This window comes from Sinorhizobium sp. NFACC03, assembly GCF_900103435.1.
In the GTDB taxonomy this organism is placed as follows: Bacteria; Pseudomonadota; Alphaproteobacteria; order Rhizobiales; family Rhizobiaceae; genus Ensifer.
Genome location: NZ_FMXF01000015.1, coordinates 57,672 through 113,891, shown reverse-complemented (window position 1 = coordinate 113,891; position 56,220 = coordinate 57,672). Strand labels below are relative to the sequence as shown.

At 63.0% G+C, this 56,220-nt stretch carries 54 protein-coding genes and 1 pseudogene (2 of these 55 running past the window's edge); 30 read left to right on the top strand and 25 right to left on the bottom strand.

The annotated features are described in order from the left end of the window. Window positions 1-1,270, top strand: the 3' portion of a protein-coding gene (locus BLU35_RS19410) for an NADP-dependent malic enzyme (protein ID WP_093234086.1). The gene continues 1,016 nt to the left of window position 1, outside the view; 1,270 of the gene's 2,286 nt are visible here — the last part of the coding sequence; its start codon lies beyond the left edge, outside the window; its stop codon occupies window positions 1,268-1,270. Between the two features lie 340 nt (window positions 1,271-1,610). Here BLU35_RS19410 and olsB read toward each other — a convergent pair whose 3' ends face one another. The 5 genes from olsB to BLU35_RS19385 all read right to left on the bottom strand — a co-directional run bounded on the left by olsB (window position 1,611) and on the right by BLU35_RS19385 (window position 7,453). Beyond that, complete coding sequence (gene olsB / locus BLU35_RS19405) at window positions 1,611-2,501, bottom strand: l-ornithine N(alpha)-acyltransferase (RefSeq protein WP_058323660.1); 891 nt, start codon at window positions 2,499-2,501, stop codon at window positions 1,611-1,613. 120 nt (window positions 2,502-2,621) lie between these two features. Next, window positions 2,622-4,898: a hybrid sensor histidine kinase/response regulator gene (locus BLU35_RS19400; protein ID WP_093234085.1), complete on the bottom strand. Its 2,277-nt coding sequence runs from the start codon at window positions 4,896-4,898 to the stop codon at window positions 2,622-2,624. A gap of 55 nt (window positions 4,899-4,953) precedes the next feature. Further along, window positions 4,954-5,445 carry a signal peptidase II gene (gene lspA / locus BLU35_RS19395; protein WP_093234084.1) on the bottom strand — a complete coding sequence of 164 codons (492 nt, stop codon included), beginning with the start codon at window positions 5,443-5,445 and terminating at the stop codon, window positions 4,954-4,956. After that, window positions 5,442-6,302 carry a TrmH family RNA methyltransferase gene (locus tag BLU35_RS19390; RefSeq protein WP_093234083.1) on the bottom strand — a complete coding sequence of 287 codons (861 nt, stop codon included), beginning with the start codon at window positions 6,300-6,302 and terminating at the stop codon, window positions 5,442-5,444. Before BLU35_RS19390 ends, lspA begins: the two co-directional genes overlap by 4 nt. Next, entirely contained in the window at window positions 6,299-7,453 is a 1,155-nt protein-coding gene (locus tag BLU35_RS19385) for a class I SAM-dependent rRNA methyltransferase (protein WP_058323663.1), read from the bottom strand. Before BLU35_RS19385 ends, BLU35_RS19390 begins: the two co-directional genes overlap by 4 nt. 308 nt (window positions 7,454-7,761) lie before the next feature. On the opposite strand from BLU35_RS19385, the gene BLU35_RS19380 reads away from it, so the two are divergent. Continuing rightward, a complete protein-coding gene (locus BLU35_RS19380) occupies window positions 7,762-8,220 on the top strand; it encodes an SRPBCC family protein (protein ID WP_058329099.1) in 459 nt (152 codons plus the stop codon). 33 nt (window positions 8,221-8,253) lie between these two features. On the opposite strand, the gene BLU35_RS19375 is transcribed toward BLU35_RS19380, so the two are convergent. The 3 genes from BLU35_RS19375 to sppA form a co-directional block, all read right to left on the bottom strand. Further along, complete coding sequence (locus tag BLU35_RS19375) at window positions 8,254-8,598, bottom strand: hypothetical protein (RefSeq protein ID WP_058323665.1); 345 nt, start codon at window positions 8,596-8,598, stop codon at window positions 8,254-8,256. Between the two features lie 97 nt (window positions 8,599-8,695). Further along, window positions 8,696-8,998 carry an integration host factor subunit beta gene (locus BLU35_RS19370; protein WP_057247998.1) on the bottom strand — a complete coding sequence of 101 codons (303 nt, stop codon included), beginning with the start codon at window positions 8,996-8,998 and terminating at the stop codon, window positions 8,696-8,698. Window positions 8,999-9,127: 129 nt separating this feature from the next. Beyond that, a complete protein-coding gene (sppA, locus tag BLU35_RS19365) occupies window positions 9,128-10,087 on the bottom strand; it encodes a signal peptide peptidase SppA (RefSeq protein ID WP_058323666.1) in 960 nt (319 codons plus the stop codon). Between the two features lie 263 nt (window positions 10,088-10,350). Here sppA and lptC point away from each other — a divergent pair, with 263 nt between their 5' ends. From lptC to ptsN, 6 genes are all read left to right on the top strand, one after another. Next, window positions 10,351-11,019 (top strand): LPS export ABC transporter periplasmic protein LptC, encoded by a 669-nt coding sequence (lptC, locus tag BLU35_RS19360; protein ID WP_093234082.1) that lies wholly within the window; start codon window positions 10,351-10,353, stop codon window positions 11,017-11,019. A 15-nt stretch (window positions 11,020-11,034) separates the two neighbouring features. Continuing rightward, on the top strand, window positions 11,035-11,595 hold the full coding sequence (locus BLU35_RS19355) for an LptA/OstA family protein (protein ID WP_058323667.1): 561 nt from the start codon (window positions 11,035-11,037) through the stop codon (window positions 11,593-11,595). A 12-nt stretch (window positions 11,596-11,607) separates the two neighbouring features. Continuing rightward, on the top strand, window positions 11,608-12,426 hold the full coding sequence (lptB, locus tag BLU35_RS19350) for an LPS export ABC transporter ATP-binding protein (protein WP_057247994.1): 819 nt from the start codon (window positions 11,608-11,610) through the stop codon (window positions 12,424-12,426). Window positions 12,427-12,569: 143 nt separating this feature from the next. Next, complete coding sequence (gene rpoN, locus BLU35_RS19345) at window positions 12,570-14,108, top strand: RNA polymerase factor sigma-54 (protein ID WP_093234081.1); 1,539 nt, start codon at window positions 12,570-12,572, stop codon at window positions 14,106-14,108. 225 nt (window positions 14,109-14,333) lie between these two features. After that, window positions 14,334-14,906, top strand: coding sequence for a ribosome hibernation-promoting factor, HPF/YfiA family (gene hpf / locus BLU35_RS19340; protein WP_057247992.1), 573 nt, complete (start codon window positions 14,334-14,336; stop codon window positions 14,904-14,906). Window positions 14,907-15,078: 172 nt separating this feature from the next. Continuing rightward, window positions 15,079-15,543 (top strand): PTS IIA-like nitrogen regulatory protein PtsN, encoded by a 465-nt coding sequence (ptsN, locus tag BLU35_RS19335; protein ID WP_057247991.1) that lies wholly within the window; start codon window positions 15,079-15,081, stop codon window positions 15,541-15,543. 42 nt (window positions 15,544-15,585) lie between these two features. Here the strand turns inward: ptsN and BLU35_RS19330 are convergent, their stop codons facing one another. Beyond that, the gene (locus tag BLU35_RS19330; protein WP_093234080.1) at window positions 15,586-16,398 is read right to left on the bottom strand and encodes a helix-turn-helix transcriptional regulator; all 813 of its coding nucleotides are present in this window, start codon (window positions 16,396-16,398) and stop codon (window positions 15,586-15,588) included. Between the two features lie 151 nt (window positions 16,399-16,549). Here BLU35_RS19330 and BLU35_RS19325 point away from each other — a divergent pair, with 151 nt between their 5' ends. Both BLU35_RS19325 and BLU35_RS19320 read left to right on the top strand, forming a co-directional pair. Continuing rightward, a complete protein-coding gene (locus BLU35_RS19325; RefSeq protein WP_065372446.1) occupies window positions 16,550-17,317 on the top strand; it encodes an SDR family NAD(P)-dependent oxidoreductase in 768 nt (255 codons plus the stop codon). 11 nt (window positions 17,318-17,328) lie between these two features. Continuing rightward, window positions 17,329-18,564: a D-arabinono-1,4-lactone oxidase gene (locus BLU35_RS19320; RefSeq protein ID WP_093234079.1), complete on the top strand. Its 1,236-nt coding sequence runs from the start codon at window positions 17,329-17,331 to the stop codon at window positions 18,562-18,564. Between the two features lie 79 nt (window positions 18,565-18,643). Here BLU35_RS19320 and grpE read toward each other — a convergent pair whose 3' ends face one another. Continuing rightward, entirely contained in the window at window positions 18,644-19,261 is a 618-nt protein-coding gene (grpE, locus tag BLU35_RS19315) for a nucleotide exchange factor GrpE (RefSeq protein WP_057247987.1), read from the bottom strand. A 265-nt stretch (window positions 19,262-19,526) separates the two neighbouring features. Beyond that, on the bottom strand, window positions 19,527-20,606 hold the full coding sequence (gene hrcA, locus BLU35_RS19310; protein ID WP_057247986.1) for a heat-inducible transcriptional repressor HrcA: 1,080 nt from the start codon (window positions 20,604-20,606) through the stop codon (window positions 19,527-19,529). A 160-nt stretch (window positions 20,607-20,766) separates the two neighbouring features. On the opposite strand from hrcA, the gene rph reads away from it, so the two are divergent. From rph to hemW, 4 genes are all read left to right on the top strand, one after another. Next, window positions 20,767-21,486, top strand: coding sequence for a ribonuclease PH (rph, locus tag BLU35_RS19305; protein ID WP_057247985.1), 720 nt, complete (start codon window positions 20,767-20,769; stop codon window positions 21,484-21,486). Window positions 21,487-21,500: 14 nt separating this feature from the next. Continuing rightward, window positions 21,501-21,920: a VOC family protein gene (locus BLU35_RS19300; protein ID WP_093234078.1), complete on the top strand. Its 420-nt coding sequence runs from the start codon at window positions 21,501-21,503 to the stop codon at window positions 21,918-21,920. A gap of 17 nt (window positions 21,921-21,937) precedes the next feature. Further along, entirely contained in the window at window positions 21,938-22,582 is a 645-nt protein-coding gene (rdgB, locus tag BLU35_RS19295; protein ID WP_057247983.1) for an RdgB/HAM1 family non-canonical purine NTP pyrophosphatase, read from the top strand. An 82-nt stretch (window positions 22,583-22,664) separates the two neighbouring features. After that, a complete protein-coding gene (gene hemW, locus BLU35_RS19290; protein WP_058329103.1) occupies window positions 22,665-23,849 on the top strand; it encodes a radical SAM family heme chaperone HemW in 1,185 nt (394 codons plus the stop codon). A gap of 30 nt (window positions 23,850-23,879) precedes the next feature. Here the strand turns inward: hemW and BLU35_RS19285 are convergent, their stop codons facing one another. The 6 genes from BLU35_RS19285 to BLU35_RS19260 all read right to left on the bottom strand — a co-directional run bounded on the left by BLU35_RS19285 (window position 23,880) and on the right by BLU35_RS19260 (window position 28,202). Further along, window positions 23,880-24,494 (bottom strand): glutathione S-transferase family protein, encoded by a 615-nt coding sequence (locus BLU35_RS19285; protein WP_093234117.1) that lies wholly within the window; start codon window positions 24,492-24,494, stop codon window positions 23,880-23,882. Between the two features lie 113 nt (window positions 24,495-24,607). After that, entirely contained in the window at window positions 24,608-24,973 is a 366-nt protein-coding gene (locus BLU35_RS19280) for a DUF1801 domain-containing protein (protein ID WP_058329105.1), read from the bottom strand. A gap of 35 nt (window positions 24,974-25,008) precedes the next feature. Next, window positions 25,009-25,422, bottom strand: a complete 414-nt coding sequence (locus tag BLU35_RS19275; protein ID WP_245296245.1) for a DoxX family protein — start codon at window positions 25,420-25,422, stop codon at window positions 25,009-25,011. Window positions 25,423-25,501: 79 nt separating this feature from the next. Next, window positions 25,502-26,776, bottom strand: coding sequence for an RNA polymerase sigma factor (locus BLU35_RS19270; RefSeq protein ID WP_058329106.1), 1,275 nt, complete (start codon window positions 26,774-26,776; stop codon window positions 25,502-25,504). Beyond that, window positions 26,773-27,147: a YciI family protein gene (locus BLU35_RS19265; RefSeq protein WP_057247978.1), complete on the bottom strand. Its 375-nt coding sequence runs from the start codon at window positions 27,145-27,147 to the stop codon at window positions 26,773-26,775. Before BLU35_RS19265 ends, BLU35_RS19270 begins: the two co-directional genes overlap by 4 nt. Window positions 27,148-27,269: 122 nt before the next feature. After that, window positions 27,270-28,202, bottom strand: coding sequence for a DMT family transporter (locus tag BLU35_RS19260; RefSeq protein WP_057248247.1), 933 nt, complete (start codon window positions 28,200-28,202; stop codon window positions 27,270-27,272). Window positions 28,203-28,363: 161 nt separating this feature from the next. Here BLU35_RS19260 and gcvA point away from each other — a divergent pair, with 161 nt between their 5' ends. Next, the gene (gene gcvA / locus BLU35_RS19255) at window positions 28,364-29,308 is read left to right on the top strand and encodes a transcriptional regulator GcvA (RefSeq protein ID WP_093234077.1); all 945 of its coding nucleotides are present in this window, start codon (window positions 28,364-28,366) and stop codon (window positions 29,306-29,308) included. Window positions 29,309-29,366: 58 nt separating this feature from the next. Here the strand turns inward: gcvA and dnaA are convergent, their stop codons facing one another. The 4 genes from dnaA to mutM all read right to left on the bottom strand — a co-directional run bounded on the left by dnaA (window position 29,367) and on the right by mutM (window position 34,138). Beyond that, complete coding sequence (dnaA, locus tag BLU35_RS19250) at window positions 29,367-30,812, bottom strand: chromosomal replication initiator protein DnaA (RefSeq protein ID WP_058323712.1); 1,446 nt, start codon at window positions 30,810-30,812, stop codon at window positions 29,367-29,369. A 1,041-nt stretch (window positions 30,813-31,853) separates the two neighbouring features. Beyond that, entirely contained in the window at window positions 31,854-32,120 is a 267-nt protein-coding gene (rpsT, locus tag BLU35_RS19245; protein WP_034797494.1) for a 30S ribosomal protein S20, read from the bottom strand. A 301-nt stretch (window positions 32,121-32,421) separates the two neighbouring features. Continuing rightward, window positions 32,422-33,195, bottom strand: a complete 774-nt coding sequence (locus BLU35_RS19240) for an enoyl-CoA hydratase (RefSeq protein WP_058329108.1) — start codon at window positions 33,193-33,195, stop codon at window positions 32,422-32,424. Between the two features lie 52 nt (window positions 33,196-33,247). Beyond that, window positions 33,248-34,138, bottom strand: coding sequence for a bifunctional DNA-formamidopyrimidine glycosylase/DNA-(apurinic or apyrimidinic site) lyase (mutM, locus tag BLU35_RS19235; RefSeq protein WP_058329109.1), 891 nt, complete (start codon window positions 34,136-34,138; stop codon window positions 33,248-33,250). Window positions 34,139-34,311: 173 nt separating this feature from the next. Between mutM and ubiE the strand changes: the two genes are divergently transcribed. From ubiE to BLU35_RS19195, 8 genes are all read left to right on the top strand, one after another. Beyond that, a complete protein-coding gene (ubiE, locus tag BLU35_RS19230; RefSeq protein ID WP_057247974.1) occupies window positions 34,312-35,088 on the top strand; it encodes a bifunctional demethylmenaquinone methyltransferase/2-methoxy-6-polyprenyl-1,4-benzoquinol methylase UbiE in 777 nt (258 codons plus the stop codon). 5 nt (window positions 35,089-35,093) lie between these two features. Beyond that, window positions 35,094-36,668: a 2-polyprenylphenol 6-hydroxylase gene (gene ubiB / locus BLU35_RS19225; RefSeq protein ID WP_058323681.1), complete on the top strand. Its 1,575-nt coding sequence runs from the start codon at window positions 35,094-35,096 to the stop codon at window positions 36,666-36,668. Window positions 36,669-36,894: 226 nt separating this feature from the next. Next, window positions 36,895-37,422: a GNAT family N-acetyltransferase gene (locus BLU35_RS19220; RefSeq protein WP_093234076.1), complete on the top strand. Its 528-nt coding sequence runs from the start codon at window positions 36,895-36,897 to the stop codon at window positions 37,420-37,422. A gap of 173 nt (window positions 37,423-37,595) precedes the next feature. After that, window positions 37,596-37,856: a hypothetical protein gene (locus BLU35_RS19215; RefSeq protein ID WP_093234075.1), complete on the top strand. Its 261-nt coding sequence runs from the start codon at window positions 37,596-37,598 to the stop codon at window positions 37,854-37,856. Between the two features lie 168 nt (window positions 37,857-38,024). Next, window positions 38,025-38,804, top strand: coding sequence for an SDR family oxidoreductase (locus tag BLU35_RS19210; RefSeq protein ID WP_093234074.1), 780 nt, complete (start codon window positions 38,025-38,027; stop codon window positions 38,802-38,804). Window positions 38,805-39,356: 552 nt separating this feature from the next. Next, a complete protein-coding gene (locus BLU35_RS19205) occupies window positions 39,357-39,950 on the top strand; it encodes an ankyrin repeat domain-containing protein (protein ID WP_093234115.1) in 594 nt (197 codons plus the stop codon). An 11-nt stretch (window positions 39,951-39,961) separates the two neighbouring features. Beyond that, the gene (locus BLU35_RS19200; RefSeq protein ID WP_093234073.1) at window positions 39,962-40,432 is read left to right on the top strand and encodes a nucleoside deaminase; all 471 of its coding nucleotides are present in this window, start codon (window positions 39,962-39,964) and stop codon (window positions 40,430-40,432) included. Between the two features lie 238 nt (window positions 40,433-40,670). Next, window positions 40,671-41,939: an MFS transporter gene (locus BLU35_RS19195; RefSeq protein ID WP_093234072.1), complete on the top strand. Its 1,269-nt coding sequence runs from the start codon at window positions 40,671-40,673 to the stop codon at window positions 41,937-41,939. A 5-nt stretch (window positions 41,940-41,944) separates the two neighbouring features. Here the strand turns inward: BLU35_RS19195 and BLU35_RS19190 are convergent, their stop codons facing one another. After that, complete coding sequence (locus tag BLU35_RS19190; protein WP_286161559.1) at window positions 41,945-42,706, bottom strand: bestrophin-like domain; 762 nt, start codon at window positions 42,704-42,706, stop codon at window positions 41,945-41,947. Between the two features lie 219 nt (window positions 42,707-42,925). On the opposite strand from BLU35_RS19190, the gene BLU35_RS19185 reads away from it, so the two are divergent. Then, window positions 42,926-43,828, top strand: coding sequence for a cation diffusion facilitator family transporter (locus BLU35_RS19185; protein ID WP_057247966.1), 903 nt, complete (start codon window positions 42,926-42,928; stop codon window positions 43,826-43,828). 10 nt (window positions 43,829-43,838) lie between these two features. Here the strand turns inward: BLU35_RS19185 and BLU35_RS19180 are convergent, their stop codons facing one another. Next, on the bottom strand, window positions 43,839-45,419 hold the full coding sequence (locus BLU35_RS19180; protein ID WP_093234071.1) for an ABC-F family ATP-binding cassette domain-containing protein: 1,581 nt from the start codon (window positions 45,417-45,419) through the stop codon (window positions 43,839-43,841). On the opposite strand from BLU35_RS19180, the gene BLU35_RS35675 reads away from it, so the two are divergent. Further along, entirely contained in the window at window positions 45,418-45,573 is a 156-nt protein-coding gene (locus tag BLU35_RS35675; protein ID WP_176907319.1) for a hypothetical protein, read from the top strand. The genes BLU35_RS19180 and BLU35_RS35675 overlap by 2 nt on opposite strands. An 8-nt stretch (window positions 45,574-45,581) precedes the next feature. On the opposite strand, the pseudogene BLU35_RS19175 reads toward BLU35_RS35675, so the two are convergent. Further along, window positions 45,582-47,369 (bottom strand): annotated as a pseudogene (locus BLU35_RS19175) (sensor domain-containing diguanylate cyclase). A 345-nt stretch (window positions 47,370-47,714) separates the two neighbouring features. Between BLU35_RS19175 and coaBC the strand changes: the two are divergent. Further along, window positions 47,715-48,935, top strand: a complete 1,221-nt coding sequence (coaBC, locus tag BLU35_RS19170) for a bifunctional phosphopantothenoylcysteine decarboxylase/phosphopantothenate--cysteine ligase CoaBC (protein WP_058323689.1) — start codon at window positions 47,715-47,717, stop codon at window positions 48,933-48,935. Between the two features lie 198 nt (window positions 48,936-49,133). Here coaBC and BLU35_RS19160 read toward each other — a convergent pair whose 3' ends face one another. Continuing rightward, window positions 49,134-49,940 carry a class II glutamine amidotransferase gene (locus BLU35_RS19160; protein ID WP_093234070.1) on the bottom strand — a complete coding sequence of 269 codons (807 nt, stop codon included), beginning with the start codon at window positions 49,938-49,940 and terminating at the stop codon, window positions 49,134-49,136. A gap of 272 nt (window positions 49,941-50,212) precedes the next feature. On the opposite strand from BLU35_RS19160, the gene BLU35_RS19155 reads away from it, so the two are divergent. From BLU35_RS19155 to iolD, 4 genes are all read left to right on the top strand, one after another. Next, window positions 50,213-51,340, top strand: a complete 1,128-nt coding sequence (locus BLU35_RS19155) for a Gfo/Idh/MocA family protein (RefSeq protein ID WP_058323690.1) — start codon at window positions 50,213-50,215, stop codon at window positions 51,338-51,340. An 89-nt stretch (window positions 51,341-51,429) separates the two neighbouring features. Beyond that, complete coding sequence (locus BLU35_RS19150; protein ID WP_058323691.1) at window positions 51,430-52,284, top strand: MurR/RpiR family transcriptional regulator; 855 nt, start codon at window positions 51,430-51,432, stop codon at window positions 52,282-52,284. 124 nt (window positions 52,285-52,408) lie between these two features. After that, the gene (locus BLU35_RS19145; RefSeq protein WP_093234069.1) at window positions 52,409-54,346 is read left to right on the top strand and encodes a bifunctional 5-dehydro-2-deoxygluconokinase/5-dehydro-2-deoxyphosphogluconate aldolase; all 1,938 of its coding nucleotides are present in this window, start codon (window positions 52,409-52,411) and stop codon (window positions 54,344-54,346) included. A 73-nt stretch (window positions 54,347-54,419) separates the two neighbouring features. Next, window positions 54,420-56,220: the 5' portion of a 3D-(3,5/4)-trihydroxycyclohexane-1,2-dione acylhydrolase (decyclizing) gene (gene iolD, locus BLU35_RS19140; protein ID WP_093234068.1), read on the top strand. The gene runs 53 nt beyond the window's last position; only the first 1,801 of its 1,854 coding nucleotides appear in the window; it begins with the start codon at window positions 54,420-54,422; its stop codon lies off the right edge, out of view.

Below are 56,220 nucleotides of genomic sequence, written 5' to 3'. Positions count from 1 at the left end.
CGCCCTCGATGTGCGCGCGACGACGATCAACGACGAGATGAAGATCGCGGCAGCGGAAGCACTGGCGAGCCTTGCCAAGGAAGACGTTCCAGATGACGTTGCCGCCGCCTATCAGGGCAACCGGCCGCGCTTCGGACCGCAATACATCATCCCGGTCCCCTTCGATCCGCGCCTGATCTCGTCGATCCCGATGGCCGTTGCCAAGGCGGCGATGGAAAGCGGCGTCGCCCGCAAGCCGATCACCGATCTCGAGGCCTATGGCCGCCAGCTTTCCGCCCGCCGCGACCCGATCGCCTCGACGCTGCAGCGTATCTACGAACGCGTCCGGCGCCAGCCGAAGCGTATTGTCTTTGCCGAAGGCGAAGAGGTGCAGGTCATGCGCTCGGCGATCGCCTATGCCAACCAGCAGCTCGGCACCGCCATCCTGCTCGGCCGCGAAGAACGCATGCGCGAGACGGCGGAGCGCGAGGGCATCGACCTCGACCGCCCCGGCATCCAGATCGTCAATGCACGCCTTTCCAAGCGCGTCGGCGCCTATACGGATTATCTCTATGCTCGCCTGCAGCGGAAGGGCTTCCTCTTCCGCGACGCCCAACGCCTGATCAACAATGACCGCAACCACTTCGCCGCCTGCATGGTGGCGCTCGGCGATGCCGACGGCATGGTCACGGGTCTTACCCGCAACTATTCGACCGCGCTCGAGGACGTGCGCCGCTGCATCGATCCGAAGCCGGGCCATCGTGTCATCGGCGTCTCGATCGCGCTCTGCCGCGGCCGCACCGTGCTCGTCGCCGACACGGCAGTGCACGACATGCCCTCTTCGGAGGAGCTTGCCGATATCGCCGAGGAGGCAGCCGGCCTCGCCAAACGGCTCGGTTACGTGCCGCGCGTGGCGATGCTCGCCTATTCCACCTTCGGCCACCCCTCGGGCGAACGCTCCGAGCGGGTGCGCGAAGCGGTCAACATCCTCGACAAGCGCCGCGTCGACTTCGAATATGACGGAGAAATGGCGGCGGACGTGGCGCTCAACGCCCGCGTCATGGAGCAATATCCGTTCTGCCGCCTCTCCGGCACCGCCAACGTGCTCGTCATGCCGGCGTTCCACTCGGCGTCGATCTCGACCAAGATGCTGCAGGAACTCGGCGGCTCGACGGTCATCGGTCCCCTGCTCGTCGGCTTCGACAAGTCGATCCAGATCGTCTCGATGTCGGCCAAGGATTCCGACATCGTCAACATGGCGGCGATTGCCGCCTACAACGCCGGCATGTGACACCGACGGATGTATTATTTTGGCACAGGCCTGGCACTCAAAGTCGCCAGGCCTGTCGAAATAGTAACAAATCGCTACAACTTATAAAAAGAAGAGCCCGCATCCCCTGGAGAGAAGAAGCGGGCTCATAATCAGGCAACCGAACTACGTTTTAGGTAATGAAAGACGGAGGATTTGGAATTCCATGCCGGCCGACCTCCGGAAATGATCGGCCATTCCTCCGTTATTTTCTCTATTCTCTCGTGATGAAATTAGAGAATAACTTGACAATACAAGTCTCTCTTTCAGTCTCGAAAGTCAAACTCGTCATTAAGACTTGGTTAATCCAGTCACGCGCCCGTCAGGAGACGGAGGTCGCGAACCGCCCTGCGTCTGCGCCGTAATAATTGAGATAACGGCCGGAGATATTGCTGATCGGCAGCACGATCAAAACATCCGTCGTGCGGAATGCATGATCGACCACCGCGCCGTCGCCGACCATTGCGCCCAGACGCATATAGCCCTTGATCAGTGGCGGCAGGGCGCCGAGCGCCTTTTTCGCATTGATCGCCTCGGCCGGCATCAAATCCATGGTCCGATGCAGTTCCGGACGTGCGCTCACGGCCCATTCGTCACGGGCGCGGATGTTGTGATGCAGGAAGGAAAGCGCCAGCGCATGCTCGGCCGGCACCACGCCGGGGAACGAACCGCAGCCGAACATGGCGTCCATGCCGTATTTGAGTGCGTAGGCCCAGTTTCCCTGCCAAAGCAGTTCCACCGTCCGCTTGGTACGGTAGTCCGGCAACACGCAGGAACGGCCGAGTTCCATGAAGCGCTTGGTCGGATGGCGAGCGAGAAGCTGGTCGATGGCAAATTCGGAAGCCGAGTAGAAACCGCCCGAGCGCTCGGCCACGTCCTGGCGGAGCAAGCGATAGGTGCCGACGATCTGATCCTCGGCATCGCCCTCGATCGCGGTATCGAGAACCAGAAGGTGGTCGCAGATCGCGTCCCAGCTGTCGACGTCGCGCTTGCGCCGGTCGGCTTCGGCGCCAACCTGCGCATTCATCTCCTCGACGAAAACCTTGTAGCGTACGGCCTGGGCGGCATCGATCTCCGATGCCGTCCGTGCCAGGCGCGTCTCGAGATTGGCGATCCTGCCAAGAACGTCAGTCGTCGGGGCGGCAGCCTTCTTGCCGATGCAAGCCTGAGAAGTGTCAACCACGTTCGCTGAATCCAGTAGCTCGATGGCCATCCGCGTCATCCCGAATCAATTCTATCTGTCGGGCTTAGACCACGTTTCTGCAACAACATAGTGACATGAAAGCGGCATACAACCCCCACGCCCCGATGGTTACCGTTACCACTGCCGAAGTTACCGTTTGCGCAGCAGGCGGGCGATCTCCGACGTCAGGAGCTGCGGATCGGCGGGCTTCGACAACACGGCGTCGGCGCCGGCGCCCATCAGCCTTTCGCGCATGTCGGCACGAACATCCGACGTCAGGACGATGACGGGCAGCCGGGGCGCGGATCGCGCAGCCTCATCGGCGCGCAGGTGCTGCAACAGCGAAAGGCCGTCGCCACCCGGCATGTTGAGATCGGTCACCAGCAGCTCAGGAAGCGAGCGCTCGCCGGACGCATGCAAGGCCTTAGCTACGGCGCCGAAGTCGCTGACAAGGCGGACCGAATACCCCGAGCGCTGGAGCACGGTGCGAACGATCAGCGCGTTGACCGGATCGTCTTCGGCCAGCAGGATCCCATTCGCCCTGTTGTAAACAGGCGTGGTCGCAGGCTCCTCTCGCAGAACGGGCCGGTTGTCGTTGATCGCGTCGCGTTTCTCGATACCCTTCAGGCGACCGAGCAGCACCTCGACCAGGGACTTTTCGCGCAGCGGCCGGATCAGCCATGCCTCGTAGCCGTCCATCTGGTTGACGGGGTGGCTGTTGCGCTCCTCCGGATTGATCAGATAGGTGCGCCGCACCTCCACCCGTGCAACGGACGGCTGCAGGGAAAGAAGCTGCTTGTATTGCTGGGCATGGCGGTGGTCGACGATCACGTCCGTCAGCGGCGCGCCGCCGGCGAGTACGTCCGCAAGGACATGCTGGGCCGCGGCAAGCGTGGTGGCACGATGGCACCGCCCGCCGAGTGTCGCGATCGTCGCGGCGAGCGCCGCCGAGGCCGGACCATCGGGCGCCATCACCAGGACATGCGAGCCCGCAAGGCACGACCGGCGCTCCGGTGCGACCGCCTCGATCTCGGCAAATGGCAGACGAATTTCGAAACGGCTGCCGCGTCCCGGCGCGCTTGCGGCCGTAAGGCTGCCACCGCAGGCCTGCATGATCCTGCGGGAGATGGCGAGGCCAAGGCCGGTGCCCTTCGCCCGCTGTTCGTCGTTTCCGGCCTGCTCGAACTCCTCGAAAATGCGCTTCAGGTCGTCAGGCGACATGCCCGGACCGGTGTCGTCGATCCGGATCCGCACGCATTCGTCGACCGTATCGGCGCCGACAAAGACGCCGCCGACCTCGGTGAACTTCACCGCATTGCCGATCACGTTGAAGAGCACCTGGCGCAGGCGCGCCGCATCGAAGGCCATCTCAGCGGGCACATCGACGGCGACCGTGGCACCGATCTCGATGCCTTTCTCATGCGCCCGGTTGGAGAGCATTTCCACCACGCTCTCGATGACGCCACGCGGATCCTGTCGGGTCGGGCGAAACTGGAAGCGACCGGCCGACAGCGACGAGAAATCGATCAGGTCCTCGACGAGCTGGACCAGCGCATGGCCGGACTGCTGCATGCCGGCGAGGTAGTTCTTCTGCTCGCTCGACAGCCGGGTCTGGCCGAGCAGGTGGCTCACGCCGAGGATGCCGGAAAGCGGCGTACGGATCTCATGGCTGACTGTGGCGAGAAGCCTCGACTTCGCCTTGCTCGCCTCCTCTGCCCGCCGGCGCGCCGCTTCGCGCTCACGCGCCGCCGCGGCCTCCTCGGTGACGTCGCGCGCGATGCTGTGGCGCATGAGCCTGCCACTTGCCGGATCGCGGGCGATCACGTCGTGCCAGTCGTAAAGGCGCACGCCGTCCGATGCCGCAATCCGGACCAGATAGTGATTGGGCGCAGCCTTCGGCTCGAAGCTCAGGCCAAGCGCCTCGCAATCGAGGCCGTGGACATCGGAGTGGCCGCAGACCTGATGGAATACCGCGTTGGCATGAACGATCTTTCCGTCCATGCCGCGCATGATCGCGAGGTCACCCAGCGCATCGTGAATGGTCGAGAGCAATGCCGACGTCTCGGAGCGATGCCAATCGCGATCCCGGTCCGCTTCGTCGCCTGCCTGCCTGCCATCGAACGACCGTATGGCTTCGACGACGAGCAGGAACACGCCGACAGAGCCTGCCGCCGCAATCGCTGCGGAAAACAGGTAAAAGCCGGCACTCATGCCGATGACGAGAATGAGACCGGAGGCGACAAGGCCGAGCAATGCCAGCGACGCCTGATTGAGCGCATGGCGCTTGCCCTTGACGGGTGCTTCCTGCTCGTGAGCCGGAGGAGGCGCTTCCACAGAGAGCGAAGCCACCGGCGGCGCGTCACCCGTCCGGCTTCCTGTCCGGAAGCCGGATTCGATCCGCTCCAGCAATCGTGACGGTTCGCTCATGCAAACCGGCTAACACGACAAGCGTTCCGAATGGCTTCAATGCACCGGTAAAATCTTAACGATCGGCCTTTTTCGCGTGCAGCAGTTCGTCAAGGATGATGGCTCCGGCGCCGATGGTGATGAAGGTATCGGCCAGATTGAAGACGGCGAAGGACCATGTTTCCGTATAGAAAAGGATGTAGTCGATCACGTAGCCGAAGATCAGCCGGTCGACGAGGTTGCCGAGTGCGCCGGCGATGATCAGCGCGTAGCCGAAATGCGCAAAGAACCGGTCCTTCGGCGTGCGCTTCCAGAGCCAGAGCACGAAAGCGACGACGGCAAGCCGCATGCCGACGATGAACCAGCCTTCCATGCCCGACAGCATCGAGAAGGCGACGCCATAGTTGTAGGTACGGTAAAGCGCCAGCATCGGCACGACGTGGACCGCCTGATTGAAGGGCAGGTAGATCTCGACCAGATACTTGATCAGCTGATCGGCGATGAGCGCGAGAAGGATGAAGACCGCGATCGGCAGCGGCCGCGAAAACAGAACCTGCTTCTCGCTCATGCGCGGGCGTCCAGCGTCAGCAGATGACGGCGCGCCTCGAACAGCATGATGCCGGTAGCGATCGCAAGGTTGAGTGAATCGGCGCGTCCGGCCTGCGGGATGCGTGCGAGCGCACCTGCCTCACGGGTAAGCTCCTCCGGCAGACCCGCCTGTTCGTTGCCCATCAGGATCACCACGGGCTTCGACTTGTAATCGATGGTGCGGTAATCGACGGCGCCGGCGAGATGGGTGGCAACCACCTTCACTCCGGCGGATTTCTGCCAGCGGATGAAATCTTCCACGCTGGCGCGTGCCACCGGCATCGCGAAGACCGAGCCCATGGTAGCGCGCACGGTTTCCAGCGAAAACGGATCGGTGGTCTCGCCGACGAGGATGATGCCGGATGCGCCGGCGGCATCGGCCGTGCGGATGATGGTGCCGAGGTTGCCGGGATCGCGCACCCGGTCGAGCGCCACATAGGTTTCGCCCAGTTGCGGCTTCAGATCCTTCAGCGACTGGTAGCGCTGCTCGAAGATACCGACGACCATCTGAGGATTGTCGCGCCGGGTGATCGTCGTCAGCACCTTCTCGCTGACCTCGAGCACCAGACCACCCTTGGCGAAGGTCTTCGCCGCCACCTGCTCCACATGCGGCTTGCCCTTGGCCGCCTTGGCATAGATCAGCGTCTTGATCTTCCAGCCGAGATCGAGCGCGTCGATCACCAGCTTCAGGCCTTCGGCCATGAAGGACCGCGTCTCGTCGCGATGCTTCTTCTGTGCCAGCGCGCGGATATCCTTGATGATCGGGTTGGTGAGGCTCGTGACCTCCTTTACCTGACCCACACGACCGGCGCCGTGTTCGCTTCTGTCGTTCGTCATTGCGGTACCCAGCGGCTGAAGAGAGAGGTCGAAAGCGCCCTGCCCGGCTCGCGTCCGTCAAGCCCGCCCTCGCGGATGATGAGCTCGCCCGATTCCACCCGGCCGCCCCGGCCGCGCATCGTCTCGCGCATCAGTTCATGGATCGAATAGAAGCTCGCCCGGATCGAATAGGCGGTCAGCACCAGGCCGCGCGCCTCCGGCGAAAGGATCTCGCGGCAGATGTCGAGCATCGCAGCCAGATGATCGAAGAGCTGCCAGACCTCGCCATTCGGACCACGGCCGAACTTCGGCGGGTCGGTCAGGATGATGTCGTAGCGGCTGCCGCGGCGCTCTTCGCGCTGGATGAACTTCATTGCGTCGTCGCAGATCCAGCGGATCGGCAGCTTTTCGGCCCGCGCCAGCTGCTGGTTCTCGCGTGCCCAGCCGATCGCCTTCTTCGAGGCGTCGACGTGGGTGACCTCGGCGCCGGCCCTGGCGGCGATCAGCGAAGCGACACCGGTATAGCCGAAGAGGTTCAGAACCTTGAGCGGCCGCCCTGCAGCTTCCACCTGGTCCTTGACCCAGCTCCAGTGCGCGAGCTGTTCGGGGAAGACGCCAACATGGCGAAACGAGGTGAAGCGGCCGTGGAAATCGGTTCCGAGAAGCTGCATCGGCCAGGTTTCGCCGAGCACGGCGCCCGGAAAGCGCCAGCGGCCCATGCCGTCCTCGTCGGTGTCGCCTGTGAAAATCGCGTCGGCCTTTTCCCAGACGCCATCCGCCAAGCTGCGCGGCCAGAGCGCCTGCGCCTCGGGACGCACGATGCGATAGGGACCGTATTGTTCGAGCTTCTCGCCGGCGCCGCTGTCGATCAGATGGTAGCCGGAAGCGCCCACGGTCTCGAGAATGAGCGGCACGCGCTCGGCCGGCTTTTCGCCGGTTCGCCGGGCGATCACCCGCAAGGGGGTCTCCTGCACGGATGCCTGCTTGGCGGGCCTGTCGCGTGTTTCCCCGGCCTGCGCTGCCACCGGGCGCGCCGGCCGTTCCTTGAAGCCGCCGCCCTTCGGCGGTGCCGGACGCTTCTGATCGTGGCGACCGCCGCCACGCGCCTCGGCGCCGCGGCCTTTGGCCATCGTCACGGAGGCATTCTTCGACCGCCGGTCCTTTTCCTTCACGCTGAGATCCCTGGGCTTTGTTAGAGCATGTGCCGCCTGCCCTTCGCAGTATCGAGCGCGAGCGGGCGGACGCCATGAGGTTTGTCGCCGCAGCCTTCAGCCGCGGCATCTATTGAAGCTGCAAATAGCATCGCTTATGCACTTGGCAAAGTCGTTTCCGTTTTGCGAAGATCGGCGCGGGAGAACCCGCGGCAAATTTCCTTGGGTCGGAACCGGCTTGGGGACAATATTCTGCAGCAGGCCTAATGTGTTACAGCGATCTTTGCGCGTCGATGCCGATGCGCGGCGCTCCAATGGGAGGAAAGCGCATGGACATGACCGGCGAAGAGCGAATTTCGGCTGGGCGCGACGCGGTGTGGCGCGGCCTCAACGATCCGGAAATCCTGAAACGGTGCATCCCCGGCTGTCAGTCGCTGGAGATGACGTCGCCGACCGAGCTTGCAGCGGTTGTGAAGATCAAGATCGGCCCGGTCTCTGCCTCCTTCACCGGCAATGTCATGCTCTCCAATCTCAATCCGCCAGAGGGCTACACGATCTCGGGCGAAGGAAAGGGCGGGATCGCCGGTTTTGCCAAGGGGGGCGCCGACGTCACCTTGACGGAGGATGGCGCAGACACGGTGCTGCGTTACGACGTCAAGGCAGAGATCGGCGGCAAGCTCGCCCAACTCGGCTCGCGCCTCATCGATTCGACCGCAAAGAAGCTGGCCCAGCAGTTCTTCACCGACTTCGGCGCCGCCGTCAGCGGTACCGCGGAAGCGGCGAGCTGACGGCTCGCCACTCCGCAGCGTCAAGTCAAGCGTTCAGTTCTGAGGGGCAGCCAACGTCGCCTGAGTGGCGAGCTTTTCTGCCTGGCTGCGATGCTTCTCGGCTTCGCGGTGCCACTTCACCGCTTCGTTCGCCTCGGTGCGTGCACGGCGACGGTACTTGCCCTGGCTGAACCAGGTCGCTGCCGCGCCGAGGATCATGCCGACGATGACGGCAAGGAACAGGAAGACGAAGAAGGGCGCGCTGACCGAAAGCACGCTGTCTTCCGGACGGAAAGGGTTCAGTGCCAGCGTCACGCTCTGGCGATTGGCGACGCTGAGAACGATCAGGATCACGCCAACCGGAATGAGAACAACGATATTGATCAGTTTCTTGAACATTCAAGCGCTCCAGCTTGCGAGCGGCCGCGTGGTTTCCGTTGGCCACGCGGGACGACGGGCGTCCATTGCGCCAGGCCGCTGAGACCGAGAAAGACGATCAGTCTTCGTCGTCACCATTCATGCCGGGATTAAGGCGCTCGCGCAATTCCTTGCCGGTTTTGAAGAACGGCACCCACTTTTCCTCGACGAAGACGGAATCGCCGGTGCGCGGGTTGCGCCCGGAACGCGACGGCCGGTTCTTGACGGAGAAGGCACCGAAGCCGCGCAGTTCGACCCGGTTGCCTGACGCGAGCGCGTCCGTGATCTCATCGAGAACCGCATTGACGATGTTTTCGACATCGCGGTGATAGAGATGCGGATTGCGAGCTGCAACAATCTGCACCAGTTCTGACTTGATCACTGTCGCCCCCTCAAATTCTTGTTTGTTTTGCTTTTTCGGTCTGCATTGTGATTGCTGCAAGAATATCGACGACGCTTGCAAAAACGCCGCCAACCCCTCACGGCTCAGGCTGGGTATATGTCGCCTTCCTCATTGGCCATCAACCTGCCAAACCGAAACAAGACCGTCAAGAAACAACTTGTCGCCCGCAATTTTTTCGAAGCCGCTCATTGCCGGAAAAGCGTCATATCCCAACATCTTGATCCAGTTGCCGACCAGCGCGCCGAGGCCAAAAGGCAGGGTCTTGCGCGGTGCTTCCCAATCGACGATCGGCAGGTCCTTCGATACCTTTTTCTCCGTGAGGAAGGCGCGAATTTCGTCCTCGCCGCCAAGCGTGTCGACGAGCTTGGCTTTCAGCGCCTGACGGCCGGTGAAAATGCGGCCGTCAGCGAGCAACAGAGCCTCGGGGCGTTGAAGCTTGCGGCGCTCGGCAACCAGATCGACAAACCAGGCATAGCTGTCATCGATCATCGCCTGGATCATCGCCTTCGCCTCTTCGCTTGCCGGATGGAAGGGCGACGGTTCCGCCTTCAGCGGTCGCGACTTGATCGATTCCAGCGAGACGCCGATCTTGTCCATCAGGTCCTTGATCTGCGGATACTGGAAGATGACGCCGATGGAGCCGGTGATCGAGCTTTCGCCCGCGACGATCGTGTCGCCTGCGAGCGCAATCATGTAACCCGCCGAAGCGGCGAGCGTGCGCACATCGGAGACAACGGGCTTCTTGGCGGCAACCTTGCGGATCGCCTTGTAGATCACTTCGCCGCCATAGGTGGTGCCGCCCGGGGACGAAATGGTGACGACCAGTGCTTTGACGCTGTCGTTGTCGGCGATCTTCTGGAGGCGATCGAGAAGCTCCCGGTCGTCCTGGATCAGACCACTAATGGTGACGCGAGCCACGTGCTGACGAGTGCGGCCGACATCGTCCGCAGCGCCCGACCAGACAAAGATCGCGAGCGCTGCCACAAGAAGCAGCCCCGCCACCACAAAGCGCCAGAAACTGAGTTTCCGGCGCAGGCTGCGGCGATCGGCGATGGCGAGTTCGTCCATGTGGGTTTCTCCCGAATTGTTGGCGCAGCTTCTGTCAGTTTCCGCGGGAACGTGCTATCTGCGCGCGCAGAGGCATATTCCATAAACGCGCTTGGCCACGGTTGAAAGCCGCGGCTGGCGTTTTCGTGCTTCACCCGAGTTTTTTTGCAGCGCCATTGTGCAGCAGCAAAAAATATCCATATTTGCGACGACTTACACCATTGTATGTATATGACCCTTTGATGGGTTCAGCGATAAAAGCAGTAGAACCGACAGGCCCTTTCATGTTGAACCACGCGCCAGCCCCGGGCATTTTTGCCGATACGGGTGAGAGCTCCGCCGACGCCTATGCGCTCGCCGCGAAGCACTCCGTGCGCGTGCGGCGGCTGAAAGTCATCCTGCCCGTGGTCGCCGGCGTCATCGCGGTGATCTTTGCCGCCGTTTCCTTCGTCCGGGCCTTCATGCCCGTCGAACTGCAACTCGAAACGGCGACGATCGAGGACGGCAAGATCGTGATGCAGAATCCGGCCATCTCCGGCCGCAACAAGCAGGGCATCAGCTATTCGATGAAAGCCCAGCGGGCGCTTCAGGACATCGCCAATCCTGACATCATCACGCTGCAGACGATCCATGCGGAAATGCCGATGAAGGATTCGATGGTCGCGACGGTGGACGCCACCAACGGCATCTACGACCGCGGCGCCAATACGCTCGATATGAACGCCCCGTTCACCATTTCCGTCAATAATGGCATCAACGCCGACTTCCAGTCGGCCTATCTGGATATCAACGCCGGCGAGATGGAAACGAAACAGCCCGTTGCGATCAGCATGAAGGGCGGTTCGATCATTGCGCAGACGCTGCGAATGACGGATAAGGGACGTATTGTAATATTTGAGGGCATGGTGAGGGTGAACGTCGAGCCCACCGCCATCCGCAAGAACGCGAAATAGGACCCGGTGCACTCCATGTCGGTCACAACCGCCTCTTTTTTCAAGATTTCCGCCAGCCTGGCGATTGCCGGTGTCAGCGCTTTGATCATTGCCTCCGGCGCTTCTGCGCAGGCCACATCCAGCAAGATGAAGGGCCTTGAACTCTCCAACGACAAGCCGATCCAGATCGAGAGCGACAAGCTCGAAATCAAGGATCCGGAGAGCAAGGCGATCTTCACCGGCAACGTCAAGGTCGTGCAGGGCACGACGACGCTGCAGGCCGGCAACATGGTGGTGTACTACAAGTCCGGCGGCGGCTCGGTTTCGAGCGGCGACGCCGACATCGACCGCATCGAGGTCAGCCAGAAGGTTTTCCTGAGCTCGGGCACGCAGCAGGCAACGGCAGACACCGGTTCCTTCGACATGACGAAACAGGTCTTCGTGCTGAAGGGCGAAAAGGTGGTGTTGTCGGAAGGCAAAAACGTCTTCGTCGGCTGCCAGCTCAACGTCCAAATGGAAACCGGGGAGGCTCAGCTCGAAGCCTGCGGCGGCCGCGTGCAGATCCAGCTCGACCCGAAGTCCCGCAAGCAGAACTGACGTAGATCGCTCGTGCACTTTCCCTTCCTTCACAAGCGCAAACGGGTCCGCAAGCCGTCGGCGACAGCTGCGGTCGTTTCCGGACATGCGGTCGACAAGGCGCGTTACGACGGCACGCTGATCGCGCGCGGCCTGACGAAGGCCTATCGCGAGCGCCGCGTCGTCAACGGCGTTTCACTGGTGGTTCGGCGCGGCGAAGCCGTGGGCTTGCTCGGACCGAACGGCGCCGGCAAAACCACCTGCTTCTATATGATCACCGGCCTCGTACCGGTCGACGAAGGCTCGATCGAGATCAATGGCAACGACGTCACGACCATGCCGATGTACCGGCGTGCCCGTCTTGGTGTCGGTTACCTGCCGCAGGAAGCATCGATCTTTCGCGGACTGACGGTCGAGGAAAACATCCGCGCCGTGCTCGAGGTCCATGACAAGAACCTGGAGCGGCGCGAGAGCAAGCTCAACGACCTGCTCGGCGAGTTCAACATCACGCACCTGCGCAAGTCCCCCGCGATTGCGCTTTCGGGCGGCGAGCGGCGGCGTCTCGAAATCGCCCGTGCGCTTGCGACAGATCCGACCTTCATGTTGCTCGACGAGCCCTTTGCCGGTGTCGATCCGATCTCGGTCGCCGATATCCAGGCGCTTGTCCGTCACCTGACCTCGCGCGGCATCGGCGTGCTGATCACCGACCACAACGTCCGCGAGACGCTCGGCCTCATCGACCGCGCCTATATCATCCATGCCGGCGAAGTGCTGACTCATGGTCGCGCCAACGATATCGTCACCAATCCTGACGTGCGCCGGCTCTATCTCGGCGACAATTTCAGCCTTTGAGACCGCTTCGCGGGCGATTCCGCCCGCGACCACGCTTGACCAAACCTTCTCGATAAGCAATTTTTGGGCCAATTGATAAGGGCCACCCCGGCGACCGGAGAAACACCGCGGCCCAGGAGATTTCTCGGGAGTTTCGCGTCAGCATGGCACTGTCCGCCAGCCTTCATCTGCGCCAGTCCCAGTCCCTGGTGATGACGCCACAGCTGATGCAGTCGATCCAGCTGCTGCAGATGACGCATCTCGAACTCAATCAGTTCATCGCCCAGGAAGTCGAAAAGAACCCGCTGCTCGAATTTCAGGCGAATGACGATCTGCCAGGCACGCCGGAGCGCGGCGAGAGCACAGCCGGGGACGAGCCTGCCGGCGACGACTTCGGCGCGCAGGACGATCTCTACGACAGCGCGACATCGCCGACCAGCGAGCGGCTTGGCGAGCAACTCGACGCCGACTTCGCCAATGTCTTTCAGGACGACACGACACCGCAGCGCGCCGATGCCCCGGAACTGCTCGGCCAGTGGAAATCGATGCCCGGCGGCAGTGAAGGCGAAGACTATGACCTCGACGACTTCGTTGCCGGCCGCAAGAGCCTGCGCGAGACGCTCACGGAGCAATTGCCATTTGCGCTGCCCGCCCCCTCGGATCGGCTGATCGCGCAGCACCTTATCGATCAGCTCGACGACGCCGGCTATCTCCAGGCGGACCTTGGCGAAGTCGCCGAACGGCTGGGCGCCGCGCATACGGATGTCGTGCGGGTATTGCTGACGCTGCAGCAGTTCGATCCGCCCGGTGTCTTCGCGCGTTCGCTTGGCGAATGTCTTGCAATCCAGTTGCGCGCCCGCGACCGCCTCGATCCGGCGATGGAGGCACTGCTCGCCAATCTCGAACTGCTGGCGCGGCGCGATTTCGCGACGCTCAAGAAGATCTGCGGCGTCGACGAAGAGGACCTGATCGACATGCTGGCGGAAATCCGCAAGCTCGATCCGAAGCCCGGGACCAGCTTCGAGACCAGCGTCAGCGAGGCGATCGTGCCCGACATCGTCGTGCGCGCCGCGCCCGACGGCTCATGGATGATCGAACTCAATCCGGACGCCCTGCCGCGCGTGCTGGTCAACCAGGACTATTTCGCCAAGGTCTCGCGCGGGACGCAGAAGAACAGCGCCGACCAGGCCTTCCTCAACGAATGCCTGCAGAATGCCAACTGGCTGACACGCAGCCTCGACCAGCGCGCCCGAACGATCATGAAGGTTGCCACGGAGATCGTTCGCCAGCAGGACGCCTTCCTCGCCAACGGCATCGGTCACCTGCGGCCGCTGAACCTCAAGACCGTCGCTGACGCGATCAAGATGCATGAATCGACCGTCAGCCGCGTCACCTCGAACAAATACATGCTGACGCCGCGCGGGCTGTTCGAACTCAAATATTTCTTCACCGTCTCGATCGGCTCGGCCGAGGGCGGCGACAGCCATTCGGCGGAAGCCGTGCGTCACCGGATCCGCACGATGATTCAGGAGGAAAGCGCCGAAGCGGTGCTTTCCGACGACGATATCGTCGATGTCCTCAAGAAGGCTGGTATCGACCTTGCCCGTCGCACTGTCGCCAAATATCGCGAAGCGATGAGCATCCCCTCCTCCGTACAGCGGCGACGGGAAAAGCGGGCGCTGGCCAAAGCCGCCGGTTTCTGAGCACCGGAAGTTAAGCCGCATTAACTTTTTTGCGACCTTCGATTGACTCTCTCCGACACAGGCGATATGAGCCCGCCGCAATTGCCGGGGACAAGCTCGCCCCGGAAGCGGACCGGTACGACCGGTAGCTGCGACAGAGGCGCGCCCGCAAGCCTGAAAGGCTTGGATGACGGGACCGCTTGGAATAGACTGGCTGCGCAAATCACGAACGAGAGAGGAAACTCCATGAGTGTGCGTGTATCCGGTAAACAGATGGAAATCGGCGATTCGTTTCGAGCTCGCATCGGCGAGCAGATCGAGCAGGCCGTTACCAAATATTTCGACGGAGGATATTCAAGCCAGGTCACTGTGGAAAAATCCGGGCCGCGCTTCAGCGCCGACTGCAAGCTTCATCTCGATACGGGCGTGGTTATGCAGGCGAACGGTCAGGCGAACGACCCACAGGCTGCGTTTGACGCGGCGTCGGATCGCATCGAAAAGCGTCTGCGCCGCTACAAGCGGAAGCTGAAGGATCACCATAACGGCAACGGTACGAATGCTGCCGAAGTGGCTTACACAGTGATGGATTCGGTGCCGTTCGAGGACGATGAGGTCCCCGAGGATTATGCACCGACGATCGTCGCCGAAAGCACGAAACAATTGAGGACGATGTCTGTCGCCAGCGCCGTGATGGCACTCGACATGACCGATGAACCCGTCCTGATGTTCCGTAGCCCCGGCAAGGACGATCTGAATATCGTCTACAGACGCAACGATGGAAATATTGGCTGGATTGACGCTGCCAATATCAAAGCATGAGCGGACAGGGGAGTGCCGGCACGCCGGCACTCCCCGCGCCCAGAATCAGCGGGCAGGCCGGAAAATGTGACTTTTCTGTGCATGGAACCCGCCATGACAAAGATGGTTAGAGCCATTGCGACGCATTTATGATGATGTTGTCCGGCTCTAACCGGCGAACGAGGACAAAAGAATGGCATTGGCAGGTCTACTGCATCAAAATGCGATCATCCCGGCCATGAGGGCCAACTCGAAAAAGCAGCTCCTCCAGGAATTGGCGGCAAAAGCATCAAAGATCACCGGGCTTCCCGAGCGTGAAATCTTCGACGTGATCCTGCAGCGGGAGCGTCTTGGCTCCACCGGTGTCGGCAATGGCATCGCCATCCCGCACGGCAAGCTCAACAATCTTCCCTCGATCATCGGCATCTTCGCGCGACTGGAAACATCTGTCGATTTCGAAGCGCTCGACGACCAGCCGGTCGACCTCGTCTTCCTGCTGCTCGCCCCGGAAGGTGCCGGCGCCGATCACCTCAAGGCCCTGTCGCGCATTGCCCGCGTCCTGCGTGATCAGGACATGGTCGCCAAGATCCGCTCGAGCGATTCCGCCAGCGCGATCTACACGCTGCTCGACGACGACGCGACCTCGCACGCCGCCTGAAAATAGCAACGGCGCGCGTCCGCCGGACGCGCAGTGCCTGCGTCAGTAAAGCTGACGACCGTTCAAATGATCTATGAAAATCCGGAACAAAGCGCCCTGGCTCGAAATGCCGAGCCGGCGATAGATGTTCTTGCGATGGATCCGGACCGTTCCCTCGGCAATGTTCATCACCTTGCCGATCGAAAGGTTGCTGTGTCCCCGAAGGATCAGCCGCACGATGTTGCGCTGCTGCTTCGTCAGCCGGTCTGAACAAAGGCTGTCGAACGCCGCTTCCATTACATTGTCGCCCTCTTCGGAGGGCGGCGGCGCAAAGCTCCGGCCGTGCTGGCGCCAGTTCGAGCGGACCGCCTCGCGCACGATCGGCTCATAGACGCGCAGTCGCTCGAGTTCGGCCTCGCTGAAAGGCTGGCCGCCGCGGCCGCGCATCAGCGAGTAGGTCGCCTGCAGGCCACCGTCGAGCGGAATGACGAAGCCGACCTCCTCCACCAGCACACCCGATTCCATCGATACGCAGGGGTGAACCTTGGCGGACGACGAGAAGTCGGACTGGAAGAATCGGTCCGGCGCGAGTTCTCGCATGCGCCAGAGGCCGGCCGGCTGGCCGGCAGAGCAGGCGACGTAGAAGGGATCGAGCAGATAGGCGCCGCCGAGATAGGCGGAAAGCGCGCTCGCCGATACCTTTGCCGTGTAGCCGTCGTGCAGCACGATCGGCCTGGCATCGTACGGATAGGCAAAGGCGACGGAGAGGTCGAAACTGGTGACCGACCGCAGCATCCGGTCGAGCGCCTGGCCGAAATCCTGCGTGCCGATCAGACCGATCATCGCCGAAATATCAGCGGACTCCCTTGCCAGCATTCCCGTTTCATCCCCCCGCTCCTCGTATCCCCCATGGGATATCGACAGCCCCTGCTTCGTCAACAATAATTCCCCCCGGGAGAGCAACAGGTCGTCGCGAAACGGGTCGCCCTTGGCGAACACTGCGGCGAACGCCGATGAGGAGGGCGCAATGGCAGGCAGGCTTTCAGGCAAGGTGGCGCTGATCAGCGGTGGCGCGGGAGGCTGCGGCCTGGCGGCGTCGGAGCTTTTCGCGCGCGAAGGCGCCAAGGTCGGTATCGTCGACCTGCCGCGCAGCAAGGGCGAAGAGGTCGCGGCATCGATCCGCGCCAATGGCGGCGAGGCGATTTTTGCCCCTGCCGACGTCTCGGTATCCGCAGAAGTGACATCGGCCGTCAAGGCGGTGGAGGCGGCGTTCGGCGCCATCACGGTGCTCTTCAATCACGCCGGCATTCTTGCCGTCGGCCCCTTCCTCGAGGTCGAGGAAGACGAATGGGACCGACTGATGGCGGTCAATGTGCGCAGCATGTTTCTGATGACCAAGGCTGTTTTGCCCGGCATGCTTTCCGCCGGCGGCGGCAGCATCGTCTGCACCTCGTCGATCTCGGCCGTGGCGGCAACGCCGATGGAGGTGCTCTACGACACGACCAAGGGCGCCTGCCACATGTTCGCCCGCGCCATCGCCGTCGAGTTCCGCGACCGCGGCATCCGCTGCAATGCCGTCTGCCCGGGCTTTATCGCCACCGATCATGGCAAGCGCGAGCTCGTCGGCCTCAGCAAATACGGGGTCGACGTTTCGGAGGCGGCCATCGCCGCGCAGCAGGGCCGCATGTGCGACCCGAAAGAGGTGGCGAACGCGGCGCTGTTTCTTTCGAGCGATGAGGCGAGCTTCATCAACGGCACGCATCTGTTCGTCGACAATTGCTTCACCGCGGTTTGAGGGAGGGGAAAATGCTTCAGGCAGGTGGCCACTGGCGCAACTGGGTCGGAAACCAATCATGCATCGTGCGTCATCGCGGCGCGCCGGAGAGCGAGGCAGCCCTTGCCGAAATGGTGCGCGAGGCGACGTCGCAAGGGCTGAACGTGCGCTGCGCCGGTTCCGGCCATTCTTTCACCCCGGTGGCGCTGACCAGCGGGCTGCAGTTGACGCTCTCCAACATGCAGGGCGTCGTCGGCATCGACTACGCGCGCAAGCGCGTCGCGGTGAAGGCGGGCACCACCATCAATCAGCTCGGCAAGGTGCTGAAATCCAACGGCCTGTCGCTGATCAATCAGGGCGACATCGACAGCCAGGCGCTGGCTGGCGCGCTGACGACCGGGACGCATGGGACCGGCGCCAAGCTCGGCAACATGGCCTCGCAGATCGTCGGCATGCGCTTGGTGCAGCCGGATGGCAGCATTCTCGTCGTCGACGAGACGACACCGGATCTGCTCGAGGCGGCGCGGGTATCGGTCGGCATGCTTGGTGTGATCTCGGAGATCACGCTGCAGACGATGGACAGCTACAACCTGCATGAAAGGCTCTGGCGCTGCACCTTCGACGAAATGATCGAACAGCACGACGAACTGGCCGCCAAGCATCGGCATTTCGGCTTTTTCTGGTGCCCGGTGCCAGAAAGCCGGCATTGCTATTGCCTGCCGGACACCGCGTCGGTCTCGACCACAGACAGCACCTCCGACGTCTGCGAGATGAAGGTGATCGACATCACCGAGGAAGCACCGACGGAGCGCCGCTTCGAGAAGATCGCATACTCCTCGGAGATCTATCCGATCGAATACGTGCCGAATTTCCACGAACTCGAATATGCGGTGCCCGTCGCCCACGGCAAGGATGCGGTGAAGGCGGTGCGCAAGCTGATGCTGGAAAAGCACCCGACCTGCATCTATCCGATCGAGTACCGTTTCACCGCCGGAGACACCGGCTGGATCAGCCCCTTCTTCGAGCAAGACTCGATCACGCTCTCGGTCTCGGGCGAGCCGGGAACCGATTATTGGGACTACCTGAGGGATGTCGATACGATCCTGCGGCAGTACGGCTCACGGCCGCATTGGGGCAAGCTGCATTTCCTCGGCGCCGAGGATGTGACGGCGCTCTATCCCCGTGCAGGCGATTTCCGGGCGCTGAGGGCCAAGGTCGATCCGGAGGGCCGCTTCCTCAACGATCACCTGCACCAGCTTTTCGGATAGCGTTTGCGGCTGACGCCGCTCAAAACAAAAACGCCGCGCGAACTTCGCGCGGCGTTTCTTTAGACTCTGATCCGTTGGATCAGGCAGTCGGTGCGTCACCGTTTTCGCCGGCCACGACCTTCGGTCCGCCCTTGGAGACGCCGACCATGGCCGGACGCAGAACACGGTCACCGATCACGTAGCCGGCTTGAACGACCTGCAACACCGTGTTGTTGGGCACGTCCGCATTGGGAATCTCGAACATTGCCTGATGGAAGTTCGGGTCGAACTTCTGGCCTTCCGGCTCAAGCTTCTTGACGCCGTGGCGCTCAAGCGCTGAAAGCATCGAGCGCTCGGTCATTTCCACGCCCTCGATCAGGGCGGTGAGGCCAGCCTCGCCTGCTTCCCTGGCCTCTGCCGGAATGGCATCGAGGGCGCGGCGCAGGTTATCCGAAACGGCGAGCATGTCGCGGGCGAAGCCGGCGACGGAATAGGACTTCGCATCCTTCACGTCGCGTTCGGTGCGGCGGCGCAGGTTGTCCATCTCGGCGGCAAGTCGAAGGTACTTGTCACGCAGCTCGGCGCTCTCCGCCCTGGCGAGCTCCAACGGATCGGGCTCGGCAACCGGCGCAGCTTCAGCGGCGTCGGCCGCATCGGGCGCGGCATCGAATACCTCGTCGGTGGCCTCGGGTCCGTGCTTGTTCGTATCGTCGGTCATGACGTTCTCCGCAGTGTCGTCTCTATCGTCCTTCGCATTTCCACGCCGCAAGCGCGAGCCTGCGTGTCAGCAAAAATGCCCTGTGACTGGATTTGAAGCCGATATCGAGGTTTGGGGCCGAAAAATCAAGGGTTCAATCGCGCTCCTACAGCGCCGCGCGACTGATCAGACGCGCAAAGGTTGCTGTAACACTTTGATTTGCTGCATGTCTTTGTCCTTGATCGAGGTCGATTTAAGGAGACATGTAGCGACTAAAAGCCCGCCTTTAGCGGGAAAGCCGCGACATCAGCTGCGCGGTATAATCGACCATCGGCACGATGCGGGAGTAGTTGAGCCGCGTCGGTCCGATGACGCCGACCGCGCCGACAATGCGATCCTCGCCATCGCGATAGGGCGCGACGATCAGCGAGGAGCCGGAGAGCGAGAAGAGCTTGTTTTCCGAGCCTATGAAGATCCGGACGCCCGGACCGCTCTCGGCAAGATCGAGCAGCTCGATCAGGCTGTCCTTCTTTTCGAGGTCGTCGAAGAGCATGCGCAGCCGATCGATATCCTCGGCCCCCTCCAGCCCTTCGAGCAGGTTGGCACGGCCGCGCACGATCAACCGCGCCGGCTTCTCGTCGCCTTCATTGCCCGACCAGATGGCGAGACCGCGCTCGACGAGGTCTTGCGACAGCGCGTCGAGTTCGCCGCGCACCGTCTGCTTCACCGTTTCAAGCTGGGTGCGCACCTCTCCGATCGTCTGGCCGGCAAGATGGGCGTTAAGGAAATTCGCGGCTTCGGTGAGCTGCGAGCTGGTGACCCCGGCGGGTAGTTCGATGATGCGGTTTTCCACCTGGTCGTGCTCGCCGACGAGAACGGCCAGCGCCTTGGTCGGCGCCAGGCGAATGAACTCGACATGCTTCAGTACGGGATCGGCCTTGGCGGTGATGACGAGGCCGGCCCCGCGTGACATGCCTGACAGCATCTGGCTGGCTTCGGTCAGCAGCGCATCGACCGGCTGCATATGATCATCGCGCCGCACCTGACGGTCGATCGACGCCCGGTCCTCGACCGAGAGATTGCCGACCTGCATGAAGGCATCGACGAAGAAGCGCAGCCCCGTCTGGGTGGGCAGACGGCCAGCGCTGACATGCGGCGAGTAGATGAGACCGAGATCTTCGAGATCGCTCATCACATTGCGAACGGAAGCGGGAGAGAGCGACATCGGCAGGAGCCGCGACAGATTGCGCGAGCCGAGCGGCTCGCCGCTCGTCAGATAGGTTTCCACGATGCGACGGAAAATTTCGCCCGAGCGCTCATCCAGCGCGGCTGCGATTTCCTTTGCTCCGGGATTGCGCAGTACCATGTCACTCCACACTCGCAGGCACATCCTGCCGTGCCCGGAATATAATGATCCTGCCGCCCGATGGCAAAAGGGAAAAATCGACTGGTCCCCCGGCTATCCACCGGTTCCCTTTGCCTGCGCCATGCTCTAGAAGGCTGACGAGATACGATAGGAGTTGACGATGCGGCCATCCGGCAGAAAAACCGACCAAATGCGCAAGGTTTCTTTCGAGCGCAATTTTTCCAAGCACGCGGAAGGCTCCTGTCTGGTGCGGTTCGGCGACACGCACGTGCTGTGCACCGCCAGCCTTGAGGAAAAGGTTCCGGCCTGGCTGCGCAACGGCGGCAAGGGTTGGGTGACGGCGGAATACGGCATGCTGCCGCGCGCCACCGGCGAGCGCATGAAGCGTGAGGCGGCAAACGGCAAGCAGAGCGGCCGCACCCAGGAAATCCAGCGCCTGATCGGCCGGTCGCTGCGCGCCGTCGTCGACCTTCCGGCGCTCGGCGAGCGCCAGATCTCGATCGACTGCGACGTCATTCAGGCCGATGGCGGCACGCGCACGGCCTCGATCACCGGTGCCTGGATCGCTCTCTACGATTGCCTGAAGTGGATGGAAGCGCGCAACATGGTCAAGGTCGAGAAGGTCCTGAAGGACCATGTCGCCGCCATCTCCTGCGGCATCTTCGCCAACCAGTCCGTGATCGACCTCGATTACCTCGAAGATTCCGCCGCCGAGACCGACGCCAACTTCGTCATGACCGGCTCCGGCGGCATCGTTGAAATCCAGGGCACGGCCGAAGGCAAGCCGTTCTCGGAAGAGGAATTTGCAAGCCTGATGGGCTTGGCAAAGAACGGCATTGCCGAACTGGTCGCGCTGCAGAAGCAGGCGATTGCAGGCTGACCACAGGAGAAAAGATGGCCCCGGCACTGGAAGGCGTACTCGAGACTGCGCTCTACGCGACCGATCTCGATGCCGCCGAGGCCTTCTACGGCGGCGTTCTCGGCCTTGAGAAGATCACCCGCGCTGGAAACCGGCACGTGTTCTTCCGCTGCGGCCAAGGCGTGCTTTTGATCTTCAATCCGGCCGAGACGGTGAAACCGCCAGCGCCGGACGCCACCCTGCCGGTGCCACCGCATGGAACGACCGGCCGGGGACACATGTGCTTTCGCGTGCGCGCCGAGGCGCTCGACGCCTGGAAAGCGAAACTGGTAGCGGCCGGTATCAAGATCGAAAGCGATCTTCGCTGGCCGAACGGGGCGCGATCCTTCTACTTCCGCGATCCGGCCGGCAACAGCCTTGAATGTGCGGAGCCGGGCCTCTGGTCCATCGAATGAATATGAAACGAGATACCATGCGCAAACTCGACAACAAGACGCTGATCGTCGCCAGCCACAATGCCGGCAAGATCCGCGAAATCCGCGATCTCATCGGCCCGCTCGGCTTCGAGGCGAAGTCGGCGGCGGACCTCAATTTCATCGAGCCCGACGAAACCGGCACCACCTTCGAGGAGAACGCCACCATCAAGGCGCTCGCCTCCGCCAAGGCCTCGGGTCTGCCGGCGCTTTCGGACGATTCCGGTCTTTCAATCGACGCACTCGACGGTGCGCCCGGCGTCTATACCGCCAACTGGGCCGAGCGCGAGGACGGCAGCCGTGATTTCGCCATGGCGATGGAGAAGGTCGAAAACGCACTGCAGGAAAAGGGCGCAACGACGCCCTCCGAGCGCGCCGCCCGCTTCGTCTCGGTGCTCTGCCTTGCCTGGCCGGACGGCCATGTCGAGCTCTTCCGTGGCGAGGTCGAAGGCTTCGTGGTCTGGCCGCCGCGCGGCAGCCAGGGTTTTGGCTACGATCCGGTCTTCCAGCCGAAGGGCTACGAGACCACTTTCGGCGAAATGAGCGCCGACGAGAAACACGGTTGGAAGCCGGGCGATGCGCAGGCCCTGTCGCACCGCGCCCGCGCCTTCAAGATTTTTGCCGAGACCTGCCTCGGAGCCTGATCTGAGCGGGATGAGGAAAAGTGTGTGCGGTTTCCCGCCCGCATCCCGCTCCCTACTGAAAGTGACCATGAGAGACGCAACGATGCAGACGGCCACGCTATCGGCGATTGGTGACGGCATGGACCCCGGTTTCGGGGTCTATGTACACTGGCCGTTCTGCGCGGCCAAATGCCCCTATTGCGACTTCAACAGCCATGTGCGCCACCAGCCCGTGGACCAGCCGCGTTTCGTTGCCGCGTTTCTGAAGGAGATGGAAGAGGTGCGTGAGCTCTCAGGTCCGCGCACCGTCACCAGCATCTTCATGGGCGGCGGCACGCCGTCGCTGATGGAGCCCTCGACGGTGGACGCGATCCTCCAGGGTATCGCTCGCCATTGGCACGTGCCCGACGGCATCGAGATCACCATGGAAGCCAACCCTTCGAGTGTCGAGGCGACGCGCTTCCACGGCTATCGTGCTGCTGGCGTCAACCGCGTCTCGCTCGGCGTCCAGGCGCTGAACGACCGCGACCTCAAATTCCTGGGGCGGCTGCACAATGTCGAAGACGCGCTGAAGGCGATCCGGCTGGCGCGCGAGATCTTCCCGCGCATGTCCTTCGACCTGATCTACGCCCGCCCGAACCAGACGGTCGAAGAGTGGGAGCGCGAGTTGAAGGAGGCCGTCTCCTACGCGGTCGATCACCTGTCGCTCTACCAGCTGACAATCGAAGAGGGCACGCCCTTCTACGGCCTGCACAAGGCCGGAAAGCTCATCGTTCCGGACGGCGAACAATCGGCCGTGCTCTACGAGGCAACGCAGGAGATCACGGCATCGATCGGCATGCCGGCCTACGAGGTCTCCAACCACGCCCGTCCGGGTGCTGAAAGCCGGCACAACCTGACCTACTGGCGCTATGGCGACTATGCGGGTATTGGCCCCGGCGCACACGGGCGCCTCGGCATCGGCAGCGGGAAGATCGCCACGGCCACCGAACGCAAGCCCGAGGAATGGCTGCGCCTCGTCGAGACCTACGGCCACGGCATGGTCGAGCGCGAGGCGCTCGATCTCGAAGCGCAGTCGGATGAACTGCTGCTGATGGGCCTGCGCCTCAAGGAAGGCGTCGACCTTGCCCGCTGGCAGACCCTTTCCGGCCGCGATCCGGACCCGGAGCGCGAACAGTTCCTGATCGACAACGGCTTCATCGAGCGGCTCGGAAATTCGCGCCTGCGCTGCACGCCGGCCGGCATGATGATCCTCGACGCCGTGGTGGCCGACCTCGCTTGCCCCTGAGGCAGCAGGCGGTCTTCGCCGGCTACAGACTCAATCGAACGTTTCACCGGAGAGCGGCGTCGCCCGCATCGAGGCGCGCTCCTCGAACACGTCAAACCAGCGTGTCAGCGTTGGGCGGTTACGGAACGATGGCAGGTTGCGAAATGCCATCCAGGAGAGCGCCGTCGCCAGCGCGATCTGGCCGATATCAACGGCCGCCTCGGGCTCCAGCGTGCGCTCCAGCCAATCATATGTTTCCTCGATCTTCTCTTCATACCCCTTGGCGAGTTCCGGATAACGCAGATGTTCCGGGCGCCTCTCCCACTCCCAGCGCAAACCGATCCCGGTCTGGGCAAGGACCTGCGCCACCGACTGCATGCGCAGCGCCCGCCAGCGCGGTTCGCCGCTTTCCGGGATCAGCTTGCGTCCGTCATGCAGCGTGTCGAGATAGGCGCAGATGACGTCGCTGTCGAAGATCGGCTCCTGCCCCTCGCGCAATAGCACCGGAACCTTGCCGAGCGGATTTTCGGCATAGACTTCGTCGTTGCGCCGAGTCGGGCTGGTCTCGTGGTGGATGACCTTCAGCCGTTCGGCGAGACCGGCCTCGTGGGCGAAGACGAGCGCCTTGCGGGCGAAGGGGGAGTGGGTCTGATAGTAGAGGATCATGTTTGCCTCGCGGGATCTGGCGTGAATGCCTGTTCCCGTGAAGAGATATTGCATCGCAGCCGATAAAGGCGCTCTGTTTTGCCGGCCGCGTTGCAAGTTTGTTTCGCGAACCGCTACTTCATCGGATCGCCTTTCAGCCGGTTAAGTTCAATGCCCTTTGCGACCAAGCGGGCCACCTGGGCGTCGTCGACGTCGTCCGTGGCGCGCAGGCGGATATAGGCCATGTCACCCTTGCCGCCGCCCTTTTCCAGGCGTGGATCGAGATCGAGCATCTCCGCCCCACGCCAGAAGCCGAAGGTCACGTGATCCTTTGCTCCCTTCAGGAGGCAGACTGCGCCGCCGGCCTCGTAGATGGGGTGGCCCCACTTCACGATATCGGTGAGCCCGCCTGCGGCAATGAGCGCTGCGTGCAGACGTTTTGCCACGTCTCCCGGAACCCCGGAAAGGCCGGCAATGTAATCTTCGACAGTCCTGGTCATGATCGACTTTCACTTGTTCGGTTGGAAGGCAGTTTTCAGTTCTTGAATGGGATCAGGCTGCGCAGGCGCGAATCTCGGAGCCACAGGCCGCCCCAGGCGATGACGCCGAGATAGAAGCCAAAGAGCAGGTGGGAAAAGAGTGGGCTGCCGGCGCGCAGATGCGTCGCCATCGCGCCGCCGAGATAGCCGGTCAGCAGGATGGCACCGAGGATCGAGGTCCGCGGGATCACGTAAAGCACGGTGCAGAGCAGTGTGAGCACCCCGAGCAGACGCGCCAGGTTCTGATCTGCGGAGTAACCAAGCGCCACCATGGTTTCGGTAACGACCTGAAGCGGCACGAGCTTGATGACGGCATCGAAGACCAGGAAGGCGACGAGCACGCCACTGAGGACGCGGCCGAGGATGACGGACTTGGCAGTCGGGGCGGAAATGGCAAGGCTGGTATTCACTGGGATTTCTCCTTGGATCTCGTTTTCAGTCCAAGGACGAAGCAAGGCGGCCCGCCCCGACAGCCGCCTCGTGGCTTTTTCATCTTTTTTTGACGACGGTGTCTTCGACGCCCGGCTCCTCGTCGAGCTTGTCGAGTTGCATGCGGATATAGGCGCATTCGGCGGCGTTGGTCGCAAGCGCGATGGCATGATCAAAAGCGACGCGTGCCTCGCGGACCTTGCCGAGCTGCTTCAGGAGGTGGCCGCTGAGGCCGTGGAAATAGAAGTAGCCAGACAGTTTGCCGGCCAGCGGCTCGATCATGGCGAGTGCCGCCTCCGGACCGTCACGCTTCGAGACGGCAACGGCCCGGTTGAGGGTAATCACCGGCGAGGGCTGCAGCCGTTCCAGCGCTTGGTACAGCAGATCGATCTGCGCCCAGTCGGTGTCTTCAGGGCGTTCCGCCCGCGCATGCAGGGCAGCGATCGCGGCCTGGATCTGATAGGCGCCGGGCTGGCGATGGCGCATCGCCCTGTCGATCAGCGCCAGCGCCTCGTTGATCAGCGGCCGGTTCCACAATCCGCGATCCTGGTCTTCGAGCAGGATGACGGCGCCATCGGCATCGAAACGGGCGCGCGCGCGGGAATGCTGTATCATCATCAGCGCCGTCAGCCCCATGATCTCCGGTTCCGCGGGAAAAAGCTCCAGCAGCAGACGCCCGAGCCGGATCGCCTCCTCGCAGAGATCGGCCGAGACGCTGTCCGGGCCGTTCATCGCCGAATAGCCTTCGTTGAAGACGAGATAGATCATCGTTGCGACGGCGGCGAGCCGGTCGGCGCGATCGGCCGCATCGGGCGTCTCGAAAGCAAGGCCGGCCGCCGCGACGCGGGACTTGGCGCGGGTGATGCGCTGCTCCATCGCCGCTTCGCTGACGAGAAAGGCGCGGGCAATCTGCTTGACCGAAAGGCCCGAGACGATGCGCAGAGCCAGCGCGATCTGCTGGGTTGCCGGCAGAGCCGGGTTGCTGCAGACGAACAGCAGCCGAAGAATGTCGTCGCGATATTGCGAGCCATCCAGCCGGTCGGCGAGATTGCTCTCCTGATCCTCCAGATCGGAGAGCATTTCCTCCGGCGGCAGTGCAGTCTCGCGGGACTGGCGCCGGACCTTGTCGATGCCGCTGTTGCGGCCGACGAAGATCAGCCACGCCGCAGGATCGCGCGGCGGGCCACTCTTCGGCCAGGTCTTCAAAGCCCGGATGCAAGCCTCCTGGAACGCTTCCTCGGCCGTATCGAGATTGCGGAAGTAGCGCAGCAATGCGCCCACTGCCTGCGGCCGGGCTGAAACGAGTGCGAGGTCTATCCAGGCTGTGTCTGTCATGAAGCAAGCTCACTGGGTTTGTAGATGGCAAGGGGTCGGATTTCGTAGGAGCCGGCCGCCGGATTGGCAGAACTCAGATCACGAGCAAATTCGAGTGCTTCGTCCATAGACGCGCAGTCGACGACATAGAAGCCGAGCAACTGTTCCTTGGTTTCGGCGAAAGGGCCGTCGGTGACGATCGTCTCGCTGTGAGTGTGCCGAAGCGTCGTCGCCGTTGTCGTTGGCATCAGGCGGGCCACCGGCCCAAGTTTTCCGGCTTCAGCATATTTGCTCTGTACGGCCGCCAAGTCACGCATGACCTTATCATCCTGCTCCTTGCTCCACTCACTGGTGACATTTTCGTTGTTGTAGCAAAACACGGCGTAAAGCATCGGAACTCCTGCTCCTGAAACAAAGACGGTGGCGGCAAGGAATAGCCGACAACCCAGCTGAAAAAAACAGGGCCGGTGGTGCTTTCGCCCACCGGCCCGCAATGCGTGTAAGAAGAGAACGCTCAGACGTTCTCGCGGCACTCTAACTTGGGGTCGACGGCCGGCCGAGAAAAGAGGCGAAGAAGTCGCCCGTCGATTGCTGCCAGACCCGCTGCAATCAGCGCCATGCCGAGAAAGTGCTTGGGCTCCAGCGTCTCGCCCAGGAACGTCGCGCCAAGCAGAATGGCGCTGACCGGGATCAGGAAGGTGACGAGCATCAGGTTGGTGACGCCAGCCGTTTCCAGGATGCGGAAGAACAGGACATAAGCGAGCGCCGTGGAGACCAGAGCAATGCCGACGATTGCGGCCCAGACGTCGAGGCCGGGCATCGTAAGCGTCCAGGGATGATCGACGAGCAGCGACAGCGGCACCAGCATGATGCTGGCAGCAGAGACCTGGCCGGTGGCCGTCACGATCGGTGCCACGCCCATGCGCTTGAAGCGGCGGGCAAAGACACCGGCGAGCGAATAGGAGAGCGCCGCACCGAGAACGGCAAGCTGAGCAACAAGGTTCGAGCCGAGCCCGCCGAGTGCCGCCGGACCAATCATCATGGCAACGCCCAGGAAACCGACGACCACGCCGGCGAAGCGGTTGACGGTCAGCTTCTCGTCATCGGTCAGCAGATGCGCGACGATCACGCCGAAAAGCGGCGTGGTGGCGTTGAGGATCGAGGCGAGGCCGCTGGCGATATGCGTCTGCCCCCAGACGATGAGCGAAAAGGGGATGAGATTGTTGAGCAGCCCCATGCCGAAGAACGCCAGCCACACACGCGGGTCCCGCGGCATCGACAGTCCCGCAAGGCGCAGGAAAACGAGCAGTGCGACCGCCGCGAGGCTGACCCTCAGCGCCACGATCGTAAATGGCGGCAGCGCCTTGACGGCGATACCGATGAAGAAGAAGGAGCCGCCCCAGAGGAGAGAGAGCATGATCAACATGCCCCATTCCCGCGCTCCCATGACCTTGGCCTGAACCGGCTGCACCATCGCGAAAACCCTCATTTGTTTATCTGACTAAATCGAAACGGTGTTGACCGTCGTGAATTTATGCCATTATTCTCAGCATATTACGCTTCGGACAAACGATCATTTCTCGCTGTATGATTGAGTTTGGCTAAACCATGACCACATCCCTTCCCTCCCTTGCATCGCTTCGCGCCTTCGAGGCGACGGCGCGTCATTCAAGCGTCACCAAGGCCGCGCACGAACTCAACGTCACGCCGGGCGCCGTCAGCCTGCAGGTGCGGGAGCTGGAGCAGACGCTGGGTGTAACGCTCTTCGAACGAAGGCCCAGGCAACTGGTTCTGACGGAAGACGGCAGCCTCTATTTCGCAACGCTCCGACGTGCCTTCCGCATGATGCGGGAGGCAACCGAGGAGCTGACGGCGCGCAAACGTGCACCGGTGCTGACGGTGAGCTGCACGCCGACCTTCGCCGCGCAATGGCTGGTGCCGCGCATCGGCGCCTTCGAACAGAAGGTGCCTGGCATCGACGTCCGCATCAGCACCACGAACCGGCTGACGGATTTTAACAGTGACGGCGTCGACGTCGCCATCCGGCATGGGCTCGGCCGGTATGACGGCCTGGCCAGCGAACGGCTGATCGACGACGACCCGGTTCCGGTCATCCATCCGGCACTTCGGGCCAAATTGCCGCTCGACACGCCCAGCGACCTCGCCCGCCATGCGCTGTTGCACGACGTGCACCGCCAGGACTGGCGGCTGTGGCTGGATGCGGCAGGGGCCGAAGGGGTGGATCCCGGGCGCGGGCCGGTCTTCGTCAACAGCAACGGCGCCATCGAGGCGGCCAAGGCCGGCGACGGGGTCGCCCTGGTGCGCCTGTCGCTCGTGGCGCGGGAGCTTGCGGAAGGCCTGCTGGTTGCCCCCTTCCCGGAGGGAGTGATGACCGGCCTTGCCTATCACCTCGTCTATCCGCCGGCCGCTCTCGACCGACCGCCTGTCGTCGCCTTTCGCAGCTGGATCATCGCGGAGGCCCGCACATCGCAGGTCGTCGAGGACCAGCCGATCAGGCCGTCTCAGCGACCGACGTTGAAGGCGGTGCGTTAGTCCAAAACGAAAAAAGGCCCGGAAAACCGGGCCTTTTCTTTGAAACAGTCAGCTGCGACTATTCGTTGATCAGACGCTTCAGAAGCTCGATCTCGTGGCTGAGCTTGGTATCGCCCGAAATCAGCTCTTCGATCTTGCGCACGGCATGCAGCACCGTCGTGTGGTCACGTCCGCCGAAGCGACGGCCGATCTCCGGGAAGGAGCGCGGCGTCAGCGTCTTCGACAGATACATGGCGATCTGGCGCGGCTTGACGATGACGCGGGTGCGACGGTTGGAAACGAGCTCCTGGCGCGAGACGTTATAATGCTTGGCGACGACGCGCTGGATGTCCTCGATCCGCACGCGGCGCGGCTCGCCGGCATTGACGAGGTGGCCGAGCAGTTCATCGACGCGCTCGATCGAAAGCTGCGGCTCGAAGGAACGACGGAACAGAAGCTGGTTGAACGCGCCTTCCAGCTCGCGACCGCTCGCCGTCACATTGCGGGCGACATGGCTCAGGATATCGCCGGGAATGTCGAGCGATCCATCGTCCTGGCGGGCGACGTCCAGCCGACGCTTCAGCATTTCGAGGCGCATGTCGTAGTCGGGGCCATCCATCTCGATGGCGACACCGCCCTGGAGACGCGAGCGAACGCGGCTGTCGAGCGATTCCAGTTCCCACGGAGCGCGGTCGGCGGCGACGACGACCTGCTTGGCGGAGTCGAGCAACATGTTCAAGAGATGGCAGAATTCGTGCTGGATCGACTTACCCTGCAGGAACTGCATGTCGTCGATGATCAGCAGATCGATGTTGCGCAGCGACTCCTTGAGCGACAGCGCATCGTTGTCGCGAATGGCGGTGGCGAAACGCCACATGAAATATTCGGCCGTCAGATAGACGACGCGCGGTGCACGCGCGCTCTGCAGCGCCTGGATGGCGATGGCCTGCAGGAGGTGCGTCTTGCCGAGACCGACGCTCGAATGGATGAAGAGCGGGTTGAACCGCACGGCACCGGCGCCGGCTTCCGCGATCGTCCGGGCAGCGGCAAGCGCCACGCGGTTCGAGGAACCCTCGACGAAGCTTTCGAAATTATAGCGCTGGTCGAGCGGCGAGCCGAAAAGCGGCGCCTGGACAGGCCTCTGTACGCTCGCAATCGCCGCTGCGGCGACGGTTGAGACCGGCTGGGCTGCTGCCGGACGGCGTGCCGGTGCGGCTGGAGCCGCTTCGGTCGCCTGCGGCAACACGTCTTCCTGTGTCGTCGGCCGGGCGCCACGGGTCGCGGTGCGCACCAGGATTTCGACCTTCAGAATCTCGCCGTCTTCCTGCTGAAAGAGCGACGTGATGAGATCGAGATAACGATTGTTGATCCAGGACTTCAGGAACGTGGTCGGCACCGAGAGGCGCACGACGCTCTTGGATACGGAATGGAGCTTCAGACGCCCAAACCAGCTCGCAAAGACATCCGGACCGACCTGAGCCTTGAGACGCGCACTTACCCGCTCGAACAGTGCGTCGTGCCTCATGTCGACTTTTTCCCCCGCCGCCTGAGATAGATTGCTTCCGGCTTGGAATGCGTCTCCTTCTTTCTGAAGTGCGCCCGCCGTCACCAAATTCATCTGCATTTTGCCGCCTTCCAGTTCATGTTCAGATGCCGTCATCACTGCCGGCGTCATCTCGTATGTCCGTCGCCCGCGGCGCCCCGAAAGGCCATGCCGCACTCGCCGAACGTCACAGTCGCAGTCGACGCCGGGCTCCTCATCTCCCGCCTCGCTGCGCGCTACGCGCATCCACCAGCCCACCTGTGGCCGGAGATGTCCCCTCGCGCCTCTTGTCAACAATCCTCCGGTGCGCTTCCGCACCGCCTCGGATCCTCCTCCTCGTCAACAGCTCTTCGCACCCTCGTACGAAGCGATGAGCCGCGCGTTGGACCTTTGTCTGCCGGCAGGCGCCGCTTGCACCCGCCGTCACGAGCCAAGCCCCGCCACACAACCATAGGACGAAAGCTCCTCACCCGGAGTGGAACGAACCATCCGGTTTTTTCACCTTCGACTTGTCTGATTGAACGACGCGGAGCCGCCCTGATACAAAGGACAGAAACATCGAAACCATTTCTTCGAAATGGCGTCTTCTGCTTCCTTTACAGATGTGGTCCGTGTCCCCTGTGGAGGGCATTTAGGCAGGATCGATGGGCAAGATCAATCGCGATTTTTAAGCAACCTTAGGCACTGACCGTTGACTCTCAGCCTGCCTTTTGCTTGCCGCATTCCGAGTCCGTGAAGAATCGCTTTTGAATCAAGGGTTTTGATTTTTCGCCCTTTGCTTAGCTGGCGAAAAAGAAAAAAAATAAAAAATCGCTTGACTCATTACGGGGTCAGGAGAGCCCCGGCCAGAGACATCCGTTTGATAAGGACCTCCCGTATGTCATTGAATTTATTTCATAAATTTTGTCATCGCATTGACACAACGTAATACCGTCGGATTAACCATCGCGATGACAGAAGTATGAATCCGAAAAGCCCGGCGCAAGGGCCGGGCTTTTCGTCAACAGATTTTTCTTAGCCGGATTAGGCCGAAAGCGACTTCACGCGCTGCGCGAGGCGCGAAACCTTGCGCGATGCAGTGTTGGCGTGCAGGACGCCCTTGGTGGCTGCGCGCATCAGCTCGGGCTGAGCTGCCTTGAGCGCTGCGGCTGCAACTGCCTGATCGCCGGTAGCGATCGCTTCTTCGACCTTGCGGATGAAGTTGCGAACGCGCGAACGACGGGCCTTGTTCACTGCGGTGCGGCGTGCGATCTTGCGGGTCGCCTTTTTCGCCGAAGTTGTATTGGCCATTGGTGCCTCTCTTCGAAAACTGACATGAACTCCGCCCTCGCCGTGCCGGGTCACTGCGACCTGTCATCAAAGCAATTCGGGAATATTTCCGGAAAGCCCAAAATGGCGTTCCAAACTGAGGGCGGCGTATAGCGGGAAACAGCCGCCCCGTCAACGCGCATTTTCTAGAATCTGCGCCGTGCTCTGGCTTAGATCACGATGGTCTTGGGTCTGATCGACCCAAAACCATAAACGTGATCGTTTCTAACAGGCTTGAGCGGGATGCGGGCGGAAAACCGTAAACACTATTCCTCATCCCGCTCTAGCGATGCTTGAACTCCGGCTTACGCTTGGCGACGAAGGCGGCCATGCCTTCTTTCTGGTCCTCGGTCGCAAACAGCGAGTGGAACAGACGCCGCTCGAAACGAAGGCCTTCGGCGAGCGTCAGCTCGAGAGAACGGTTCACCGCCTCCTTCGCCATCATGACCGCCGGCAGCGAGAAGGATGCGATCTTCTCGGCGGCAGCCAGCGCTTCCTCCATCAATTTCTCCGGCGCCACCACACGCGAAACGAGTCCTGCGCGTTCCGCCTCCGCCGCGTCCATCATGCGGCCGGTCAGAACCAGGTCCATCGCCTTCGCCTTGCCGACGGCGCGCGTCAGGCGCTGCGAGCCACCCATGCCGGGAATGACGCCGAGGGTGATTTCGGGTTGGCCGAACTTCGCGGTCTCGGAGGCGATGATGAAGTCGCACATCATCGCCAGCTCGCAGCCGCCACCGAGCGCATAACCGGAAACAGCGGCGATCACTGGCTTGCGGGCCGCAGCCACCTGGTCCCAGCCGCCAATGAAATCGCCGAGATAGCTGTCGACGAAATCGAGCGTCTGCATCTCCTTGATGTCGGCGCCGGCGGCAAAGGCCTTCTCGGAGCCGGTGACGACGACGGCGCCGATCTCCCTGTCGGCATCGAAGGCCCTCAGCGCTGCGGCAAGCTCGCGCATGACGGTCGAATTCAGCGCATTCAGCGCCTGCGGACGGTTGAGCGTCACGAGGCCGACGCGGCCGCGCGTTTCGACCAGCAGCGTTTCGTAAGTCATTCCTGTTTTCCTCCGGTTCATCTCCGACGCCAGGCCGCGGACAGCCCGGCGTTCATTTCTGGCAATGCGGGCAATAGAAGGTCGACCGGCCCGCCTGCACGATACGGGCGACCGTACCGTCGCAGCCTGGCGTGCGGCAAGCCTCTCCTTCGCGGTCGTAGACGGAGAAGGAGTGCTGGAAGTAACCGAGCGAGCCGTCGGCCTGGATGTGGTCCTTCAGCGACGAGCCGCCGGCCGCAATGGCATCGGCGATGACCTCGCGGATCGCGTCCGTCAGGCGCACCAGGCCATCTTTGGGCTTGCCACGCTTGTCGACGAGTTCGCCGGCGGGCTTCACCGGCGACAGGCTCGAGCGCCAGAGCGCCTCGCAGACATAGATATTGCCGAGACCGGCGATGTTCTTCTGATCGAGCAAGGCCGCCTTCAGCGGCTGCGCCTTGCCGGAAAAGCGTACAGCGAGATAGGCGGCATCGAGCGCGTTTCCGGTTGGCTCCTCGCCAAGCGCGCGAAAATAGGCGTGGCTTGACACCGTGTCGCGGCGGGCAAGATCCATGAAACCGAAACGACGCGGGTCGTTGTAGATCACCCGCACCGGGCCTTCGGCGCCGTCGAGATGAAAGATGACGTGATCGTGCTTCTCGTCCTTGCCGCGCGGATGGTGAAACTCGCCCGGCGTCGCTGCAGCCGGCCCTGCCTCGATGCGGAAGGAACCGGACATACCGAGATGGGCGATGATCACGTCGCCGGCTTCCAGATCGATCATCAGGTACTTCGCCCGCCGTGACAGCGAGACAATGCGCTGGCCGGCAACGGTCGAAGAAAAATTCTCCGGAAACGGGAAGCGCAGGTCCGGACGGCGCAATTCCGCATTGACGATCCGCGCGCCCTCCATGGTCGGCGCCAGGCCGCGCTTGACGGTTTCGACCTCGGGCAACTCCGGCATAAATGCACTCCTACGATCTCAGCCACCGGATGCGGTGGTTGGCATTTCCTTGGCGGCCTTCTTATCCTATAGGGAGTGCGCTATGCCGCAGGCGCGGTCCCGTCCACGAGATAGCGCGGATGGGGCCTTTTCGCTATGGTGCCGGAAAAATTGGTTCAGGTGGAGTTCTTCGTATGACGGATCAGCGCGTATCGGCCGATGGCGGCATGGAAACATCCTTCGGTTTCCGCAATGTCGACGCCGGCGAAAAGCAGCCGCTCGTCAACGACGTCTTCCATAAGGTGGCGAAGCGCTACGACATCATGAACGACGTGATGTCGGCCGGCCTACACCGCGCCTGGAAGGACGCGATGATCGCCGCCCTCAACCCGCCGCGCCGCGAAGACTACAAGGTTCTGGACGTTGCCGGCGGCACCGGCGATATCGCCTTCCGCATCATCGAGGCCTCCGACCGCAAGGCGCATGCGACCGTGCTCGACATCAACGGCTCGATGCTCGCCGTCGGCGCCGAACGGGCGGAGAAGAGGAAGCTTTCCGCCAATCTCGAATTCGTCGAGGCCAATGCCGAGGAACTGCCCTTCGAGGCCAATTCCTTCGACGCCTATACGATCGCCTTCGGCATTCGCAACGTGCCGCGCATTGACGTGGCGCTGAAAGAGGCGCACCGGGTGCTGAAGCGCGGCGGTCGCCTGCTGGTACTGGAATTCTCCGAAGTGGAGATGCCGCTGCTCGATCGCTTCTATGATGCTTGGTCGTTCAACGCGATCCCGAAATTCGGCAAGCTGATCACCGGCGACGAGGCGCCCTACCAGTATCTGGTGGAATCGATCCGCAAGTTCCCGAACCAGCGCAACTTCGCGACGATGATCAAGGAGGCCGGCTTCTCACGCGTCTCCTTCACCAATTACACCGGCGGCATCGCAGCGCTGCATTCCGGCTGGAAAATCTGAACCCGATGAGCACGCCTGGAACATATGTCCGCCTTGCGCGGATCGGGTGGGTTCTCGTGCGCGAAGGCGTCGTCTCAGCCGTCCCAACCGAGCATCTGCCGCCGTTTGCCCGTTTCGCCCAGAAGGCGGCAGGACTTCTGGCGCGCCGCAGGGTGCCGGGCGAGGAACGCAGCGACCGCTTGTCACGCGCGGTCGCCCGCCTCGGGCCCTCCTATGTCAAGATCGGTCAGTTCCTGGCGACGCGCCCGGATGTCGTCGGCGCAGAGTTCGCGGCCGACCTGTCGCTCTTGCAGGACAGCATGGCGACCTTCCCGCAGAGCGAGGCGAAGGCCGCAATCGAAGGTTCGCTCGGCCGCAAGGTCGAGGACCTCTACGCCGAGCTCTCCGAACCGATGGCGGCCGCCTCGATCGCGCAGGTGCATCCGGCCATCGTGCTTCGCGACGGCAAGCCCGAAAAGGTCGCGGTCAAGGTCATCCGCCCCGGCGTGCGCCAGCGTTTCGCCTCCGATATCGAGGCGATGTATCTCGTCAGCCATATGCAGGAGCGGTTCTTGCCCTATACGCGCCGGCTGAAGCCGGTCGAGGTCACCAAGACGCTGGAGCAGACGACGAAGATCGAAATGGACCTTCGGCTGGAGGCCGCCGCCCTTTCCGAGCTTGGCGAAAACACCAAGGACGATTCCGGCTTCCGCGTGCCGAAAGTCGATTGGGAACGGACCGGACGCGATGTCGTCACCATGGAATGGATCGACGGCGTCAAGATGTCGGATATCGAGGGGTTGAAGGCCGCCGGGCACGACCTCAACCAGCTTGCCGAGACGCTGATCCAGTCCTTCCTGCGCCACACGCTGCGCGATGGCTTCTTCCATGCCGACATGCACCAGGGCAATCTCTTCGTCGACGACGCCGGCCATATCGTCGCCGTCGACATGGGGATTGTCGGCCGTCTCGGCAAGAAGGAGCGCCGGTTCCTGGCGGAGATCCTCTTCGGCTTCATTACCCGCGACTACCAGCGCGTCGCCGACGTGCACTTCGAGGCGGGCTACGTGCCTTCGCATCACGACGCCGCGAGCTTCGCCCAGGCAATCCGAGCGATCGGCGAGCCGATCCACGGCCAGCCGGCCGAAACCATCTCGATGGCGAAGCTCTTGACGCTGCTCTTCGAGGTCACCGAGCTCTTCGACATGCAGACGCGCCCCGAGCTCGTGATGCTGCAGAAGACCATGGTGGTCGTCGAAGGTGTGGCACGCACGCTCAATCCGCGCTTCAACATGTGGAAGGCCTCCGAACCGGTCGTCGGCAAATGGATTCGCGACAATCTCGGGCCGAAACGCATCGTCACCGACCTTCGCGACGGCCTGCACGCGGCGCTGCGGCTCGCCGAGGCCGCCCCCGAAATCGCCGCCCGCACGGAAAAATTCTCCAGCGAGATCATGGCGATGAGCGAGAACGGCCTGCGCTTCGACGCCGAGACGGCGCACGCGATCGGCAAGGCGGAGGCCCGGCATACCCGTTCAGGCCGCGTCGCCCTCTGGCTGATCGCCGCCACGCTCGTCTATATCGCCTGGCAGGTCACCTGATCGCGGCGCGCAGAGCGTTCGGCGCGTTCTGCGGACTTGCCTTTCCACTTGCGCTTGTTATTCTTCCGCCATGGACAATCGCTCGACGATCGCAATGGTGCTTTGCACGCATACCCCAGGGGTGTGCGGGAGACCTGTTGCGCTGATTTAAGCGAAATGTCCCCCACCAACCCTGCCGAGGCGAGCAGGGTTGGGTCCTGTTTCCTCGGAGCAAAGAGAGGAAACAATGACCGAAACGCACGCTCCTCCTGAAATCAAGATCCGCGCGGCGCGCATCGTCGACTGGGAGGCGGTTGCCGCCCTGATGAGCCAGCCCGGCATCCGATCTGGAACACTCCGACTGCCATTTTCCACCCCGGAACAAACGCGCAAGTGGATGGAGACAAGATCGGACGACGACACGGTCATCGTTGCCGAACGCGACGGGCATATAGTCGGCATGGCCGGCCTGCACCGCAGCAAGGGACGTCGTCAGCATTCGGCCGCCCTTGGCATCAGCGTCGACGATAAGCACCGTGGCGAGGGCGTCGGTAAGGCACTGCTTACGGCCTTGATCGATGCCGCCGACAACTGGCTGGGCATCAGCCGCATCGAGCTCACGGTCTTCACCGACAACGAGCCCGCGATCGCACTCTACCGCAAGGCGGGTTTCGAGATGGAGGGCACGCACAGGGCCTATGCGCTCAGGAACGGCGTGCTTGCAGACGTTTTCGCCATGGCGCGCATTCGCGCTCCAGGGGCACTGCGCGTCTAGCGGAAGGTCTCGAGCTTCGGCATTGGGCAACCGCTAAAGCCGGCGGATCGCGATCCCCCGCAACCGCCGGCTACACCGTGTTCCATCCGGAACTGCGAATATATCGGTCCCATGCGATCTTCTCCTCATGGATGACGAAGGCTCATCCCAACCAATCCAGAGGAGAGAACATCATGCGCAAGATCATCATCGCAGCCGTTGTTGCCGTTACCGCCGCCGTCTCCTTTGCCGCCCAGTCGCAGGCCGGCGGTTTCTCGATCGGCTTCAGCAATGGCCACTACGGTCATGGCTGGGGTGGGCATGTCGGTTATGTCGGCGACTACTACGGCGGCCCTTATTACTACGAAGACGAACCGTACTGCTTCATCAAGAAGGTCAAACGCTACGACCACTACGGTAACGTCTACTTCAAGAAAATTCGCATCTGCCGCTGATCCGCTCAACAAGGGCGAGGGGCAAAAGCCCGGCCGGTTTTCCGGCCGGGCTTTTCCGTTCGGCCTGCCTTCGCCATTCGCCGACGGTCAATTCGATTCCGCTTCGAGTAAAACTGTAGTAGCTCCAGTTCCTGGTCATTCTGAATTCCACATCGAGGAGAACCGGTCATGGATCTTGGTATTGCTGGAAAGCGCGCGCTGGTGCTCGGCGGCAGCAAGGGATTGGGCCGCGGCATCGCCGAGGCGCTGGCAAGCGAAGGCGTCATCGTTGCGCTGACCGGTCGCGATGCCGCATCGGCCGCCAAGATCGCAAGCGACATCGGCCCGTCGGCGCGGGGCTACGCGCTCGACCTCTCGAAACCCGATATGCTCGACGGCCTGCTGGATCGGCTCGAAGCCGATTTCGGCATGATCGACATTCTGGTGCTGAATGGCGGCGGACCGCCGCCCTCGCCGGCCTCGGCGATCGAGCCCGATTTCTGGCGGGCGCAATTCGAAACCATAGTGCTGGCCGGCATGCGCATCACCGGACGGCTGCTGCCCGGCATGCGGGAACGCCGGTTCGGACGCATCATCGCCGTCGCCTCCACCAGCATCCGTGAGCCGATCGTCGGGCTCACCGCCTCGAATGCGCTCAGAAGCGCTGTTGCAGGCTGGCTGAAGACACTTGCCGGCGAGGTCGCAGCCGAGGGCGTGACCGTCAACCTGCTTCTTCCAGGGCGGCTTGCCACCGACCGCACGCTCAGCTTCGACCGGATGGATGCCGAGAGCGAGGGCGTCGATATCGCCACGGTCGCGGCGCGCAGCCAGCAGGAGATCCCGCTTGGGCGCTACGGCACGCCGGCGGAATTCGGCGCGGCCGCGGCCTTCCTCGCCAGCCGCCAAGCAAGCTACATCACCGGCGTCGCGCTGCCCGTCGACGGCGGTCTCAGCCGCTCGATGCTCTAGGGCCACTCAGGACAGCGTCCGTCCACGGATGGTGTGATTATCCGTCAGATCACACCTCGCTTCTGGTACCCATCACCTCCGGGCTGATGACCAGGTGGAATGCAATCGGCTCGCCGTGGCCCTGAAGCCTCAGCAATCGACCACGGTCGCGAATGCTATGAGCAGATCCAGGTCGAACGGCAACGCATTCATATTTCCACTTTTCATCATTCATACATTTAATTTCCAAATGGATGGCCCGCCACCTACGGTCGGCGTCCAGGGCGCCATGCCGGGCGCGGGACAGGTTCGGCAAGACGCGCATCTTGCGCCCTTGAAAAGGTCACGGGCCGGCTCAAGTAAGCACGAGATCGCAAAGAGCGAGAGCGGCACGAAAGCGCGGCCACTTCCGGGTTTCCACGTCTCGCCCTCAACCGGAACCACTGCGATCGGTCGGCCTGTTCGACCCGTCGGCATGATCGGAAAGACCAAATGCGACCAAGACTTTTCGGCTCGCTGGTTGGCGCATCGATCGCCGCCTTCAGCCTTTCACCCGCAGCCGTGGGGGCCTCCATGCTCGAAACCCAACTGATTTCTGCTGCCGAAGCCGGTGATGCGGACAAGGTCAAATCGCTGCTGCAACAGGGTGCAAGCGTCGAGACCCGCGATGCCAGCGGCGCCACGGCCCTTCTCGTCGCCACCCACGAAAACCGCGTCGATGCGGCGCGCGCGCTGATCGAGGCCGGCGCCGACGTCAACGCCAAGGACAAGATCCAGGACAGTCCCTATCTCTACGCCGGCGCACGTGGCCATCTCGAAATCCTGAAGCTGACGCTCGCGAATGGCGCCGACCTCAAGAGCACGAACCGTTATGGCGGCACGGCGCTCATCCCCGCCTCCGAGCGCGGCCACGTCGAGACCGTCAAGACGCTGATCGAAGCCGGCGTCGATGTCGACCACGTCAATCGCCTCGGCTGGACGGCGCTGCTTGAGGCGATCATCCTTGGCACCGGCGGCGAAAAACACACCGAGATCGTACGGCTGCTGATCAAGGCCGGCGCTGACGTCAACCTCGCCGATGGCGGGGGCGTCAGCCCGCTGCGCCACGCGCGCCAACGCGGCTACGGCAGCATTGAAACGCTGCTGGTCGACGCCGGCGCCCGCTAGAGGGATTTACCATGAACCAGGAACAGACCTATCTGGCCGAAGCCGTAGCGCTCGCCCGCCGCAACATCGAGGATGGCGGTCGCCCCTTCGGCGCTGTCGTCGTCAAGGACGGCGAGATCGTCGGCCGCGGCGTCAACGAGATGCTGTCGACAGGGGACCCGACTTCGCATGCGGAACTCAACGCATTGCGTGCCGCCGCCCGGACGCTCCGCTCCCCGCGGCTCGAAGGTGCTGCCGTCTATGCCAGCGGCCAACCCTGCCCGATGTGCCTTGCGGCCATGCGCATGGCCGGGATCACCGAGATCGCCTATGCGAACTCGAACGCCGATGCCGAACCTTTCGGCCTGTCGACAGCGGCGATCTACGCGGAACTGGCAAAACCGCTTGCCGAGCAGGCCATGCGCTTCCGCCATGTACCGGTCGACGATACCGATACAACACCGCTCTACGTGACCTGGCAGGAGCGGCAGGGGAACGAATAACCGGCAGGTGAAACAGCCCTGAGGCCGCCACGACCGGTGGCCGCCTTGCATTTTCGTTCAGACCAAGGCCGAGTGGGAAACCGACGCCCTCCACCCACAGAGACAGATTGCCGCTGGATAGCTGTCCCACTTGCCGAGTACACGCGACGGATGTAATCGCAAAGGGAGTCTTCTTCCCTACTCCCGTCGCTCGACATTCCCACGGAAACCGAGCGCTCCCAGCCTGCAGGTGCCCGCGATGAATGCCTATTCCGAAAAAGCGGGTCGCCGTGTTGCGCTGCTTCTCATCGCGGGTTCCGGCGTGGTGACGATCGCCAAGGGCATGAGCCTGACCTTCCTCGCGATCCGTCTGCAGCGTGATTTTGGCCTCAGCCCCGCAGGCATCGGCGCTCTCATCGGTGCCGGCCCGCTGCTCGGCGCAATCGTCAGTCCCTTTGCCGGCACGCTGTCCGATCGCATTGGCCGAAAAGGGGTGCTGACCGCAGCGCTTTTCATGGCCGGGCTGGCGCTGGCGGGGCTCGGACTGGCGCAATCGATCGCCGCCTTCGCGCTGGCGCACATCGTGTCTGCCGTCGCAGCCGCCGTCTACGAACCGGTTGCGCGTGCCTTGATGAGCGATGCCGCGCCTGAGCATCTGCGCCTTAAGGTCTTCTCCTGGCGTTATCTCGCCATCAATGCCGGCTGGGCCATCGGGCCCTTGATTGGCGTCTGGGTGGGTGCCGCCTATTCGACGCTGTTCGTCAGCGCCGGCGTCATGCACGCAGCCTTCGGCCTCATGCTCTTCTTGGCGGTGCCCGAAGCCGGCGACAGGCAGATGGTCCAAACCACGGGGACATCACAGGCTGCCGGTGGCTGGCGCGGGCTCGTTGCCGCCCTGCGCGACCGAAGGCTGGTCTTCTTCGTCATCGGTGGCACGCTGCTCTTGGCCGTTCATGGCCAGTGGTCGGTGACCTTGTCGCAGTATCTCAACTCCGGCTTTGCGGATGGCGTCACCCTCTTCGCGCTCCTGGTTTCGACCAATGCCGCAACGGTGCTGATCGCCAGCACGCCTGCCCGCTTCGTCATCGAAAGGATCGGTGCGCTGCCGGCGCTGTCGCTCGGCTGCCTGCTTTTCCTGGTCGGCGAAATCGGTTTCGCAGCCTCCTCCGGAATGGAAATGCTCGTCGCCTCGATGATCCTCTTCACCATCGGCGAGGTGCTCGTCGTACCCTCGGAATATGTGCTGGTCGACGGCATTTCGAATACCGGCAATCGCGGCACCTATTTCGGCGCCCATTCGCTCTCGACGGTCGGGAACTTCCTTGGGCCACTGATCGGCGGCCTGGCACTCGGCACCATCGGCGGCGCTGGCATGTTCCTGCTGTTTGCATTTCTTTCGGCGGCAAGCGCGCTTCTGTTTGCGATCGGCCACTCCATGCCGCCGCCGCGCCCGCAGACCGCGCGCGCCGATGCGTCCGACGGTGGCGCCATTAGCGGCGATCACCTGCGGCTGGGTCAATTCGCCTAGCGCCGTCATCCTCCCGTCGCAGGCGCCGACGAGGCGTTGATCTGCTGTTGCACCCGTTCGAGCGGCCCCGGCGCCAACGCCGCTGGCGGCTGATACGGATTGGAGAAGGCATAGATCAGAAACAGGATGATGCCCGTGTACGCGCCGAAGAGGCAGAGCAGCAGCAGATTGCGCCGCATTGGCGGGAAGGAATAATAGGCGAGCGCGATGAAGATGACGCCGGAGAGTGCCGCGAACCAGAAGATACTGTCGATCGAGTCCGCGACATTGCTTTCCCGCTTGGTCCGGCTTTGCGAGATGTCGTGCAGCCGCTCCAGCATCTGGCTGCGCAGGCTCTCCTGGCGCTTGTCGGCCGGGACCAGGTTCAGCACGTGCTGATAGGCTGCATCCCAGTGCACCCAAGCCTGTGGTGAAAGACGTCCCTTGTCCGCCAGTGACTGCCATTCACCATCGATCACCTCGGCCGCATAGGCGGAGATCGCCTGCTGGATCGGCGCCTTGACGGCTTCACCGTAACGTTCGGCGTCGTAGAAGATGTCAGCGGTCGCCCCGGCTTCGGTAGCCATCTCGTATTTGAGCTGCTGGTACTCGACCATCTCCTGCGCAAAGACCAGCGCGAGGATCAAGCCATGCAGCGCCGAAATGCGAAAGATGACCAAACTGGCAAGTTCCTTTTCGTGCCCTTCCGCCTCGCCGCCCATGATCAGCCGCATTGCAAAGTAGGACGCGAGCGTCAGGGCGACCGTGCCGAAGACGAATAAAGGCACCGAGCAACATCTCGACGATCATTTTCCCCTCCGCCGGCCGCCGATAAACATCGGCAATTCTGAGCGTCGAGGCCTGGAAACACAACGCCTCGCTTTATTAGCAAATGCACGCAACAGCTGTCTTGCCTGCAGGCAAACCGCTATGTTTGCAGCCGCCGCCACCATTTCGACATTGCCAACCCGTAAGCACCGCGCCGAAACAGGAGTAAAAACAACATCATGACCGCCCCAAGCGAACAGACAGTCCTCAAGCAATCGATCGCGGCCACCGTCGTCGTCGGGGTGACGGGCGTGATCTTCGGTCTGCTTTCGGGCTCGGTTTCCATCGTCTTCGACGGCGTCTTCTCGGCCGTCGATGCCTCCATGACCGTGCTTGCACTCGGCGTGACCCAACTGATCCCGAAGCAGAGCAAGCGGTTCCAGATGGGCTTCTGGCACATCGAGCCCATGGTGCTGCTCTTCAATGCCGGGCTGCTGACGCTGCTTTCCTTCTACGCGATGGTCAACGCCGTCGGGTCGCTCTTGTCGGGTGGCAACCATCTCGCCTTCGACTGGGCGATTGCCTATGCCGCCGTCGTCGTGGTGATCTGCCTCGTCATGTTTTTCTACATTCGCCGGGCAAACCGGCCGATCGGCTCAGAGTTCCTGGCGCTCGACGTGCGTGCCTGGGCGATGTCCGGTGCGATCACCTCGGCCCTGCTCGTCGCCTTCGTGATCGCCGCGGCGTTGAAGGGTACGGCTTACGAACATTGGACGCCCTATGTCGACCCGGCGATCCTGATCGTGCTGACGCTCTGCCTTATCCCGCTGCCGATCCGCACGGTCTTCCAGGCATTGAAGGAGATCTTCCTGGTTGCGCCTGCCGAACTCGACGAGCGCGTGCGTCAGGCGGCGGCAAATGCGGTCGCGCGCCACGGCTTTGCCGACTATCGCACCTATGTCGCCAAGGTCGGGCGCTCCAAGACGATCGAGGTCTATCTTATCGGAACGCCGGAAACCAAGGTCGGCACCCTCGCCGAACTCGACCGGATCCGCGCCGAGGTCGGCGAGGAGATCGGCGATCCCGGCCACGACCGCTGGCTGACGATCGCCTTTACCGGCGAAGCGCGCTGGGCTGAGTAATCTTCCCCCGTCAGGAAAGCTCGATCCGCCTGTTGATGCCGATCGCCTCCAGGAAGGCGTGGTCGTGGCTGACGACGAGTAGCGCGCCGTCATAGGCTCTGAGACCCGCCTCGACCGCCTCGACGGATTCGATATCCAGATGGTTGGTCGGCTCGTCTAGGATCAAGAGCTGCGGTGGGCTGCTGCCGCCGAGCACGCAGGCAAGCCCTGCACGCAGCATCTGGCCGCCGCTGAGGCTTGAAACGACCTGCAAGGCCGCATCCGCGCGGAACATGAAACGGGCGAGCGCCGCGCGGCAGTCGTTCTCGCTGGCGTCAGGATTAAGTTGCCGGAAATTGTCACGGATCGAAAGACGGGGATCGATCAGGCTCACCTGCTGGTCGAGCACGGCGTATTCGACCAGGACATGCACATTGCCGGACCATGGCTTGAGATCACCGGTCAACAGCGACAGCAGCGTCGTCTTGCCCGAGCCGTTGCGGCCGGTGAGTGCCACGCGCTCCGGGCCGACGATCGAGAGCGACAGCCGGTCGATCACTGGCGTTCGCGGCTGATAACCCGCAGTGACGGCATCGACCTGCAGCACGCTTCGGCCGGCGGGCAGGCCGGTCGAAGGCAGGCGGACGGTCAGCGGCTGCAGGATTTCGATGCGTTCGCGTGCCTCAGCGAGATCGCCGATCGCCCGATCTCGGCTGCGCTCGGCAAGACGGGCATTGTCGCCGCCCGTCCTCTCGCTGCGCTCCTTCCTCGCATCAAGCAGCAGCAGCGGCTCGTCCCCCTTGGCGCGCTTACGGCGGCCTGCCGCGTCCTTGCGCGCCTTGCGCTCAGCTATCTCTTGCGTTTTTCGCTGGACCTCGGCCAGACGGCGCTCCGCGTCGGCGAGATCGTGACGGGCCGATGCGAGCTCGATTGCCTTGCGCTCGCGGTAGTGGCTCCAGTTGCCGCCATAGGTCGTGGCGCCGAGCGACGTCAGCTCGACGATCGCGTCCATCGTCTCCAGGAGTTCGCGATCATGGCTGACGACGATGGCGCCGCCGCGCCAGCCCGCCATCAACGCGGCAACGGCAGCCCGCCCCTCGCGGTCGAGATTGTTGGTGGGCTCGTCGAGCAGGATGAAATCCGGCTCCTGGAAGACGAGGGCGGCAAGCTTCACGCGGGTCATCTGCCCGCCGGAAAGTGCTGCAAGGGGCGTCCCAGCCGACGCCTCCAGACCGACGCGCGCAAGTGCTGCCTCCAGCCGGGATTCGAGCATCCAGTCGGCCGCGGCAAGCTCGTCCATGCTGGCCAGCCCTTCTTCCGCACGCTTGAGGACGCCAAGCGCATCGCGGATGCCAAACAGGTCGGCGACGGTTTCATCGTCCGCGACCTGGACGGTCTGGCTGAGCATGCCGAGGCTGCCGACGACGGTGACCTTGCCGGCCTGCGGCGCGAGCGCGCCTTCGATCAGGCGCAGCAGCGTGGATTTGCCAACGCCGTTGCGGCCGACAAGGCCGGTACGAACAGGACCAAAGGTCAGGTCGAGATTGGAAAAGAGGCTTCGGCCCTCAGGCGTGGACCACGAAAGTTGGGAGAGTGAAATCGAAGCAGGCATGGATACGATTTTCCCTGATGGCAAGACGGTTCGGCTTGGCGGTCAGGGTGAAATCCATCGATGCGTGTATCCTGTTCAAATTTCTATCGCGGCAATAGATAGCATCGAATGCGCCCGTTTCAAGGCGGGACATTTGATTGCGGCGCGGCGGTAAGCGGAGGATCAGGCGAGACTGCGCCGCGCCTGGTCATCGCCGAAAGTCAGTCCGGAGGCGCGCACGCTTCGGTTTCGGCCGTGGTTCTTGGCGTCGAGAAGAGCGGCGTCAGCCCGCGTCAGCAGGGTGGCGACGGGCCCGTCGTCCGGAGCCGAGGCAATGCCGACCGAGACTGCAACTGTGCCCAGAATCCGGCCGCGATGCGACAGCGGGGTGGTGCCGATCCGGGTCCTCAGCCGCTCGGCAAGCTCGAAGCCTGCCGCCTCGCCTGCTTCCGGCAGCAACACCGTAAGTTCCTCTCCGCCGAAGCGGTAGGCGCTGCCGGCATCGGCCACCGTATTGCATGACGACGTCGCCGGCATCGTGGCCGAACTCATTGTTGAAGCGCTTGAAATGGTCGATATCGATCATCAGGCAGGTGAGTGGCTTGCCGCCCTGCCCGCGCGGCTCACGGTTCAGCGCCTCGTCGAGGCAGCGCCGGTGAGCAGGCCCGTCAGCGCGTCGCGCACCGCCAGATTGGTGAGCTTCTCGCGCAGTTGAAGATTGGCGACGGCAAGCCCGATGTTTTCGGCGATCAATTCGAGATAGAGGCGCGACGCTTCGACTGCGAATGTTTCGTCAGAGCGCTCCTCGAAATAGAGGAGACCAATGGTATCGCCCTGGGCTGTCAGCGGCACGCAGAGACCGACCGCGCCATCGTCGTCGAGATGCTGGCAGGCGATATCGCTATGACCGCGATTGCTGACATGCGGCCGGCCGCGGCGAAGTCCCCAGCAGGCGCTGGACGGGAAGGATGGCGCAGAATGCTGCGGATCGAACCAACTGCCGACGCGGGTCAAGAGCGTCCGGCTGTCGTTCAGCACGTAGAGATGGCCGGCAAGATTGGGAAAGACCTGCGGCGCGAAGCGGGCCACGACCTCGGCCAGTTCGTCCTGGCTCTGGCAGGCCTGCAGTCGGTGCATCATCTGCAGGATCAGGTCCTTGGTTTGCTGGTCCAGGCGCCGCTCCGCATCGAGCCGATCACGCTCGATACCGTTTTCCCGAAAGATGTGGATCGCCTTGTTCATCTCGCCGATCTCGTCGCGGCGCCGGTCGAGCGGCACTTCCACAGCGTAGTCCTGCTCGGCGAGACGTGTGACGATGCCGCTCATGCGGGTGAGCGGCATGGCGACGCGGCGCTTGAGAATGAAATAGAGCACGCTCAGGAAGAGGGCAGCGGTGATGCCAAGCATCGACTTGGCCGCGATGGCGAACCAGTCGCTGCGCGCCTGTGCCTCGTTGAGCGCCCCGCCTGTGCGAGCATTGGTCAAGTCTCGAAACCGTGCGACCGTGTCGAGAAGCGCTGTCTGCAGCCGCTCGTGCTCCGGGCCGAATAGCTTCTCCTGGGCGGTCGTGCGATCGCCCTTCTGATAGGCCTCGATGGCGGCAAGCTCGATCTTGTCGAGTGCCTCTGCCTCGCGCATCGTCGCCTGAAGGGCTGCGATCTCGCCCTGGGACGCGCCGAAACTCGTGGCCGTCTTGATCGCCTCTTCGCGCTTGCGCTCCTCTTCCTCCGCGCGATGGAAGGCTTCGAGGTGACGCTCGTCGCCGCGCATGACGTAAAGGCGCGCCTCGTCGGTCCGTACTTCCGCTCCGAGCACAAGTTCTTCGCCAAGCGTATCGAGGGCAAGATGCTGTTCGACCGCCCGCCTCTCCTCGAGAGCGCTATTCGTCGACAGGATGAAGGCCGCGCCCGAAAGTGCCGTCAGAAGAACGGTGACGCCATAGGCCCAGTTGGTGATCGCATTTATTCGCATGAGAAGAGCTTACCCTGCGCGGATTGAAAGCGGATTAATCGCATTCCCTGGCTTCGGCAACAGGCCCGGAGCATGTTGACGCGGGCGGCACGGCTTTTGTTCCATTGCGCGCCACGGGCGGGAACAATCGGCGGTGATGTCCCGGGGGGCTAGCATAGCGAAACGCCGTATCGCACGGATGTCAGCACAGGCAACCTCCTCCGGTGGGACACGTTGCGCCCAGCGGATCGCTCAAGTAGGTTCGATCTCGAAGGCACTGGTGAGGCCAGCCGCTGGAATATTGTGTATCGCGTAGGACCCGGCAGCCCATGCCGGGCAAGAGGACGGCCGAAAGGCCGGGTGGAAATGACACTGTCGGGTAAGCGTATTCTCCTGATCATCTCCGGCGGCATCGCGGCCTATAAGAGCCTTGATCTCATCCGACGTTTGCGGGAACGCGGGGCGAGCGTGCGGCCGGTGATGACGGCCGGCGCGCAGCAGTTCGTGACCCCGCTTGCCGTCGGCGCGCTTTCGGCCTCGCATGTCTATCTCGATCTCTTTTCACGCGAGGACGAGCAGGATGTCGGCCACATCCGACTGGCGCGCGAGTGCGACCTGATCGTCGTTGCGCCGGCGACCGCCGACCTGATGGCCAAGATGGCGAACGGCCATGCGGACGACCTCGCCTCCACCATCCTGCTCGCGACCGACCGGCCGGTGCTGATCGCTCCCGCGATGAACCCGAAGATGTGGGCGCATCCGGCAACGCGCCGCAACCGGGCGACGCTCGCCAAGGACGGCATCCGCTTCATTGGCCCCGAAGCCGGCGAGATGGCGGAAAGCGGCGAGGCCGGGGAAGGCCGCATGAGCGAGCCGCTTTCGATCGTGGCCGCCGTCGAGGATCTTCTCGGCGGCGCCGCGAAGCCGCTTGCCGGGCGCAGCGTGATCGTAACCTCAGGGCCGACGCATGAGCCGATCGACCCAGTGCGTTACATCGCCAACCGTTCCTCCGGCAAGCAAGGCCACGCGATCGCCGCCGCGCTGGCAAAGCTCGGCGCTAATGTCACACTCGTCTCCGGCCCGGTGACGATCCCGGATCCCGCCGGCGTCAAGGTCGTGCACGTGGAGCGGGCCGAGGAAATGCGCGACGCGGTGCTAACCGCCCTGCCCGCCGATGTCGCCGTGATGGTTGCCGCCGTTGCCGACTGGCGGGTAGCCAGCGCTGCCGGCAACAAGATCAAGAAGAAGCCGGGCGAGGCCCCGCCGCCGCTGCAGCTTGCCGAAAACCCCGATATCCTGAAGACCGTCGGCCATCATGCCAAGCGGCCGAAGCTCGTGATCGGCTTTGCCGCCGAGACCGAAAACGTCGCCGACAACGGCCGCGCCAAGCTCGAGCGCAAGGGCGCCGATTTCATCCTCGCCAACGACGTTTCGCCGGCAACCGGCATCATGGGCGGCGACCGCAACAAGGTGAAGCTGATCTCGGCCACCGGCAACGACGACTGGCCGGAGATGGACAAGGACGCGGTTGCGGAAAAGCTGGCCGTGATGATTGCCGAGCAACTGGCGCGGATCGACAAGGGCTAGCTCCGAATTACCGATGCCCCTCACCCTAGCCCTCTCCCCGCAAGCGGGGCGAGGGGACGTGCCCTGCGTGAACGAAGCGTTCGCAGCAAGCAGATAGATTCGGGAGAGTGCGGCATGTCCCTTCTCCCCGCCTGCGGGGAGAAGGTGGCGGCAGCCGGATGAGGGGCCACCTGCCATCGACCATCAAGATACTGCGCCTCAAGCCATCTGACGTGTCTTCACCGGCGTCCCCTGCGTCGAAAACAGCCGGACATCGACACCATTCTCACCGACGATGACCGCCGTGCCGTCCGGGATCTCCACCCAGGCGCTGTCGTCGTCGTTGAGCGGCTCGGAAACGAGGCAATAGCCGCCGCTCGGGCCCATGGGTGCCGCGTAGAGCGTCGGCGCCTTCCAGTCGGAGGCATAACGCACGGCGTAGAGATCCTGGCCGTCGGAAAAGGCGGCGGTGAAGCGGACCAGCACCTGGCGTTCGAGATGTTCGGCAAGCTGCTCGACGAAGGCGAGTGCCTCGGCGATCGCGCCGAGCGGATCGCGGTCGAGCCCGAACTGCATGGCGAGCAGGAACAGAAGCTCGGAGTCGGTCGTGCCGGTGCGGGCCGAATAGAGGTCGTTGTCGAGCATGCTCTCCATTGGCCGGCGCAGATGCTCGAAGTCGCCGATCTGGCCGTTGTGCATGAACGACCAGCGGCCGAAGACGAAGGGATGGCAGTTGTCGCGCCTTGTGCCACCGCCGGTCGCGGCGCGCACATGGGCAAGGAAGAGCGGCGAGCGGATCTGGCGAGCAATGCTCTTCAAGTTGCAGTCCGACCAGGCGGGCAGGATATCGCGGTAGCGCCCCGGCTCCGGGTGATCGCCATACCAGGCGATGCCGAAGCCGTCGCCATTGGTGACCGTCTTCGCCCGCGTCGCGCAATGGGACTGTTCGATCAGCGAGTGCGCGGGAGAGGTTACCAGTTCCTCGAGATAGAGCGGGTCCCCGCGATAGGCTGCCCAGCGGCACATGCTGATTTCACTCCAGCTCCGCCCCGTAGACTCCGGAGCGATTCGTTAACCATGACGAAGTGCGATGTTCCAACGGAACATGGTAAAAATGCGTTAACACATTCCCCCTTCGTCAAGATGAGCCTGGCCGGAACGCACAGATTTGGCTGTTTCGATGGACACCGTTCCCGTATCACCGTCGTATTTCGAATAAATATTCCATATTGACAAAACATGCACAATTCATTTCATTTTAGACCGATTGCAGCGGCGCCGACCGGGAGGACTTCAACATGGCCAGCAAGCGCAAACTCGGGATCGGCCTGATCGGCACGGGCTTCATGGGCAAGGCCCATGCGCTCGGCTTCACCATTGCCGCGCGGGTCTTCGACCTGCCCTTCGAGCTCGATCTCGTTTCGGTCGCCGACGTGACCACCGAGAGCGCTGAACGGGCTCGCGGCCAACTCGGCTTCCGCAAGGCGACTGCCGACTGGCGCGAGTTGCTGACCGATCCGGATATTGACATCATCGACATCACCACGCCGAACCTCCTGCACAAGGAGATGGCGCTGGCCGCGATCGCGCATGGCAAGCATGTCTATTGCGAGAAGCCGCTGGCGCCGACCGTTGCTGAATGCTGGGAGATGGTCGGGGCGGCCGAGAAGGCCGGCGTCGTCACCCAGGTCGGCTTCAACTATCTCAAGAACCCGCTGATCTTCCTTGCCAAGGACATCATCGAAAGCGGCGAGATCGGCGAGATTCGCTCGATGCGCGGCATTCATGCGGAAGATTTCATGGCCGACGCCAGCGTTCCGTGGGGCTGGCGCCTGAACCCGGCCAGCGGCGGCGGCGCGCTTGCCGATATTGGCAGCCACATCATCGCCTCCATGCGCCACCTCGTCGGCCCGATCAAATCGGTACTGGCCGAGACCATCATCCAGATTCCGGAACGCCCGATCGCGCAGGGCTCGAGCGAGACCCGCGCCGTCGAGGTCGACGACATCACCCGCGCCTTCGTGCGCTTCGAAAACGGCGCGACCGGCAGCTTTGAGGCAAGCTGGATCGCCACGGGCCGCAAGATGCAGCACGATTTCGAGATCTACGGCTCCAAGGGCAGCATCGTCTTCACCCAGGAGCGGCTGAACGAAATCCGCCTCTACAAGACCGGCGACGACATCCGCACCCGCGGCTTCCGCACCATCTGGGCGGGACCGGAGCATCCGCCCTATGGCGCCTTCTGCGTGGCTCCCGGCCACCAGATCGGCTTCAACGACCTGAAGGCGATCGAGGTCAAGGAATTCCTCGACGCCATCGCCGGGGGCAAATCACCCTCGACCGATTTCCGCGAAGGCTTTGAGGTACAGAAGGTGCTGTCGGCGACCTATCAGTCTGCCAAGACCAATGAATGGGTGCATATCTAGAAAATGGAACGTCTGTTCTATGCCGTTCCCGGCTAATCGATTAGAGTGAGGATGCAAACGACACCGAAGACCGAGGAGACGAATAAGACATGGCCATGCCGGAAACGACGACGGAGGTCCCGCAGGATTTCGAGGCGCTGAAGGCCGCCATTCTGGAACGCAAGGCGCAGCTACCGAAACGGCTGCGCCAGGTGGCCGCCTACTCGCTCGACAATCCGGATGAGATCGCCTTCGGCACGGCGGCCAGCATCGCCACCTCGGCCGAAGTGCAGCCGTCGACGCTGGTGCGCTTCGCCCAGCATTTCGGCTTCGAGGGCTTCTCCAGCCTGCAGCAGATCTTTCGCGCGCGGCTGCGCGAGCGCACGCCCGGCTACGAGGATCGGCTGAAGGCGCTGAGCAACAACGACCATAGCAGGCTCGAAAGCGGCTCGATCTTCAACGGCTTCGTCGCCGCCGCCCACCGCTCGCTCGACAACATCGCCTCTTCGGTCGATCCGGAAGCCTTCGAGCGGGCCGTCGACATTTTGGCCAAAGCCGACACGATCTACCTGATCGCCAAGCGCCGCTCCTACCCGATCTCCAGCTACATGGCCTATGCCTTTGGCAAGCTGAAGGTGAAGTACCAGCTCGTCGGCACGGCCGCCGGCATCGACGAGGATGTGCTGGCCATGGCGACGAAGAACGATGCGGCCTTTGCCGTCAGTTTCTCACCCTATGCCTCCGAAAGCGCCGCCCAGGCGAGGCTTCTCGCCGAACGTAAGGTGCCGGTCGTGTCGCTGACGGATTCGGCCTTCTCGCCGCTCGCGGAATCCTCGAAGGTCTGGTTCGAACTGGTCGAGGCCGACCATGCCGGGTTCCGTTCGCTCTCCGCCAGCATGGCCTTCGCCATGGCGCTGACCGTCGCCATCGCCGAGAAGCGTCAGCGCCTTGCCGAAGGTGGCTAGGTCAAACGGAACTGATAGAATGAAAATTCCATATTGACGAAACGTCGGAATTTATGTTTCATACCGCCATCACCCACAGTACGAAAATGGTCGGGCCCGCCAAGGTGTCCGCGGGGAGGAAGCAGTGAGCCAGAACGTTTCGGCACAGGGAGCAAAGTCGCTCGACCTGATCACCATCGGCCGAGCCTCGGTCGATCTCTACGGCCAGCAGATCGGCACGCGGCTTGAAGACGTTTCGAGTTTCGCCAAGTCGGTCGGCGGCTGCCCCTGCAACATCTCGGTCGGCACGGCCCGCCTGGGTCTCAAGTCGGCGTTGCTGACCCGCGTCGGCGACGAACAGATGGGCCGCTTCATCCGTGAGCAGCTCATCCGTGAAGGCGTCGAGACGCGCGGCATCGTCACCGATCCGGAGCGGCTGACGGCGCTCGCCATCCTCGCGGTCGAAAACGACAAGTCCTTCCCGCTGCTCTTCTATCGCGACAACTGCGCCGACAACGCGCTCTGCGAAGACGACGTTTCGGAAGACTTTATCCGCTCGGCCCGCGCCATCCTGGTTTCCGGCACGCATTTTTCCAAGCCGAACACCGATGCGGCGCAGCGCAAGGCGATGCGCATTGCCAAGGAGAGTGGCGCCAGGATCGTCTTCGACATCGATTATCGCCCGAACCTCTGGGGCCTGGCCGGCCATGACGCCGGCGAAAGCCGCTACATCGCCTCAGATCGCGTCTCGGCGCACCTCAAGACCGTTCTTGCCGATTGCGACCTGATCGTCGGCACGGAAGAGGAAGTGCTGATCGCGTCCGGCGAAAGCGACCTCTTGCAAGCGCTGAAGACGATCCGCTCGCTTTCCAAGGCAACGATCGTACTGAAGCGCGGTCCGATGGGCTGCATCGTCTATGACGGCCCTATCTCCGACAATCTCGAAGACGGCATCGTCGGCAAGGGCTTCCCGATCGAGGTCTACAACGTGCTCGGCGCCGGCGACGCCTTCATGTCCGGCTTCCTGCGCGGCTGGCTGAAGAACGAACCGCACGCGACCTCGGCCACCTGGGCCAATGCCTGCGGCGCGTTTGCCGTCTCGCGCCTGCTCTGTGCGCCTGAAATCCCGACCTGGACCGAACTACAGTTCTTCCTCGAAAACGGCAGCAAGGAGCGGGCGCTGCGCAAGGACGAGGCGATCAACCACGTTCACTGGGCAACCACCCGTCGTCGCGACATTCCGCTTCTGATGGCGCTTGCGATCGACCATCGCAGCCAGCTCGAAGACATGGCCGCCGGAGACCAGGCGCTTCTCGCGCGCATTCCTGCCTTCAAGGTGCTGGCGGTCAAGGCAGCGGCGCAAGTCGCGGCCGGACGCTCGGGCTTCGGCATGCTGATCGACGACAAATACGGCCGCGATGCGCTTTATGCCGCCGGTGCACACCGCGATTTCTGGATCGGCAAGCCGATCGAGCTCCCGGGCTCGCGGCCGCTGCAGTTCGAATTCAGCCAGGACCTCGGCAGCCGCCTGATCGATTGGCCGGTCGATCATTGCATCAAGGTGCTCTCCTTCTACCACCCGGATGATCCGGCAGACCTCAAGGCGCAGCAGGTGGCGAAGCTCCGCTCGGCCTTCGAAGCGGCCCGCAAGGTCGGTCGCGAGATCCTGATCGAGATCATCGCCGGCAAGCATGGCAAGCTCGACGACCAGACGATTCCACGGGCGCTCAACGAGCTCTACGATGCCGGCCTCAAACCGGACTGGTGGAAGCTCGAGCCGCAGGCAAGCCGCGGCGCCTGGGCGGCGATCGACGCCGTGATCGAGGCGCGCGATCCGCTCTGCCGCGGCGTGGTGCTGCTCGGCCTCGAAGCGCCCTACGAGCAGCTCAAGGATGGATTTGCAGCCGCCCGCACCTCGAAGACGGTCAAGGGCTTCGCCGTCGGCCGCACGATCTTCGCCGATGCCGGCAAGGCCTGGCTCGGCGGCACGATGAGCGACGAGCAGGCGATCGCCGATATGGCCGGGAAGTTCAAGGCGCTGGTGGATCTCTGGCTGCAACTGGGTGAAACAAAGGCGGCATAGGATCGACGCAATCGTTGATCATGCCGCAAGTAGGGTGGAACGGGACGATTCCGCCACGAGGAGGAAACAGACAATGAGCCAGAAGACCGTGCGCCTGACCATGGCCCAGGCCGTGGCGCGGTTCCTGACCCGCCAGATGACCGTGATCGACGGCAAGAAGGTACCGATCTTCGGCGGCGTCTTCGCCATCTTCGGCCACGGCAACGTTGCCGGCGTCGGCGAAGCGCTGCATGCAATCAAGGACACGCTGCCGACCTACCGCGCTCAGAACGAACAGGGCATGGCCAATGCAGCGATCGCCTTTGCCAAGGCGAGCTTCCGCCGCCGCTTCATGGCCTGCACAACCTCGATCGGCCCCGGCGCACTCAACATGGTGACCTCGGCGGCACTCGCCCATGTCAACCGCCTGCCTGTCCTGTTCCTGCCCGGCGACGTCTTCGCCAATCGCCGCCCCGATCCGGTGCTGCAGCAGGTGGAAAGCTTCGGCGACGGCACGATCTCGGCCAATGACTGCTTCCGTCCGGTGTCGCGTTACTTCGACCGCATCACACGGCCCGAACAGATCGTGCCGGCGCTCCGCCGCGCCATGCAGGTTCTCACCGATCCGGCTGATTGCGGCCCCGTCACGCTGTCGCTCTGCCAGGACGTGCAGGCTGAAGCCTATGACTATCCGGAAAACTTCTTCGACGAGAAGGTCTGGGTGCCGCGCCGCATCGAGCCCGATCTCGACGAACTGGCAACGGCAATCGCAGCGCTGAAGCAAGCGAAGAAGCCGATCATCATCGCCGGTGGCGGCGTGCTCTATTCGGAAGCGACCAAGGAGCTCGGCGACTTTGCCGAACGGCACGGCATTCCCGTCGTCGAAACGCAGGCTGGCAAGTCGGCGCTAACGCATTCGCATTCCCTTAACATGGGCTCGGTCGGCGTCACCGGCACTTCCGCCTCCAACGCGCTCGCCGAGGACGCCGATGTGGTTCTCGCCGTCGGTTCGCGGTTGCAGGATTTCACCACCGGTTCCTGGGCGCTCTTCAAGAATGAGGGCCTCAAGATCATCGGCCTCAACGTCCAGCCGTTCGATGCCGGCAAGCACAACGGCCTGCCTCTGATTGCCGACGCCCGCGCCGGTCTCAACCGGATCTCTGGCGGTCTCGGCAGCTACAAGGCCGACCCGAGCTGGACCGCCAAGGCCAAGGCCGGCAAGGCCGAATGGCTGACGGCTGCCGACAAGGCGACCGCCACGACCAATGCGGCGCTTCCCTCCGATGCCCAGGTGATCGGCGCCGTCCAGCGCGCCCGCGGCGGCAAGAACACGACCCTCGTCTGCGCCGCCGGCGGTCTGCCGGGCGAGTTGCATAAGCTCTGGCAGGCGGAAGAGCCTGGCGGCTACCACATGGAATACGGCTTCTCGACCATGGGCTACGAGGTCGCCGGCGGCCTCGGCGTCAAGCTTGCCAAGCCCGAGAGCGATGTCATCGTCATGGTCGGCGACGGCAGCTATATGATGCTGAACTCGGAGATCGCCTCCTCGATCATGCTCGGCGCCAAGTTCACCATCGTGCTGCTCGACAATGCCGGCTACGGCTGCATCAACCGGCTGCAGATGGGCACCGGCGGCGCCAACTTCAACAATCTCTTGAAGGACACCCATCACGTCGAGCTGCCGCAGATCGACTTCGCGGCCCACGCTGCCGCGATGGGCGCCGTCACCCGCAAGGTCGGCTCGATCTCCGAGCTCGAAGCGGCCCTCAAGGAGACGGCGGGCGAGGCGCGCACGACCGTCATCGTCATCGACACCGACCCGCTGATCACCACCGAGGCCGGCGGCCACTGGTGGGATGTGGCAGTGCCCGAAGTCTCGGGCCGCAAGCAAGTCA

Coding starts and splice junctions, on each gene's coding strand:
- olsB (WP_058323660.1), bottom strand. CDS start 2,501: ATGGCCATCGAGCTACTGGATTCAGCGAACGTGGTTGACACTTCTCAG.
- BLU35_RS19400 (WP_093234085.1), bottom strand. CDS start 4,898: ATGAGCGAACCGTCACGATTGCTGGAGCGGATCGAATCCGGCTTCCGG.
- lspA (WP_093234084.1), bottom strand. CDS start 5,445: ATGAGCGAGAAGCAGGTTCTGTTTTCGCGGCCGCTGCCGATCGCGGTC.
- BLU35_RS19390 (WP_093234083.1), bottom strand. CDS start 6,302: ATGACGAACGACAGAAGCGAACACGGCGCCGGTCGTGTGGGTCAGGTA.
- BLU35_RS19380 (WP_058329099.1), top strand. CDS start 7,762: ATGGACATGACCGGCGAAGAGCGAATTTCGGCTGGGCGCGACGCGGTG.
- BLU35_RS19375 (WP_058323665.1), bottom strand. CDS start 8,598: ATGTTCAAGAAACTGATCAATATCGTTGTTCTCATTCCGGTTGGCGTG.
- sppA (WP_058323666.1), bottom strand. CDS start 10,087: ATGGACGAACTCGCCATCGCCGATCGCCGCAGCCTGCGCCGGAAACTC.
- lptC (WP_093234082.1), top strand. CDS start 10,351: ATGTTGAACCACGCGCCAGCCCCGGGCATTTTTGCCGATACGGGTGAG.
- BLU35_RS19355 (WP_058323667.1), top strand. CDS start 11,035: ATGTCGGTCACAACCGCCTCTTTTTTCAAGATTTCCGCCAGCCTGGCG.
- rpoN (WP_093234081.1), top strand. CDS start 12,570: ATGGCACTGTCCGCCAGCCTTCATCTGCGCCAGTCCCAGTCCCTGGTG.
- hpf (WP_057247992.1), top strand. CDS start 14,334: ATGAGTGTGCGTGTATCCGGTAAACAGATGGAAATCGGCGATTCGTTT.
- ptsN (WP_057247991.1), top strand. CDS start 15,079: ATGGCATTGGCAGGTCTACTGCATCAAAATGCGATCATCCCGGCCATG.
- BLU35_RS19330 (WP_093234080.1), bottom strand. CDS start 16,398: ATGCTGGCAAGGGAGTCCGCTGATATTTCGGCGATGATCGGTCTGATC.
- BLU35_RS19325 (WP_065372446.1), top strand. CDS start 16,550: ATGGCAGGCAGGCTTTCAGGCAAGGTGGCGCTGATCAGCGGTGGCGCG.
- BLU35_RS19320 (WP_093234079.1), top strand. CDS start 17,329: ATGCTTCAGGCAGGTGGCCACTGGCGCAACTGGGTCGGAAACCAATCA.
- grpE (WP_057247987.1), bottom strand. CDS start 19,261: ATGACCGACGATACGAACAAGCACGGACCCGAGGCCACCGACGAGGTA.
- hrcA (WP_057247986.1), bottom strand. CDS start 20,606: ATGGTACTGCGCAATCCCGGAGCAAAGGAAATCGCAGCCGCGCTGGAT.
- rph (WP_057247985.1), top strand. CDS start 20,767: ATGCGGCCATCCGGCAGAAAAACCGACCAAATGCGCAAGGTTTCTTTC.
- BLU35_RS19300 (WP_093234078.1), top strand. CDS start 21,501: ATGGCCCCGGCACTGGAAGGCGTACTCGAGACTGCGCTCTACGCGACC.
- rdgB (WP_057247983.1), top strand. CDS start 21,938: ATGCGCAAACTCGACAACAAGACGCTGATCGTCGCCAGCCACAATGCC.
- hemW (WP_058329103.1), top strand. CDS start 22,665: ATGCAGACGGCCACGCTATCGGCGATTGGTGACGGCATGGACCCCGGT.
- BLU35_RS19285 (WP_093234117.1), bottom strand. CDS start 24,494: ATGATCCTCTACTATCAGACCCACTCCCCCTTCGCCCGCAAGGCGCTC.
- BLU35_RS19280 (WP_058329105.1), bottom strand. CDS start 24,973: ATGACCAGGACTGTCGAAGATTACATTGCCGGCCTTTCCGGGGTTCCG.
- BLU35_RS19270 (WP_058329106.1), bottom strand. CDS start 26,776: ATGACAGACACAGCCTGGATAGACCTCGCACTCGTTTCAGCCCGGCCG.
- BLU35_RS19265 (WP_057247978.1), bottom strand. CDS start 27,147: ATGCTTTACGCCGTGTTTTGCTACAACAACGAAAATGTCACCAGTGAG.
- BLU35_RS19260 (WP_057248247.1), bottom strand. CDS start 28,202: ATGGGAGCGCGGGAATGGGGCATGTTGATCATGCTCTCTCTCCTCTGG.
- gcvA (WP_093234077.1), top strand. CDS start 28,364: ATGACCACATCCCTTCCCTCCCTTGCATCGCTTCGCGCCTTCGAGGCG.
- dnaA (WP_058323712.1), bottom strand. CDS start 30,812: ATGAGGCACGACGCACTGTTCGAGCGGGTAAGTGCGCGTCTCAAGGCT.
- rpsT (WP_034797494.1), bottom strand. CDS start 32,120: ATGGCCAATACAACTTCGGCGAAAAAGGCGACCCGCAAGATCGCACGC.
- BLU35_RS19240 (WP_058329108.1), bottom strand. CDS start 33,195: ATGACTTACGAAACGCTGCTGGTCGAAACGCGCGGCCGCGTCGGCCTC.
- mutM (WP_058329109.1), bottom strand. CDS start 34,138: ATGCCGGAGTTGCCCGAGGTCGAAACCGTCAAGCGCGGCCTGGCGCCG.
- ubiE (WP_057247974.1), top strand. CDS start 34,312: ATGACGGATCAGCGCGTATCGGCCGATGGCGGCATGGAAACATCCTTC.
- ubiB (WP_058323681.1), top strand. CDS start 35,094: ATGAGCACGCCTGGAACATATGTCCGCCTTGCGCGGATCGGGTGGGTT.
- BLU35_RS19220 (WP_093234076.1), top strand. CDS start 36,895: ATGACCGAAACGCACGCTCCTCCTGAAATCAAGATCCGCGCGGCGCGC.
- BLU35_RS19215 (WP_093234075.1), top strand. CDS start 37,596: ATGCGCAAGATCATCATCGCAGCCGTTGTTGCCGTTACCGCCGCCGTC.
- BLU35_RS19210 (WP_093234074.1), top strand. CDS start 38,025: ATGGATCTTGGTATTGCTGGAAAGCGCGCGCTGGTGCTCGGCGGCAGC.
- BLU35_RS19205 (WP_093234115.1), top strand. CDS start 39,357: ATGCTCGAAACCCAACTGATTTCTGCTGCCGAAGCCGGTGATGCGGAC.
- BLU35_RS19200 (WP_093234073.1), top strand. CDS start 39,962: ATGAACCAGGAACAGACCTATCTGGCCGAAGCCGTAGCGCTCGCCCGC.
- BLU35_RS19195 (WP_093234072.1), top strand. CDS start 40,671: ATGAATGCCTATTCCGAAAAAGCGGGTCGCCGTGTTGCGCTGCTTCTC.
- BLU35_RS19185 (WP_057247966.1), top strand. CDS start 42,926: ATGACCGCCCCAAGCGAACAGACAGTCCTCAAGCAATCGATCGCGGCC.
- BLU35_RS35675 (WP_176907319.1), top strand. CDS start 45,418: ATGGATACGATTTTCCCTGATGGCAAGACGGTTCGGCTTGGCGGTCAG.
- BLU35_RS19180 (WP_093234071.1), bottom strand. CDS start 45,419: ATGCCTGCTTCGATTTCACTCTCCCAACTTTCGTGGTCCACGCCTGAG.
- coaBC (WP_058323689.1), top strand. CDS start 47,715: ATGACACTGTCGGGTAAGCGTATTCTCCTGATCATCTCCGGCGGCATC.
- BLU35_RS19160 (WP_093234070.1), bottom strand. CDS start 49,940: ATGTGCCGCTGGGCAGCCTATCGCGGGGACCCGCTCTATCTCGAGGAA.
- BLU35_RS19155 (WP_058323690.1), top strand. CDS start 50,213: ATGGCCAGCAAGCGCAAACTCGGGATCGGCCTGATCGGCACGGGCTTC.
- BLU35_RS19150 (WP_058323691.1), top strand. CDS start 51,430: ATGGCCATGCCGGAAACGACGACGGAGGTCCCGCAGGATTTCGAGGCG.